The following is a 57,671-nucleotide window of genomic DNA, read 5'->3' as shown; positions in this document are numbered from 1 at the left end:
GAAAATAATATCTACAGCCTCGGCGGCGATGCCGGTGATGGCAGGGATATGGACAGCACAACAAACGGTTAAGCCCCGGATCAACAAAAAAGCTGCAAACATTGGTGATGTTTGCAGCTTTTTTGTTTTATAACTTTCCGGAAGCCCCTGTCATTGCAAAATAAACCATCAATAATGATTTACAGCTTAGCACAGATTGCTCCGCTACGCTCGCAATGACGAATTATCACATTTTAAAGTTCAGCGGCACATTTACTTTTATACTAAAATTCCTGCCCATCTCATACACGCCCTGTCTGCCGGTTACATTGTTTATATCCAAATATTTTAAACGGTTCAAATGATTTTGATATGCCAGGTTGCCAAGGTTATTACCAGCCAATGCAATAGTAAAGAGCGTTTTGCCGTTGCGCGCTATATCGGCACCAATACCTGCATTAAACAGCAAATAGTCGCCTGTTGACGTTTCGGTGTTATAGCCGGTAAAAGGATGACTTTGCTTAAAAGTATAATCGGCATCTACCATTACATACACATTTTTTAAGCTCTTACCTTTAGATAAAAAATTGCCGCGCAACTCCGACAGATACCTGGCAGCGGGTATAAATGGCACGTTGATACTGCCGTCAATAGCCTGTGTAAACTGTGCACGCACATATGTAAATGTATTTTCAAAATGCAGCCAGTCCAGCGGGTGCGGGTGTATGTCCACGTGCAGCTCGCCACCATACAAATAAGCAGTTTGCTGTGCAAAACGAAACACCTGCAAATATTCATTTGTTTCATTATCATATAACAGTGAGTCGCTGCCTGTCGCATTTTGTACACGGCGGTAGAATATAAAATGATGGATGTAATTGTAAAATAAGCTGGCAGAAAAAGACACGTGCTCTGTATTTATTTCCATACCGCCATCAACTTCGTAACTATTTTCGCTTTTGAGCGAAGGCGAGCCTACCTCGTAGCGCAACGTGCCTTCGTGTGCGCCGTTGCTCGCCAGCTCAGCCATATTGGGCGCACGGAAACCTTTAGCAATATTTGCTTTTAGTGTTATTTTATCCGATGCCTGATAGCTGATGCCTGCACTGGCAGACAGGTTGGAAAAATTTTTACTAAAAGCCGTAAATTTCTGAACATTATCCACCGTCATTGCTTTCGATTGCAGATGGCGGTTATCAAAACGCGCACCGGCATTAAAGCTAAGTTTGCCCTGGGTATATTGAGTGTAAATAAAACCGCCTATATCCAGCAAATCATAATTAGGAATTAACACCTCTTCTGCCTTATTCTGATTGTTTTGATACATGCCCGAAATACCAGCACTCGTTTTGAAATTGCCCTTGTAAGGAAAATGAAAATCCAGACTGTAATTGACCGTTTTTAAATCGAAATATGCATCGGGTATTGCTGTATTTTCGGCGTTGCCAAATTCACGGCGCTGATTGCGTTGAAAGCCGAAAACAGCATCCAACCGGCTGCTGCCGAGGTTAAACGTGTTATCTGAAATCACCTTAAAATGCTGTACATGCTGATAAGGCACTTCGGGCGCTATTTTTTTAAAATCTTCTTCCGTTGCAGTAGAAGAACTGCCGCTGGCATCCGCTTTTATAAAAGCACCCGTAGCACTGTCGCGCTCGCCTTCTACCATGCCCACATGCTGGTTAAAATTGGAAACCAATAAATAACTGTGTCCCCAGCTTTTGGTAATTCCAACCATACCACCAAAGTTGGCATTGTAAAACTTAGAATTGAATACGCGCCCATCATACGGATTGCGGTAATCCTGTGCGCCTTTAAACGAGCCATACCCATTCCAGTGAAAGCCGTTTTTAGTTCCTCCAATATTGCCACCTAAGCCACGCAAGTTATTATTGGTTTGGTATTCACTAATGATATTACCTCTGATTGTTCCTTCGGGTGCAGGCAACTGCGTTTGTATATTGATTACACCTGCAATCGCATCAGAACCATACATCAGGGAGGCCGCACCTTTTAGCACCTCTACACGTTGCGCGCTGTAATCGTCTATCTCTATACCATGTTCATCGCCCCATTGCTGCCCCTCCTGACGGATACCATCATTTACAACTACTACCCTATTGTAACTTAAACCACGAATAACCGGCTTGGAAATAGCCGGACCGGTAGTAATAGAAGACACACCAGGCACTGTTTTGCTCAATGCATCTATAAGGTTGGAAGAGGTGGTTTTTACCAGATCGTCGTGCCGTACAATAGTTATAGGCTGCGAAGCGCGTTTGGTGCTGGTAGCCGAAGAAACACCCGTAACCGTAACTGCCTGCTGCTCTACATAGGTAGGCGATAGCTTAAACTCCTTCATAGTATTATCTGCAGCAACCTTTACCTGTTCTACATCTGCTGCATACCCCTGATAAGAAATCTCTACTGTGTAAGTGCCGGCATTCACCTGCGGTGTTTTAAAATAACCACTATCATTGGTAATGGCTCCTGTGTTTAATTCATGGATATAAACAGTAGCTCCCGGCAGCACCTGCCCACTGATTTTGTCGGTTACTTTACCACTGAGAAACCCCTTAGGTTTATTGGATTGCGCAAAAAAGATTAGTGGAAGCGAGCAGAAAATAAGGACGAAGAGCCATTTCATAAGGTGCATTTTTGAAACAATGTTGCAAATTTAGCCGGTTTAAGTGTTACAAAAATGTAAGAAGTAAAAAATAATGGATAAGCTGAGCAAATAGATAAGATGTTGTTCCATATACGATGTGAGATGTACGGTGTACGACGTAGAAAAAGCTGTAGGCTTAAGCTCAATCATCTCGGCATTATAAAAGTAAATGACAGGACTTGTATGTGAATAGTATTCACCGCTGCTTATTATATTTAAACAACGTTAAACTCCAAACATATGCTTACACGCAAGCCGGGATAAGTATAAAAACAAAACTACGGCAATCTGCCACTGCTTAAAATTGTATTAGCACGTCTGGTACAATGGGAAGGATGGGCTTTAAATTGGCTTTAGATAAATATATAATCATTAAATCTCGACTAAATTTTTCATAGGGTTGAACGCCGCATCAAATTAGTCGTAGTTTTATCGCATCAAATCCAATATCATGAAACCTACTACTGAAGAAATCTTACCCGCGATTGTAGTTATTGAGGATGACCCTTATATGCAAGGTGTTTTGAAGCATTGCCTCAGAGATCATTTTCAACCTATACTATTCAACAATGGTCTCGATGCGCTTGCACACTTCCAGGCTGGCAATATCCCCGATATTATTATTTCTGATCTTAACACCCCACGGCTAAATGGTGTAAAGTTTTTGGAACAAATAAAAAGCAGCGGTTTTTTCAATGATATTCCGGTAGTTATTTTATCGGGCGAAGACAATACCGACACCAGAATAAAATGCCTGGAAATTGGTGCAGATGACTTTGTGTTAAAACCTTTTAACCCCAGAGAACTAAATGCACGGCTTAAAGGCATTTTGAAGCGGTCCAATAAGATGATAGCAGGCTAAATAATACCCGTTTTATGCAAGACAATAGCACAACTACTTCAACAAGGCAAGTGATAGCCTTGATAAATCTTTCCGCCGATTTTTCATTGCTGCAATCTTGCGTGCATAATAAGGCTGTAGAACTGGTATATTTTAATAGCCGTAATGAGTTTATCAGCAAATGGCTTAAACAAAAATTTCCGGTAGCAGCTATTATTTGCCAAACCTCTATCACCGGCAATGCAGGCATTCCTTTTTATCAAAAACTGCAGGCAAGAAAACTGGCCACCATTCCTTTTTTTCTTATCTCCGATGATACAGATGCAAAGCTGATGCATTTAGCGCTGGATGCAGGTATTGCAGATGTGTTTAGCAGCCGTTTTGATAAGCAAAGTATATGCAATCGCATTGGTTTTGTAATAAATAACTGGGCTGCCCTCTGTAAAGGCGCTGCGGCGCGCACTCAGGAACTCTATAAAACACCCTTTACAAAAAGGATTTTTGATATTGTTTTTTCATCCATTGTCTTACTGCTCTTATCGCCTTTCTTTTTGATAATTATCATTGCATTAAAATTAGAATCAAAAGGTCCTATATTTTACTATTCGCTGCGTGTGGGCACGGGCTATCGTATATTCAGGTTTTACAAATTCAGGAGCATGTATGTGAATGCCGACCAAAAGCTGAAAGACCTGCAGCATCTGAACCAGTACAATGCAGATAGTGCTGCAGCTAAGCAACAACCGATAGAGATGCTGTGCCAGGAATGTAAAAACGCATGCACCAAATGCCAGATGTCGCTGTATGCCGATAAACATTCGTGGTGCGAAAAGCAGTACGCACAATCTAAAAAGCAGAATACCGGCGCTACTTTCTTTAAAATAAAGGACGATCCGCGCATTACCAAAGTAGGCAAAATATTGCGCAATACCAGTATGGACGAACTGCCACAGTTGTTTAATGTGCTGATTGGCGATATGAGTATTGTAGGCAATCGGCCGCTGCCGCTGTACGAGGCCGAAAAACTAACTACCGATAAATATGTGCAACGTTTTGTTGCACCGGCAGGCATTACCGGCTTGTGGCAGGTAGAAAAAAGAGGCAAAGGTGAGATGAGCGAAGAAGAGCGCCTGATGCTGGATAATATGTATGCAAGAAATCACAGCTTTTTGAATGACATACGGCTTATTTTTAAAACGATACCCGCCTTGTTTCAAAAAGAAAGTGTATAAATAAGTAGTTGGTTAATAGTGTAGAATGGATATGGTTTGTGATTAAAGCCCGTGATAATATCGCGGGCTTTTTGTTTTAAAACGAAATACAATCGCCTTTATCAAGATAATTGTATCTGTCGCTGTTAATTGAAGCAAATTGTATCCGTTTTTAACTGATAAATGATCATATCCCCATTTATTTTATCTATCCTTTCAACGTTGTACCTTTCGCCATTCATCCGTAGTTGCATCGTATTGCTTAATTACGCTGGCGGGGTTGCCGGCAGCTACCGAATAAGGTGGAATATCTTTGGTAACAACGGCTCCGGCAGCAATTACACAATGCTTACCAACAGTTACACCGGCGGTGATCACTGCATTTGCGCCAATCCAGCATTCATCTTCTATAATAATTGGTGCAACCGATACCGGCTGTACATGTATCGGCAGATGTACATTTTTATATTCATGGTTTAGCCCGCTCATTACAATATTTTGTGCCAGTATCACATCGTTGCCTACCTGTATAGGTCCTATCAGCACATTGCCCATACCAATCAATGTGTTATTACCAATTAATACATCGCCAACACCATTATTGACAGTGCAAAAGTTTTCTATAGTAGAATAGCTGCCTAGGTTGAACTTATTAAACGGATGTACATCCATGCGCGTGTACCGGCGCACTTTACTGCCTTTGCCATAGGTATGAAACCAACGGTTTACAAACAGCTTTACCCACAGGCGCGGCTTAGCTTCGCCTTTTGCAATAATAAGGCGGTGAACAGCCTGCTTCAATTTGGGATTGCTTTTAATTTTTTGTGCGAAGGACATGATAAACAAATATTGGATAACAACTATATGAGGCGACAAATTATACACAAATGAAACAAGTTTATCATATCTGGAAAAAATTAAGCAATAGTTCAGGTAAATTAAATCCGTTTATAAGTCCTGAGTTTGCAGCTTCATTTAATTTTACTTTCAATTAATTACCCAATAATCAGATGTTTTTCATCACCAACAAATCATCCAATGTCACACAAATCCAACATCTTTTTGTTCATTCTGTTCCTGAGCTTTTATCATATTTCATCGGCACAGCAAACCGTATCATCGCAGGAAACAATGCTGTACAACGTATCAGACGTTTATCTGCAAAAGCTGATTGATACAGCAAAAAAGAATTACCCGCGCCTGCAGGTATATGACAAGCGTATAGAAAATGCACAAATTGAAGTAAAACGTGCAAAAGCCGGCTGGTTTGATGCGCTTAGCTTTTCTTACTTATACAGCCCCAACAATGCCACTACTATAGTAGATCCTAACCTGCTGAATGGCTATCAGGTAGGTATGTTTGTAAATGTAGGCTCTATGCTGCAGCGCCCTGCTACTATTAAAAAAGCAAAGACCGATGTAGAAATAAGCAAAGCTGAAAAAGCTGAATACGAGCTGAATATTACGGCACTTGTAAAACAACGCTATTATTTGTACATACAGGCCTTAAGCGTATTAAAGATGAAAGCACAATCCCTTATAGATGTGGAAAGCACCATGCAACAGGTAAAATACAAGTATGAAAAAGGTGAAGAAACGCTGGATGCTTACAACAAAGATCTCGTTTCGTACGAAGACAGGATAGAAGGTAAAATGCAGGCTGAAGGTGCCGTGCTGATAGCAAAATCCAACCTCGAAGAATTACTTGGAACCAAACTGGAAAACATCAAATAACATTGAATGACAGACCTTAAAGATTACGTAAGATTATTAGTCAAAAGAAAATATATTCTTATTGGCATTCCGCTGGTGGCTGTTGTTATCACCTATTTTCTCGTGCGCCATTTGCCCGATGTATATGATTCTAAAGCCCGCATTGCAACCGGCATTGTAGATGACTCTCAGGCATTACTAAACAACAATAAAAAGCAGGAATCGGAGATCAATCAACAATTCAACAACCTGGTACAAATGATACAGTTGAAGCGTATGATAGATCAGGTTTCATACCAACTCATCCTGCACGATCTTACCGATAAACAGCCTTTTCGCAAGCAAAGTGCACTTATAAAACAGCTTAATGCCTCTTCAAAAAAACATGCAATAGATGTTTTTACCCAAAAACACAACTCGCTTTCCGAGTTATCGCTACACGATCAGGATCAGCATGGAATGAACGAGGTATTGAAATCTATGGGTTATGAAGAAATGCAGCTTCGCTCCAAGCTGAGTGTTTACCGCGTAAACAACAGCGATTACATAGATGTGCAGTTTGAATCGGAAAACCCTGAATTGAGCGCCTTTTTAGCCAATACGCTTACCAAGGAATTTCTTTCTTATTACGACTCGCTGAAGAAAGCAAGCCAAAGTAAAGCAGTTAATTTTCTGGAGCAACTGATGAAGGAGAAATATGCGGCTATGAATGCTAAAATGCTGGAACTGAAAGAATATAAAATTCACAACCGTGTATTGAACCTTAATGAGGAAGCGAAGAGCGTATTTGGACAGATAGCAGACTTTGAAACACGCAGGCAAACCGCACAAAAAGAAATTACTTCCTATACAGCAGCTATTAAAGAAATTGATAATAAATTCAAGCCGCAAGACAGAAAGTACCTCGAAGCAAGCATGACCAACATTAACACTGCTATTCTTGCGGATAAAGAAAGATTGAAGCAGTTGAATGACCTGTATGTTACCAGCAATTTTGATGAAAAATATAAGCGCAGCATAGACTCTTTGCGCGGCGAACTCAATGCAAAAATTACCCAGAGTACAGACAAGTATATCTTCAATCCCATGAGTGCTAAGCAAGACCTTATTTCGCAAAAACTGGGCATGGAAGTAGCACTGGATCTGGCAAAAAACAGCGTAGCATCTTTAGAGCAGGAAATCGTTCGTCTCAACCAGCATTTTGACCGCCTCGTACCGCACGAAGCTGTAATACAGGCATATGAAAACGATATAGATGTTGCCAGCCGCGAGTACCTTGAGTTATTGGAAAAATACAACGATGCCAACCTGGCATCCAGCTTTACGGTACAACCTAAACAAATAGAAGTGGCAATGCCCGGTACAGCGCTTCCTTCCAAAAAAATCATCATGGTGATACTGGCAGGCATTGTATGTTTTGTGTTTTGCCTTATTGTGTTTTTTGTACTGTTTTATATAGATGATTCGCTGCACAATGCCAGGGCGTTGGCGCACAAAACAGATTTGCCGGTACTGGGCTGGTTGCCTAAAATGGACGGCAAAATGCTGGATTTAGAACAAATGTGGCAGCAAAATGTGAGTGATAAATCGGTGCTCACTTTCAAAAATCTCCTGCGTTCTTCGCGTTTTGAAATTGAAAAAGAAATGGATGGTGCTACCATGCTTGCCGTTACCAGCATGAAGCAGGGAGAAGGCAAAACATTTTTTGCCATGAGTCTTGCGTATGCCTGCGCTATGGCAAACAGTCGCGTGCTCCTGATAGATGGCAATTTTAGCAACAACACGATTACTGCTACTGCAAAGCCCGACTTGTTGCTGGATGATTATTTAACAGCAGCAAACGATGAGTATTATACATTAATGCAAAGCCCTCAAATGGTTACCGTGATAGGTAATGCAGGCAATGATAACTCGCTGTTGGAGATTAGCAACCGCGACCAGGTAAACAACAAGTTGCAGCGCCTCCGCAGCCAGTTTGATATTATTATTGTGGAAACACCGGCGCTTGAAAACCGCAATAAAGCAAAAGAATGGATGCTCTTTACCGATAAAACCATTGCTGTGTTTGAGGCCGGACAAACGATTAATGATGCCAAAAAGCAATATACCAATTACTTTACCAGCCTCAACGGGCATTTTATCGGCTGGGTAATAAATAAGACCGGAGCGGTATTAAAGAGCGGAAAGCCTGCAAAAATTAAAAAGCAGCAAACCAAAGAGCTGGCTTAAAACAATTAGCATAAATCCAATATCATGTATCAAAATATGCTGAACACATTGTGGATACTGTTGCAAATAATAGTAGGCTACAACTTAGCATTGCCATTCGTTTTGGTTTGCTTGTATAAAGTAAAAAGTATTGGCAATAAGAAAACAACAGCTCATACCGTCATCAAAGAAGAAGCGGATTACGGCATTATAGTAACGGCTTACGAGCAAACGAATACATTGCCTGCAGTGATAGCTTCGTTGCTGAAGATGAACTACACCAATTACCTCATTTATATTGTGGCAGATAAATGTGATATAAGCAATTTAAAATTTAAAGATAAGCGCGTAATTATATTACACCCAGACCAAACATTGGGCAGCAACACCCGTTCTCATTTTTACGCAATCAAGCGTTTCAGAAGAGCGCATGAGCGGCTTACAATCATAGACAGCGACAACCTGGTTGCAACAGATTATCTGCAACAACTGAATGTATATTTTGATAAGGGATATGCTGCGGTACAAGGTGTACGCAAAGCCAAAAACTTAGATACTACGTATTCCTGTCTCGATGCAGCGAGAGATATTTATTATCATTTTTACGATGGCGAAGTGCTGTTTGGCTTAGGTTCTTCTGCAACACTGGCAGGCTCAGGAATGGCATTCACAACGGCCTTATATAAAGAGTGTTTGGAGAAATTAGATGTAAGCGGAGCAGGCTTTGATAAAGTGCTACAGTATGAAATCGTAAAGCGAAAAAAGCGCATAGCTTTTGCAAAAAACGCTATTGTTTTTGATGAAAAAACATCCCAATCAGAGCAATTGGTAAAGCAACGCGCCCGCTGGATAAATACCTGGTTTCGCTACTTTTCTTTTGGTTTTAAACTTACCGGCAAAGGCATTCAGCACTTCAATTGGAACCAACTGTTGTTTGGCTGCATCCTGTTGCGTCCGCCTTTGTTTATGTTTATTATCTTATCAGGTTTGTTTACGTTGGTAAATTTGTTTATCAATCCAATTATTGCATTCATTTGGATAGCAAGCTTTGTTTTATTCCTAATTGGATTTATCATTCCGGTTGTTCACGAAGAAACAGACAAGCGGATATATAAATCGCTGGTAAAAATTCCAATGTTTATGTTTTACCAGGTATTGTCGTTGCTGAAAGTAAAAAAAGCTAACAGTTTTTCGGTAGCTACCCAACACTATCACAGTAATACCATAGAAGAGATAACACCATAATTTTATTTACCCACACAAATAAAAATCATGCGCTACGAGCCAGAAATCATACCGCCGGAAAAGATAGCCGCACAGCAAAAGAAGGTTCAGGAAATTACCCGTAAGCTGGCCATTTGCATAGCTTTTGTAAGTGTTTTTATTTTCTTTATCAAGCTTCTTTTTTTATAACTAATGAAGGGTTACACGCAAATACCAATATCCGCAACCAACGAAAAGCAAAGCTTTTGGAAGAAGTTGTACAACGGCATTATACTGCAAAAATTTAATAGTGTATATGGCGTGTTGTCTTTAGTGTTGGTAGCTGCTTTTATTGCATTGCTCACCAGGCAGTATGGGCTTACACCAGGCTTTATGATCATAGCTCTGAGTGTTGGCATTCCGGTATTATACGCAGTATTAACTTTTCCTCAATTTGGTACGGTGCTCTTGTTGCTCATGGCATATCTGCTGTTTTTAATTATGTCGCTGGGCATACCATTTCCATTGGGCACTTTGATGGATGCACTACAAGGCTTATTAATATTAAGTGTATTAATCAGGCTAAAGAAGAACCCCGATTGGAAAATTTTTAAAAGTCCTATCAGCGGCATTATACTCGTATGGATTTGCTACAATTTGATGGAAGTTGCTAACCCGTCGGCCGAGTCAAGGTTAGCCTGGGTATATACGGTAAGGTCGGTAGCAGTGGTGATGCTGATGTACTTTGTATTTATGTACAACATCCGCACAGTTACTTTTATAAGGTTTATACTAAAAATGTGGCTGCTGTTGTCTGTTGTTGGTGCGTTGTGGGCATACAAGCAGGAGTTTATTGGCTTTTCGGCAAATGAAGAAGCGTACCTCCATTCCGACCCTAACATTGCAGCTTTGCTGTTTCTGGCAGGGCACTGGCGTAAGTTTTCCATTTTTTCCGATCCGGTGGCATTTTCTTACAACATGGTAGTAAGCAGCCTGCTTTGCTTTGCGTTGATTACCGGCAAGAGAAAACTGTGGAAGAAAATTGTATTGGGTTTCTTAATGGCTCTATTTCTCAGTGCCATGATTTTCTCAGGCACGCGCGGTGCTTTTGTTTTGCCCCCGGCAGCACTGGCTTTATATGCAGTACTTAACTTTAATAAAAAGGTTTTAATTTTTTCCATCTTTGCTGCCCTGGCATTTGGCTTTTTAATTGTTGTGCCCACTTCCAATCAAAATATTTTACGTTTTCAAACAGCTTTCAAGCCATCAGATGATGTATCGTTTACAGCACGTAAAGTAAATCAAAAACGTATTCAACCATATATTTTAAGTCATCCGATGGGCGGCGGACTGGGCGCAACAGGCGCATGGGGGCAGCGTTTTGCACCTAACTCTTACTTAGCGCACTTCCCACCCGATAGCGGTTACGTACGCGTTGCGGTAGAACTAGGCTGGATCGGGTTGCTCATTTTCTGCATCTTTATGTTCATGATTTTAAAAACGGGCATCAACTACTACTACCGCATCCGGGATCCCGAACTGAAGACGTATTGTTTAGCAATGGTGCTGATTGTGTTTGCATTTAATGTTGGCAACTACCCGCAGGAAGCGTTGGTGCAGTTTCCTTCCAATGTATATTTCTATCTGGTAGTTGCATTAATTAATATTCTTTATAGACTGGACATAGAAAAAAACGGACCTATTACCGTATGAACCAACCCAATATCATAAAAAATCGCGACATCATTATTGTAGGGCAACAGCCCTGGGATGTAGAGATTGGCAGCAATTGTAAAAACATTGCGCTGGAGTTTAGTAAGCACAACCGTGTGCTGTACGTTAATTCGCCGCTGGACCGTATTACGTTATTACGCAGCCGCAAAGACCCGAAAGTGCAAAAGCGCATTCATGTTATTGAGGGTAAAAGTGACAGCCTGATTAAAATTGCAGACAATCTTTGGAATTATTATCCCGATAAGATGATCGAATCCATCAACTGGATAAAGAACCAAGCACTTTTTGATAAATTAAATAAATACAACAACCGCATATTTGCCAACAGCATTAAGAAAGCAGCCGATCAATTAGGCTTCAGCAATGTGATTTTGTTCAACGATAATGACATTTTTCGCAGCTTTTATTTAAAAGATTTCCTGCATCCTGCAAAAAGCGTTTATTACTCCCGTGATTATTTATTAGCAGTAGATTACTGGAAAACGCATGGCGAAGTATTGGAGCCAAAGATTATTGCCAAGAGCGATGTATGCGTAGCCAATTCGCCTTACTTATCCGATTACTGCAAGCGCAACAATCCACATTCTTATTATGTTGGGCAGGGTTGTGAACTGGACCTGTTTACGAGCTACAACAGCCGCGTAAAGCCGTTGGATATACGTTTTCTCAACACACCTATGATTGGCTATGTTGGTGCATTGCAAAGCATACGGCTGGATATTGAACTGCTTCAATATATTGCGGTGCAAAAACCGGATTGGACACTGGTGCTGGTTGGCCCTGAAGATGAACAGTTTAAGGAATCTGCCCTGCACCAGATGGATAACGTTTTCTTTGCGGGACCAAAGCCGCCGGAGCAGTTGCCGGCTTATATTCATGCATTTGATGTATGCCTCAACCCACAATTGGTAAATGAAGTAACCATAGGCAATTATCCTCGTAAAATAGATGAATATTTAGCCATGGGCAAGCCGGTAGTAGCCACACGTACCGAAGGTATGCGCATTTTTGAAGCGCATACTTACCTTGGCAATACCAAAGAAGATTATATACAACTTATACAACAAGCCTTAAAAGAAGACAGCAACTGTATGCAACAACAACGCAAGGCCTTTGCGCAGCAACATACATGGGAGAATAGCGTACAGGAAATTTATAAGGCAATCATTAACTCGTAACAGCGAAGGCAGGAACATGCACTATTATAGCTGAAATTAATTTTAAAACGACAGTATTAATGCTAATTTAATAACTGCTTTATTATCCATTCTTACTTTTGATAAACTATTATATCCAATATCGCATTTCGATTATTTCTACATTTTTCAACATAAATCCAAGTCTAATTTCTAAAACCAATATCATGAAAAAGTATTCTGTCGTCATCCTTTGCGGAATAGCCATTTCACTTGCAATTTCCTGCAAAAAAGAACAGGGGAATATAGACGGCAACCAACCGGGGCCGCAACCAATTGCACCTGCTGCTTTTAATTTCTCTACTACCAAAAACATAACAATTGACGTTAAGCTATTAACCAACGATAATAAGCCAATATCAGGCGTATTGGTTAATGTTTACTCATCACTTAATAATCAGCAAAACAAAGCTTTATTGTCTGTATTGAGCGGCAGCGATGGCAGTATTAAGACAACCATCAGCATTCCGGCTTATGTAGACACGCTGTATATTGACCCTGCCTATATAGGTCTTTTGCGCAATGCTAAGGCTGTTATCACCGGTAATAGTATTACCGGCGTTATTGGCGGCAACACTGGCTTTAGCGGTGATATAACAGAGAACACTAATCAGAAAACTGCGTCTGCCGATGATGGTACAACCGGCAAAAACGTAACAGGCAGGGGTACTGCTACTACCAAATACGTTTCGGTTCCATTCGACCGCAATGGCCGGCCTACTAATTTAGTAAGTCCGTCGGATGTTGTTTCTTCCACGCTGCTTTCCTTTATCAATACTTCCCTGCCCGAAGGTAAGCCGGTGCCGAATTATCATCCTGACTTTTTGAGCAACAGTGCAGTAAATGACATCAATATTGTAAAGAAAGCGGATGTGTGGGTTACGTTTGTAAGCGAAGGTGCAGGTTACTACAATACACTTGGCTACTACACCTATCCTACCAATAATCCTCCTGCTACCCAGGCAGATATTGATTCTATTCATATCATTCTGCCGAATGCCTCACTTAACGGTGCAGGTGGTGGTATGCTTACAGGCGATAAGGTATATTTAGGTCGTTTTAACCCCGGTGTATCCGTTGGCTTTGTATTGTTGCAGGATGCCTGGAATGCTACAAACAGGAAAATAAACACCAATGCCGACAGGTTTTTTACACATGATTATTTGAATACTACCGAAACTAACTCAACCAAGGCAAGACACGCCGTATTGTTGTATGATGATGTAAACCATTTGTTTCTTACCGGCTTTGAAGATTTGACCCGCACGGGTGGGGGCAGTGATGAGGACTTTAATGATTTGGTGTTCTATACTACTTCCACTTTTGTAGAGGCCATTTCAAAAGAGAATGTAAACCCTATTGATAAGCCAGCCGATACAGATGGGGATGGTGTAACGGATGTGTACGATAAATTCCCTGCTGATCCTGCCCGTGCTTACATTCAGTACTACCCTGCGGAAAGCGTTTGGGGCACTCTTTCCTTTGAAGACCGGTGGCCTTCTACCGGCGATTACGACCTGAATGATTTGGTGGTGGGTTATCGCTATAGATACATCAATAATGCGCAGAATAAAACAGTAGAAATGTATGGTGATTATACCATCCGCGCCATTGGAGCAACCTTTATCAATGGTTTTGGTGTGCAGCTTCCGGTTGCAGCTAATAAAGTAAGTGCGGTAAGTGGTCAGCAACTGATTGCCAATTACATTTCCACCAATGCGAATGGTACCGAAGCAGGACAAACCAATGCAGTAATCATTCCTTTTGATGATACCCGTGCACTGTATCCTTCCGGTGGCTTTATGAATGTAACAAATGAGTCGGTTTACCTCACGGCAGATACTGCACACGTGTATGTAAAGTTCACAGCAGCACTATCTTCTGTTGAACTACCGGCGGATGTGTATAATCCATTCCTTATAAGTAATAGAAACCGGGGCAACGAAATACACTTACCGGGCAGCAAACCTACCGATAAAGCCAATAAGAATCTTTTTGGTACCGAACAGGATAACACCGATGCAACGACCAACAGTTACTATAAAAGTGCCAGCAATTGGCCTTGGGCAATGAACTTTATTGAAGACTTCGATTATCCTGAAGAGACCGCTAATGTTGCCAATGCTTATTTAAACTTTCTTTCATGGGCGCAATCCGGTGGTGTACAATATACTGACTGGTATAGGGATATTGGCGGCTATCGTAATAATCTCTTAATTTTTAAAAAGAAATAATATCTACTTTATAATAAAACAACTGCTTGCAATAAAGCAGTTGTTTTATTATGAACAGTGGTAAACAAGTCATTAAATTCAAGTTATCATAATCCAAGCCTTTATTTTCTGCCGATGGATGCCTTAATCATAACTGGTTATTAGCATTCATTAGCGGCGCTCTTCCACATTCGGGACAAATTGTGTAGCGTTGTTCATCGGATCAATCAGGCTTAAATGTGGCGATGCACTTACCTTGATACTTTCATGTATAATGCCTGATGTAAATAGATTTAAATTTATATCCCTTTTAAAGTAAAGCAAGTATAGCAAAATAATGAGTTGACGATAAAGTGTCTGATATTCAGGAGAAAATACAGCCAAACTACTGCCATTATATCTTAAAGCTAACGTTAATATTCAACCTTCAATTAATTACATTTTAACCGCCTTATCTGGTACAACAAGTAACTTTGAGATTCAATAATTCCAATATCATATATCCAATATTAATCAATATAAACTGAGACTTATTTGGTGCTGGTATATCAAATCTCAATTACATTCTAATATTCCGCTTTCTTTAAAATCAATATTATGAAGAAGTATTATGTAGCACTCCTGTGTGGAGCGGCCATTTCACTTGCAATTTCCTGCAAAAAGGAATCAGGAAATATAAATGGCAATCAGCCAGAGGCGCAACCAATTGCACCCAGCGGCTTTAACTTTTCTACTACTAAAAGTATAACAATTAACGTAAAATTGCTTACCAACGACAACCAGCCGCTGAGTGGCGTGTTGGTAAATATATATTCGTCCTCTGCAAACAAAGACGGCAAATCACTATAGTCGGTATTAAGTGGTAGTGACGGCTCGGTTAAAGCTACGGTAAGCATACCGGCTTATGTAGATACCCTGTTTATAGATCCTGCCTATGTGGGTCTCATACGCAATGCTAAAGCTGTAATTAACGGCAGCAGCGTTATAGGTACTATTGGTGGTGATGCGGGCTTTAGCGGTGATATTGTAGCCAACAACGAACAGGAAGAAGCACCAGCTATAGATGCTACTACGGGCAGAAGCATAACTGGCAGAGGCACTACAACAAAATATGACTACATGGGATTATACGATCTTAGTGGACGTCCGCTGTATCTTACACTCATCTCAGATGTAATTTCATCCAGCTTGCTTTCCTTTATCAATACTTCGCTGCCGGAAGCAAAGCCAGTACCTACCTACCATCCTGATTATCTAAATGCAGGTGCAGTAAATGACATCAATATTGTAAAGAAAGCAGATGTGTGGGTTACGTTTGTAAGTGAAGGTGCAGGTTACTACAATACGCTTGGCTACTACACCTATCCTACCAACGATCCTCCTGCCACACAAGCAGACATTGACTCCATTCATATTATGCTGCCGAATGCATCTCTTTCCGGCTCAGGTGGTGCTATGCGTTCAGGTGATAAGGTATATTTAGGTCGTTTTAACCCCGGTGTATCTGTTGGCTTTGTATTGCTTCAAAATGCCTGGAGTCCAATTTCCAGAGCGGTAAATACAAGTGCCCCCAAATTCTTCACACATGATGAGCTGAATACCACCGAAACCAGCACATCAATGAAAAGGCATGCCGTATTGTTGTATGATAATGTAAACAAATTATTTCTTACCGGCTTTGAAGATCAGACACGCTCTACAGGCAGCAGTGATAATGATTTCAATGACTTAATTTTTTATACTAGTTCCAATCCTGTAGAGGCAATTTCAAGAGAAAGTGTAAATCCTATTGATAAACCAACAGATACAGATGCAGATGGTGTAACGGATGTGTACGATAAATTCCCTGCTGATCCTGCCCGCGCTTATATTCAGTACTACCCTGCAGAAAGCATTTGGGGCACTCTTTCCTTCGAAGACCTGTGGCCTTCCACTGGTGACTACGACCTGAATGATATGGTAGTAGGCTATCGCTATAAATACATTAAAAATGCGCTAAACAATACGGTTGAAATGTATGGCGATTATACCATCCGTGCAATTGGAGCTACCTTTATCAATGGCTTTGGCGTGCAGCTACCTGTTGCATCCAGCAAAGTAAAGACAGTAACCGGGCAAAAACTGATAGCTAATTACATCTCCACCAATGCGAATGGTACCGAAGCAGGACAAACCAATGCAGTAATCATTCCTTTTGATGATACCCGTGCACTGTATCCTTCTGGTGGCTTCACCAATGTTGTAGATGGTACAACGTATATGTATGGCGATACTGCCCATGTATATATTGGGTTCACAACACCACTCACCAGTACGGAATTAGCTGCGGGTACGTATAACCCTTTTCTTATCAGTAATCAACGCCGTGGCTACGAAGTGCATTTAGCAGGACTTAAACCTACGGATAAAGCTGATAAAACATTGCTTGGTACCATGCAGGACAACTCCAGCACTGCCAGCAATAAATATTATTTAAGTGCGCAAAACTGGCCCTGGGCTTTAAGTTTTGTTGAAGGCTTTGATTACCCCGCAGAAACAAACAATGTTTCAGAAGGCTATTTAAACTTCCTTACCTGGGCACAAAGCGGTGGTACGCAAAAGGCAGACTGGTACAAGGATATTGCTGGTTATCGCAACAACAATTATATCTTTCATAAATAAAGCTAATCATTAGCTTTATTTATGTCTGTTAAGCAGCTTCCAAACAGGAAGCTGCTTTTTTATTTACAGAGGTGATGGGATAATTTCACTTTGATAAGACTACAGTAAATAACCGTGCTACTATATTTTGCGGGTAAATGGAGATGCTACGAGCCTGCGCCGTGATGAAGTTTGATTATTGCTATGCGCTCTAATTACCATAGATGCGAGCATACCTTGAGTGTAATAAACAAAGTACAAATTCGCTCCATGATACGCAGGTGTAAAGGGAGCCTGTCCTGTAAAGTCCAGAATTCTTTCTTTATCAGGAGGCAGGTATGTAAATCTACATCTTACCCCTTAGGACTGATGGATATGATACTAATAACATACTATAACCATTTTATTGCCTTTGCCGATTAGAAAACCTGCCCGGATTATAGCGGTAAATCAATAATAAAATTAGCTAAACTCCGGTGAGGTGATAGAATTAGCTGAATGATACTGGATTCAGGTTTTGAATAGAATAAAAACCAGTGACAGGCTTTTAACGCAAGCATTTACCTTGACTAAAACCTGTAATTATTTACTTCAGTTTTCATGCCCGAAGGTCTGGATTACTGTCAGTCAATGCTGTACAACTTACTATGTATGCTGCCAGCTAAATATATCTTGCATAAGCAAATCCCTATTATGGCAGGTAGAGTGTCCGTAACAGCTCGCTGTAAAACAGCACCTCTACTTCTGATAGATGAGAATTATTTAGCTGATAATCTACCTAAAGCAATAACCATCCATATAAAATAAAACAGCCGGCACATAATGTACCGGCTGTTTTTATTTTCATTAAAAAACTTATCTCAATCTCATTACATAATTACCCGATACCGGCACTACAAACACCGGTGTTTCAGTAGCAGTAATGGTAAGTTGCCCATTCACCGTATTCACTGTTTGCGTTGCCATCATATCACCAGTGGGTGTAGGCGTATAAATGGTGGCTGCAATGGCATCGCCAAGATCAATGGTACAAGTTCCGGTTCTGCCTTTTTCATCACCAATCATTACCGCATACATGCTGTAACCATTCCATTCATAACGATCAACAATCGGGTCGTTGTTTAGCGTTTCTTTATAGGTATATTCTCCAAAAGTTTTGAGTGTTTGGTAAACAAAATTACCACTTGGCTTGCGGGTCCTGTCCTGGTACAATAAACCACAGGTAGCAAACTGACCGGTACCGCCGGGATTATTATCCGTCAATTCATAAAAAAATACTTTTTGAATACCTCTTCGTGCATACATCAGCGAGGTGCGTAAAGTCCAGTCGGCTTTGGTAAGGGCAGCCGTTTTATCACCAATCGGTATAGCTTTATAGGGGCTGGCGGTATCGTCGTAGCCAGTTTCGGTAATCCACACCGGCATATCTGCCGCAAACTGGTGTGCTGCAAGCAAAAAGCTGTAAGCAGTGCTATCGCCATTGCCCACTTCGGGCGCTACACCACGTGTAGGGTAGCCGTTTTGAGAGGTTCGCGTATCGTTGCTGATAAAATGATAATTAATAACATCCCAACAGAAATTTACGCTGCCATCCGGCTTGTAACCACGAAACTCTTTACACCAATCTATCATTCCCTTTAAGAAATCGGGTGTAGCCAATGCCACGCCACTCATTACCACCTGCATGGAAGAGTCGGCATTTTTTACGCCAACAGCAGGCCCCATGGTGTTTTTATTACCGTCGTAAAAAGTCGATAAATTAGCGGCATATTCACGGCCAGTCTGATAAGCTTTACGCCCCTTCCACCATTTATCACGCTCATTATCGCACTCTATATATTTTACATAATTCAGTCCTACCCTTTTCTTATTGATCTGGTCGCCGGTCCAGCGTTGCGACGCATCAACACTTACCAGCGAAGTATCTACATTGGGGTTGTTGCCATAGCGCGCCGCATACTGAAAAGCTACCTTTGCTTGCTCTATATAAGAGTTGGGGTCAGAGAAATCTTTGCCATAACGCACCGGCACGTTCTCCGCATCGCGCTGATTATCTGGATATGTATTCAACATCCAGTTAGGCAGCGTTTTCAGGTCGGCAAGTACTTCTATACCATTTGCTTTACAGGTAGCATAAATCGTATCGTAGTTCCAGCCGCCACTATGCACGGGGTTAAAAGTATATTTGCCTTCTACAGACTCCAGCTTTTCCCAATCCATATAATGTCGCAGCCCTGCAAAGCCTTTCATGGCATTTACCTTTGTATTATCCAGTTGCCCCGTTACACCATTAATAAAATCCCATTCAAAAGCGTTCACGCCAAAAAAGTTTTTCAACGGCACCTGCTTGGTAATAACGGGTGTTACAGGTGGCGGTGTGTAACTGCCATACAGTTCCATTTCGGCAGGATATTGATACCATGCATTCAGCACGATATAGCGAACGTTTGGTATCACAGAATCTACAGCAAACAAATTTTGTTCGTTGTGCGGACCAACCCACACGTTGTATTGTGCACCGGTAAATTTGGCAATTTCAATCCTTTTCCAGTCGGAGGTAATTACAGAAATGGTTACCGGGTAGTCGCTCATGGTGCTTTGCCAGTCGAAAAAGCGGATGCTGTCAATTACCATTTGTTCGCCATCAAGCAAAGGATAGTATGCATCAAAATTATTGAACATTTTGCCAAAGCCGGTGTTGGCATTAGCATATAAGTTACCATCAAATAAATCATCTAATCCGCGGGAACAGTTATTGAGCTGATACCAGCGGTGTGGGTCAATTGGTATTTTGTTGGGTAATGGCTGAGCAAAAGAAACAGCCGACGCACATAATAGAAGCAAACTGATAAAAAGTTTTTGCATGATATTGGAAGATTACAAATTTTCGTATTATACAACAAATATAAGACAGCCTTTAAGTGCTACCTTGGTATGTCATATCATTTAATGTAATTTAAATGCACACTCAGCATTTGCCAAGTATGTATCATTGCATTAACAGGCATCGCCTGTTAAAAATTAATACAGAACTATGAAAAGAATAAGGTTAAGTGTATTAGACCAGTCGCCGGTACGCCGCGGAAGCAATGCATACGAGGCATTGCAGGAGAGCGTGCAGTTGGTGCGCCTTGCCGATGAGTTGGGCTATACGCGTTATTGGTTAAGCGAACATCACAATACCACCATGCTGGCAGGCTCAGCACCCGAAGTATTGATAGCCAGACTGGCTAATGAATCAAAACATATCCGGCTGGGCTCCGGCGGCATTATGCTGCCCAATCACAGCACTTTAAAAGTTGCAGAAAATTTTAGATTACTCGAAGCCCTTTATCCGCAACGCATAGATTTAGGTGTTGGTCGTGCGCCCGGTGGCGATCGTATTACTTCGCAGCTACTCAATCCTTCCAATACGTTCGACCCGCAGGAATACATAAGACAGGTAGCCGACCTGCAGGCGTTCCTTACAGATACGCCCACCGAAGGTACCATGAACGGCAAAGTGCGGGCCATCCCCATAACCAGTACTGCACCCGATTTGTGGATGCTTACCTCCAGTGGCGAGAGCGCTTACCTGGCTGCTTACTTTGGCATGGCGCTTTGCTTTGCACAGTTTATTAATCCTGTTGGTGCGGCAGAAGCAATTCAACAATACAAACAACGTTTTAAACCGTCCGGCATATTAGCAGCACCGCAAACCTGCGTAGCTATTTTTGCTTTTTGTGCCGAAAGTGAGCAAAAAGTAAAAGAAGTGCAGGCCATGATGGACTTTCGTTTTCTAAGTTTTGAAAAAGGACAGTACGATCTGCAGTTTTCGTATAACGATATAAAAGATTATGAATATTCGCCTGCAGAATGGCAGCGCGTATTGCACAACCGCGGTCGTGTAATAACAGGTACGCCGGATATGGTAAAAGAAAAGCTGACAGCATTGGCAACAGCATGTGATACAGATGAAATAATGATAGCCACATTTACAGAGCATTTTGAGGACCGGCTGCAATCGTACCGGCTGCTGGCCGATTTGTTTGAACTAAAGAAGGAGAACGAAGAAACCTCGGTTGCGGTATAATGTTTAATAGGAAAAATTTATTAAACCACCAAGGCGTAAAGGGTTACAACCAGATGTATTCGAAACATAACTGCTTTATTTGAAAGTAAAGCAGTTATCGTCATTGCGAGCGGTAGCGAAGCAATCTGTGCTTGGCCTCAAATCATTATCGATAGCTTATTTTGATTGTACGATAATCTACAGATTGCTTCGCTACCGCTCGCAATGACGAAAAGCCTGTTACTGTTTATTTAAAATCTCTAATTCATTTTAAGGTATTCTTCATTCAGTACACAAGGTTCATCGCCCACTATGTAAATACGTAAGTAATTCCTTTTTTATATGAGTAAAATATACAAGCTCCATCGCGTACAGCTTTTACATACCTCCATGGATATAGCATGGCGCTTCTTCAGCAATCCGGGAAACCTGCAACAAATCACGCCGCCATTTATGAAGTTTAAAGTTACAGATACGTACGGCGATACAATGTATGCAGGTCAACTGATTGAGTATCGCGTGCGACCTCTGTTGGGTATTTCGTTGTACTGGATGACAGAGATAACGCATGTAAAAGACAAAGCTTATTTTGTAGATGAGCAGCGTTTTGGCCCATACAGTTTCTGGCATCACCAACACCATTTTAGAGAAGTAGAAAATGGTGTTGAAATGACGGATTTATTACACTACAAAATACCTTATTACTTTTTAGGCGATGTTGCCAATCGCTTTTTGGTGCAGAAAAAAGTAGCACAAATATTCGACTACCGCGCACAGAAAATAAAGGAAATGTACGGCTGATATTTTCACCGCGGCGGACGGGAGAAGATAGAGGTTTCGAAGTGTAAACAACGCTCTGCGTAAACTCTATTAACTCCAGCTCTCCCCGGTGAAAAATAAAAATAATTACCCTATATCACCAAAACACATGTATTTGATGGTCATGTATTCTTCTATACCGTAGCGGCTGCCTTCCCTTCCATAGCCGCTTTGTTTTACACCGCCAAAAGGTGCTTCGGTATAAGAGATTATTCCTTCATTAATGCCTACTATTCCATACTGTAGCTGCTCGGCTATGCGCCATGCGCGGCTTACATTTTCTGTAAAAAAATAAGCTGCCAATCCATACTCAGTTGCGTTTGATAGCGCAATAGCTTCCTCGTCGGTTTTAAATACATATATAGCGGAAACAGGTCCAAAAATTTCTGCATTACTCAACCGCATATTGGCATTGCAATGTGTAATAATGGTGGGCTCATAAAACAAATCACCTGCATTACTTTTTTTACCGCCAAGCACTACTTCCGCACCTTTACTTATGGCATCATCCATCAAGGTTTCTACCTTTTGTACTGCCGCTTCGTTTATTAGTGGACCTATCTCCACATCAGCATGTACGCCATTGCCCACCTGCAGATTTTTTACCGCTTTTTTATATGCATTCATAAAGTTTTCATAGATGTTTTCCTGCACCAGAATTCTGTTGGCACATACACACGTTTGCCCTGCATTGCGGTACTTGCTGGCAATCGTTCCTTTTACAGCCACATCCACTTTCGCATCGTCAAAAACAATAACCGGTGCATTACCACCCAGTTCCAGCGATAATTTTTTAACTGTTGATGCCGATTGCTTCATCAATATCCTTCCCACTTCTGTAGAGCCGGTGAATGATACTTTCGCAATTGCCGGATGCGTGGTTAACACCTGTCCTATTTCGGCAGCCTGCATAGTAGGTAGTACATTGAACACACCAGCAGGGAAGCCTGCATCCATTGCCAGCTTTGCCAGTGCCAAGGCACATAATGGTGTATCTTCTGCCGGTTTTAAAACCACGGCACAACCGGCCGCAAACGCCGGTGCTACTTTGCGCGTTATCATAGCAACAGGAAAGTTCCAGGGTGTAATAGCCGCCACTACGCCGATTGGTTGTTTGATAGTGATGAGCCGCTTATCCTGCACCGGCGATGGAATGGTTTCGCCATACGTGCGGCGACCTTCTTCGGCAAACCATTCTACAAACGAAGCGCCGTACATTACCTCGCCTTTTGCTTCGGATAAAGGTTTGCCCTGCTCGGTAGTAAGCAGTAAAGCAAGGTCGTTTGCATTATCAAGGATTAATTCGTACCATTTTTTTAAAATGGCGCCGCGTGTTTTTGCAGGTGTGCTGCTCCATGTTTTAAATACTTCCACAGCAGCGGCAATGGCCTGTTCTGTTTCCTTTACGGTAGCGTTGGCAACGTCAGCGACTTTGCTGCCATCGGCAGGGTTATACACAGCAAATGTGCCGTTATCTTCCGCAGGCAGCCATTGATTATTGATGAAAATATCTTTTTGTAGTAAAGTGGTGTTGGTTAGCTGCATTTTTATTCAATTTTATTTGTTGCAAAGCTACAGCCCTGCAAACCGGAATAATATTACTTCCGTAGTATGAAGTTACGGCTGTTTCATGCAGAAGGATACAATAGCTTGTATTTCACTGCCTTTATAATTATTAGTAATAGCAATACAGCCATTATTAAAGGGCAAACAATTTAAAGAAATATGGATGTTTTTAGTGTAAAAAAGAAAATATATAGCAAACAAAAAAGAAGAAAATTAATTCACAAAGGCAAAATCATTCATTACATAACCAGCAGGTTTCTTAAATATTTACCCCAAACACAACCTCCTTTATTATTACATTTGCTCGCTTTTATTTAAAAAAAACAAGCAATCAACCGTTATGCATTTATCTTCTATCCTGCAGCGCTTCAACGAGCCGGAAACGCTCAAAATGGCCAAACTTGGCCGCGAGCTGCGCGCACAGGGCATTGATGTGATTGACCTGAGCCTTGGCGAACCTGACTTTGATACTCCACAACATATTAAAGATGCGGCTATCAAAGCGATTGAGGACAACTGGAGCCATTACACGCCGGTAGCCGGCTATCTCGACCTCCGTGAGGCCGTATGCTTTAAATTTAAACGCGACAACAATCTTGATTATAAACCGGAAAACATTGTAGTTTCTACCGGTGCCAAACAAAGTCTTGCTAATGCTATTCTTGCACTGACGGATGATGGGGATGAAGTAATCATTCCAACACCTTACTGGGTTACGTATAGTGAACTGGTAAAGATTGCACGCGGCAAAGTAGTGGAACTGCATACTACTACCGAAAGTGGTTTTAAAATTACGCCACAGCAACTGGAAGATACGATTACCGATAAAACAAGAGTATTCCTGTTTTCGTCACCTTGCAACCCAAGTGGTGCAGTGTACAGCAAGGAAGAGCTGGAAGGTTTGGCAGAGGTGTTCCGCAAACATCCGGATGTTACTATTCTGAGTGATGAGATTTATGAGTATATCAACTTTGTAGGCAAGCACGAAAGCATTGCGCAGTTTGAAGATTTGAAAGACCGTGTAGTAGTGATAAATGGCTTAAGTAAAGGTTTTGCTATGACCGGCTGGCGTATTGGTTATATTGCAGCTAATGCGCAAATTGCAAAAGCCTGCGAAAAGATTCAGGGACAAATGACCAGCGGTACCAACTCCATTGCACAAAAAGCTGCTGTGGTAGCACTCACCACTGATCTTCGCCCTTCGATGGAAATGGTGGAAGAATTTACGCGCCGCCGCCAGCGCGTGCTGGAATTAGTAAAGGAAATACCCGGCATTAAATGCTTTGAGCCCGAAGGTGCATTTTATATTTTCCCCGATGTGTCTTCTTATTACGGCAAAAGTTATGGCACTACTACCATTAATAATTCAGCAGATTTTAGCATGTTTTTACTCAATACCGCGCACGTATCTTCGGTGATGGGCGATGCCTTTGGCGAGCCGGACTGTGTACGTTTTTCATTTGCCAACAGCATGCAAAACATTGAGAGAGCATGGGCAAGAATAAAAGAGGCGTTGAGTAAATTAAAGTAAGATAAGATAGGTTGGGAAGACAAAAACAAGATAAAAAATACAAGCTGCAAGCAATCAGCAGTGACATTTTAATTCATAATCTGAAGTCCGCTTTTGAATAAAATCTACAAAAAGCTTCGGTTTACTAAAAGTAAACCGAAGCTTTTAATTTTTAGTACAGTTTCATCTAATACGCTCATAGCCTTGCAGCTTGAATCTTGCTACTTGTCGCTTATCTTCGCTTTCGCTCATGCAAGGCACCAAATTAGAAATGTTCGAAAACCGTTTGCTCAAAGTGTATAAGCACCGCAGCAAACAGGCGCAACGGCAGCACGTTACCTGCTATCGCGTGTACGACCACGACTTGCCCGAGTTTCCCTTTAGTATTGAGTTGTATGGCGATAAAGTATATGTAGCAGAATACCTGCGCCGGCATGGCATGGACGAAGAGGAGCATGAGTTTTGGTTAAATGATTGTTTGGACGTAATCAGTAAAGTGCTTTCGGTTAGTGTTGAACACATCTACGTTCGTCAGCGCCGCCGTATGAACCACCGCAGTCAGCAGCAATATGAGAAAACAGGCGTACAAAAGGAATTTTTTGCGGTAGAAGAAAGTGATTTGAAATTCCTGGTTAATCTAACTGATTATGTAGATACCGGCTTGTTTCCCGACCATCGCATTACACGGCAATTGGTGCGTGAGCATGCTGCCTGCAAACGCGTGCTTAATTTATTTTGTTATACCGGTTCTTTCTCGGTGTATGCTGCGGCAGGCGGCGCAGCAAGTGTTACTTCGGTTGATCTTTCCAAAACGTATTTAGGTTGGGCAGAAGATAATTTTGCACTGAATCATTTTACTCAAAAAGATAAATATCATTTTGTACATGCCGATGTAAAGCAGTATCTGAAGACATTAAGGGAGAACAGTTTTGATTTGGTGATCATGGATCCGCCCACCTTCAGCAACAGCAAGCGCATGAATGATTTTTTAGATATTCAAAGGGACCATGTTGAACTACTGAATGATGTATTGGCGGCTACTACAGCAGCAGGCATTGTTTACTTCAGCACCAACTTTACAAAGTTTGTGTTAGATGCGGAAAAGATAAAAGCATCCAGCATCAAAGATATTACCAAAGCCACTACTCCATTCGACTTTGAAGGTAAGCTGAAACGCTGGTGTTTTAGGATAACGAAATGATTTTGTGAATAGTGAATTGTCAATGGTGAATGTATGAGTTTGTGAGAAATAAAAAGTAAGTATAAGTTGTACTTTTAAAACTTTTCGTGAACCCTTAAACATTCACCCCTTCACCCGCTCACTATTTTTTGCAATAAAATCTCCCCAGCCTTTGAAGTCTTTGGTAGCTGCTGCCAATGGTGAAGATGTTTGATAATAATGGCATAGTGCGACTGCAAGCGCATCGGTAGCATCAAAATAAGTGGGCTGTACCTCTATTTTCAACAAATGCTGCAGCATCTTCCAAACCTGTTCTTTACCCGCATTACCATTGCCGGTAACAGATTGTTTTACTTTGCGTGGCGAATATTCTGTAACAGAAATACCTGCCTGCATGGCAGCAGCAATGGCAACGCCCTGCGCACGACCGAGTTTGAGCATACTTTGTACATTCTTACCAAAAAAGGGCGCTTCAATGGCAAAAGTGGTTGGTTTATGCGCAGCAATCAGCTCCGAAACTTTGTTGTGAATTAATTGCAGGCGCAGGTACACATCTTTATGGGCACTCAGTTTTAGCGCGTCCATTGTTACCAGCATTGGCTTGCCATTGTATATAGCAACCACTGCAAAACCCATGAGCAACGTGCCAGGGTCAATAGCCAATATCACTTCTGTAGGTTTCATTTGCGCCGATGAAAGTAATAAAATGAAAACACAACAATACAGTAAATTATTTTTGGTGTACGTTTGAAAAATTTTTTGTTGCTGAACAAACGATACAAAATATTAATCAATTATATCGCCGGGCCACTTTTATTCCTGCTTCTTGCGTGGTCTATTTACACAAAACTCAAAGATCAATATACTTTTTCCCAAATAAAAGAAATTGTTGGCAATGCCTTCAGCAACAATCATCAACATCTAATCATTTATGTGCTCTTACTCATGTGCGCCAACTGGAGTATTGAAGCTTTTAAATGGAAAATACTGATGCAGCGCGTTCAGCCGGTTTCCTTTTTCAGGGCTTGCAAGGCAGTGCTCTCCGGCTTGTCTTTTTCTTTATTTATTCCAAACGGTGTGGGCGATTACATTGGCCGCACGTTGTATATGCGCGAAGGCAACAGGCTGCGCTCAGTACCTTTAAATGTTATTGGCAGCATCAGCCAATTGATTGTAACACTCACTACAGGCGTTATTGGCTTGTTTTACCTGAAAGCAAATATTTTGCATATCGAGGGTTTAAATATTTATTGGCTAAATGGTTTGCTGTATGCTGTTATCGCTGCGCTGATTGTATTCCTCTTGCTGTTCTTTAAAATTTCGTGGTTTACGGTCTGGTTCGAGAAAATACCATTTATACAGCGGCATCGCATCTTTGTGCAAAGCCTCGAACAGTTTGACATACAACAATTAACACACATTTTAATGCTTTCTGTTTTACGTTATGCAGTATTTATCATCCAATACTTTATCGTTTTTCGTTTATTTAACGTAAATATTCCAATAATACAGGCAGCGTTTGCCGTTAGTGTACTATTCTTATTGTTGGCAGTTGTGCCGGCAGTACCCAGTATTGCCGAGCTGGGTGTACGTAGCGAAGTGAGCCGGCAATTATTTGGTTTATTCAGTGCCAATGCAGCTGGTATAGTTTTTTCAGCAGCTTTTATCTGGATTATAAATTTAATAATTCCGGCATTGGCAGGCACTATTTTTATAACAGGCATTAAATTATTCAAGAAACAATAACGCGTGAAGAAATTTGTATTCATTTTACTACTTACTACGTTTACTTTCGGCAAGCTTTCGGCAGGCGACGACTTTTGCGGTGTGCGCAATACCGCTTTTAAGGCAGGTGAAAACATTACGTTTACGGTGTTTTACTCCGTAGCAGGCATTTATGTAAATGCCGGTACTGCCAATTTCATCACCTCAATAGAAAGATTGAACAACAAACCGGTGTATCATGTAGTAGGAACGGGCACCAGCAACAGCAGCTACGATTGGATATTTAAAGTACGCGACCGATATGAAACCTACTTTGATACCTCTACGTTGCAACCTGTTAAGTTTATCCGCAAAGTGGACGAGGGGGGCTATACTAAATATGAGAATGTTACCTTCAATCAAAAGACCAACACGGCAATTTCTGCCAAGGGTGTCTTTAATGTGCCTAACTGTGTACAGGATGTTTTAAGCTCTATTTACTATGCCCGCAACATCAATTTTGAAGGAATGAAAGTGGGCGATAAAATTCCGTTTAATCTTTTCCTCGACAATCAGGTATATAATATTTACATCCGTTATCTGGGCAAAGAAACGGTGCGGACTAAATATGGTAAATTTCGCACTATAAAATTTAAACCGCTGCTGGTGCAGGGTACTATTTTTACCGGTGGTGAAAAAATGACCGTTTGGGTGAGTGATGATGCCAACCATATTCCATTGCGCATTGAAAGCCCTATTAATGTTGGCAGCGTAAAAGTAGATGCGATGCAATGGCGCAATCTGCGCTATCCGCTTACTTCACTGATTAGCTGGAGGTGATTTTTGTTATAGAATTTATTGCAAAGCCCGTTATATTTAACATGTAACGGGCTTTAATATTTTTGTACCTGATAATTTTACACCTGCAATACGCCCGTTTTAAACTCCTCTATTTTAGGATTATTATTCGCTGCCGCAACGCCTTCCGAAATCACCAATCTGGTTTGTGCCGGATCAATAATATCATCTACCCACAATCTTGCAGCCGCATAGTATGGCGTGGTTTGTTTTTCATAGCGGCTTTTTATTTCATTCAATAAATGCTGCTCTTCTTCGGGGCTTACTTCTTTGCCCTTGCTCTTCATAGAAGCTACCTGAATTTGCAACAGCGTTTTGGCTGCCTGTTCACCGCCCATTACTGCTATTTTTGCCGAAGGCCAGGCGTAAATAAAACGTGGATCGTACGCTTTACCACACATGGCATAATTACCTGCACCGAACGAATTGCCGGTGACAATAGTAATTTTTGGAACTACCGAATTGGCAACTGCATTTACCAGCTTAGCACCATCTTTTATAATGCCCGCCTGCTCGCTGCGGCTGCCTACCATAAAACCGGTTACATCCTGCAAAAAAATAAGTGGTATTTTTTTTTGATTACAATTCATAATAAAGCGGGCTGCTTTATCCGAACTGTCATTGTAAATAACGCCCCCCATTTGCATCTCCCCTTTTTGTGCTTTTACAATGAGACGTTGATTGGCAACAATGCCCACAGCCCAGCCATCAACGCGCGCATAGCCGCATACGATGGTTTTGCCATAATCTTCTTTAAACTGTTCAAAGCTGTCTGCATCCACAATATGTTCTATTAATTCCACCACATCGTAGGGCTTTGCATTGTTTTGTTGCATAATGCTGTAGATGCCCTGTGTGTCTTTCGCAGGCGCTTTCGGTGCAATACGGTTAAATCCGGCAGTATTGGGCAACGCAATTTTACTCACGAGACTTTTGATGTAATCCAGACATTCGTGTTCCGTATCAAACTTATAATCGGCTGTACCGCTGATGGCAGTTTGTGTAGTAGCGCCACCCAAGGTTTCATTATCTACCTCCTCCCCAATAGCAGCTTTTACCAGATATGGACCAGCCAGAAAAATGCTGGCACCTTCTACCATCAATACTTCATCACTCATAATGGGGAGGTAAGCGCCGCCTGCCACACAAGAGCCCATTACTGCCGCTATTTGCGTGATACCCATTGCACTCATTCTGGCATTGTTGCGAAAGATGCGTCCAAAATGTTCTTTATCGGGAAAGATTTCGTCTTGCATGGGCAAAAAAACACCGGCACTATCTACGAGATAAATAATGGGCAAATTATTTTCCATGGCAATTTCCTGCATACGCAGGTTTTTCTTGCCTGTAATGGGAAACCAGGCACCAGCTTTTACGGTTTGATCATTGGCAACAATCACACATTGTCTGCCGCTGATATAACCAAGTCCGGCAACTGTGCCACCCGCGGGACAACCACCATATTCTTCGTACATATCATAGCCGGCAAAAATTCCTATTTCTATAAATGGTTTGTCTGTATCGCACAGATAAGCAATGCGCTCACGAGGAGTAAGCTTGTTTTTCTCTTTTTGTTTTTCGTTTGCTTTTTTGCCGCCACCCTGTTTTATTTTTTCGGTGCGTTGTTTTATTTCACTCATCAAAAGCTGCATCCAGTCTCCGTTGCGGTTGCATTTTATATCCATACTTACAATTGCTAGTTTAGCAAAGATAAGAGGGAGTGGTGAGTTGTGAATGGTTTTTTGAACTGCGCAGGCGCAAAGTATCCTAACTGGGATTTGGGAAGATTATTGTGATAAATAAGATGGAAGTAAATATAAGTGCCTTGCTTAAGACCATTCAAAGTAAAAAGTTCCGAACGCCTTTGCACTCCGGGCTTAACCTTTTCTCAAAAGTAAAAGCGCCATACTACCTTGCAGTATAATACTTTTACTTTTAGTCTGATACATTTATACCAACACCGCTTTACGCCTGGATGTTGATAAAGCGGGTTGTGCAACTTGTTTTTTCTTTTTGCGGCCACGCCAGATAAGAAAGCCGGTAACAGGAAGACTCGCAACAATAAAGCTGGCAAAAAAAGCCAGTATTTTAGTAGGCAACCCACCAATAGCACCTACGTGAATATCGTAATTCATGCGGGCAATTTTATCGGCAGCAGAAGCAGCTTTGTACCTGCCTGCATAAGGCCCGGTGGCAGGCAATTCCTTTAATGTATATTGATCGAAATGGAAAGCATCCAGCTTGTAATAAGTGCCGGGACGGTAATTGATAAAAAATTCAATCGGGGCTGTTTTGGTAGTTGCAAAATAAATAGAGGCACCAGCCCCATCCGGCACTTGTGCATACATCTGCTGCCATATTTTATCAGCAGCATTGTAAGCAATGGTACCCGCTTTTGTGGTATCAGAAACCGGATCGGCATGTACTGGCAACGTTTTGCCGCCGGAGGTAGCCCAATATACCGACTTGGCCACCCATTGGAAACCCATAACCAAACCACTGATGGCAATAAAAATGATTATCCATGTAATATAAAATCCTAATACATTGTGTAAATCGTAATTAACACGGCGCCAACGGGCATTTAATTTCACTTTAAAACGTTGCTTGCGGGCGGCTTTGTTTTTCGGCCACCACAAAATAATCCCCGATATCAACATTACTACAAAGATGAGTGTTGCCGAAGCCACAATTGGCTGGCCGATGGCTGGAGGTAGCCACAGGTAATAATGCCCCATTGTAATAACACGGAAAAAGTCATGGTTCATGTTTTTTACCTTCAGCACTTGCCCGGTGTAAGGATTGAGTAATACGATGAAATATTCTGTTGCATCCCAATAATAAGCAATTGCACTTTTGTCTTTACCGGGATATTCAATCGTTAATACCTTTTTGCCATCCAGGTGCTTTTCCGCTTCAGCTTTTAATACAGATGGCAATAAAAACTGCTTTTGCTGTGGTGCAACCGTAAGCGGCTCGGTGAGTTTGGTGATCTCTTTTTCAAACACCAGCATACAACCTGTAATACCTAAGAAAACAACCAAAAGCCCGGATGAGAGTCCGAGCCAGAGGTGTATTTTGCCAATCAGTTTTTTAAACCTCATTCTTTAAAATTTATACTCTACGCTAATACGGAAATTACGTGGAGCCTCGGTTTGCCAGTAATAGGCACCTGCATACGGCGAGCCAGAATAGAGGTACGCATTAAGCAGATTGTTTACATTCAGTGCCACACTCAGCTTATCATTCTGCCACGAAAGCGCGCCATCCATTCTAAAGTAATCAGGCAAAGAAGCCGAACTATTGTCAAATATAAACCAGGAAGAACGTTTTACCTGATACTGGTAGCCAGCACCAATACCAACTCCTTTTAATACACCTTGTGGTATACGATAAGATAGCCAGCCATTTGTTATATGCTTAGTAGAGCCAGCTACCGGATTACCCACTACACTTTTATCGTTATCTTTACTAATCTTAGCATCGGTGAAGGCATAGTTGAGTGTAATGTCTAAGGCCTTTGCTATTTGCCCGCGCAAGTCAAACTCTACGCCCTGTGTTTTTGTTTGTCCCAACTGCGTTTGTGCATTTGGCCTGCCACTAACAGCAGTAGCTACATTGTTCTTGATTATCTGGTAAGCAGCGAGTGTAGTATTCCATCTGCCATCAAGCCAGTCTCTTTTAAAACCAACCTCTATATTATTGCCGGTAACAGGAATAAAAGAACGCATTTTTAAACTATCATATCCTGCCTGCGGCACAAAAGCCTGGTCGTATAAACCATAAACAGACGTGGCTTTGTCAATGGAATAGCTGACACCTATTCTGGGTGTTAGCTTTTTCCCTTTATACTTTGTGCCATAATCGTTTTGAGTTACGGTTGTATAACGCCCTGCAAGTGTGATGCGTAATTTATCATTCAGTAGTTGCAACTGGTCCTGCACATAATAGCCAGTGTACGACTGGTTTACAATGCCATAGCTTGCTTCTGCCCTATCCTTAATACTTTTTGAACGATCGAAAACGGGAATCATATTATCCGGAATACCATACACCGGATGATAAATATTAAATACTTCCGGACCTTGCAGTGGTGCAGATTGACTCCAGTCTGCCCAGTAATTCTTTTTACCGGCATCTACACCTGCCAATATTTTGTGAGTAATATTTCCGGTAGTTACTTGCCCGTTTACATATACCTGCGCAATCTGATTTCTACCTATAGCATCCCAGATACTGGTATTCCGGTAAAGGTCGCCATTAGCTTTTACACTATCGTACCACAGGCTGCTGCCCACCTGTTTGAAGCGGAGATAAGCCAGTTGGGTGGTAAACTGCCAATTGCTGCCTAGTTGGCGGTTGAAAGTAAGCGTAGCACTGTGGTCATTAATGTTAGTTGGAGGCAAATTAGGCTCTGCAGTAGTTGCATTTTTTGGCAATTCGCCATACTTATTGGCAGAAAAAGCATAGGCAGAACCGATAGCAGACATACGCGAAAACTGGTAAACATATTCGGCAGTCAGCGATGTTTTTTTATCTATATTGTAGGTAACAACCGGCGCTATCGTATAGCGGTTATTATACTCAAACAAGCGGTGCGAACCTTTATGCTCGGTCATTATATTTAAGCGGTACAGTAGTTTGTCATTCTTTGTAAACTTGCCATCCAGGTCGGCAGTAGCGCGATAGGTATTGTAGCTGCCGTAAGTAAAGTTGATTTCCCGTTTATTAATACCTGTCGGCTTTTTAGTAACTACATTATAAAAACCGCCAGGCTCTCCATTAGCCATCATAAAACCGGCAGGACCTTTTACAAATTCAATTCTGTCCACAAAACTCATATCTTCTGTAAGTGGTCCCCACGGCATACTGATGTTCATGCCGTTGCGAAATGAGGGAATAGCAGAGCCGCGCATATTAATACGGGCATAATTGTCCCAATGCTCTACGCGCGTTACGCCACTTACATTGCGGGTTACGCCTTCCAGCATGTCAAAAACCTGCTGATCCCTCAGCACCTGGCTGGTAACTACCTGTATATTTTGCGGCGTTTGCAGCAGCGACTCGTTGAGGCGTAAAGAGGGAGAAAGCTGACTCACTTTGTAGCCAGTGCGCCCGGTACGTACAACTACTTCTTCCAATTGCTGTTCCGATAGAGACAGCTCAATATTGACTGTTGCCGTAGCAGCTTCGCTTACTGTAACCGGCTGCGAAACAGACTGATAGCCGCTCAGCGATACTTCTACCTGGTAAGTAGCCGGCACCACATTGCGGATAATGAAGCTGCCACTTTCTGTTGTAGTGGCTCCGCGTTGTGTGCCCTGCAATTGTACATGCACATAAGCAGCCGGCTCACCACCTGATAGTTTGATAACACCTTTTATGACTCCATTCTTATTCTGTGCCATTCCTGCAACAGCTATCCCCGTTGCCAACAACACACATATCATTCTATTGAATATGATCCTTGTTGCAGTAGCTTCTTTACTTGTGTTTATCATAGCACACAAAAGTAGTTTGGTGCAACAGCGTCAGCTTTATAAATCGGGAAATTATGGTTTCGAAATAAGGAAAGTAATGGAAAAAGATGCAAAATTTAAAGGATAAAAAGCAGCGCGTACGACTAAAAAAGAAATAAACGTACAAGCAAAAAGAAGAAAAGGTACAAAATTGAGGCACCAGGAATACAAGGAACAAATAAGAAACATACGGGAAGTAGAGTGAACAAGAAAAGTGAAAATAAGGGAGAGTTGTACTCCTGCCACGCACATAAAATTGAAAAACCCCGCCGCAGGCAGGGTTCTCAATTATTCGCACACAAAACTATTATTCAGCTTCGGCAACTACTTCTTTTACCTCAGGTATCATGCGCTTCATCATGCCTTCTATACCGGCTTTCAGTGTTATCATACTGCTGGGGCAACCGCTGCAGCTACCTTGCAGCATCAGGTTTACCACCCCATCATTATAGCTTTTAAATTGTATAGCGCCACCATCCATTTCCACAGCAGGCTTTACGTAATTATCCAGCAGTTCTTTAATGCGTTTTACCACATCATCGTCATCTGCAGCAACGGTATTGCTTGCTTCCTGCTTTATTTTGGATACTTCCTCTTCATTTATTATCACACCGCCATTCTCCAAATAGTCCTTCAAAAACTGTTTGATAGATGGAATTACATCCTGCCAGTCTTCGGTGTCGGATGTTTTGGTAAGCGTAACAAAATTAGAAGCAATAAACACGCTTTTTATAAACGGAAAGCTAAATAATTCTTTAGCCAGCGGCGAAGGTGCTGCACTCATCTCATCCTGAAAATCTATGCTCTTGCCAGGATATAAAAGCTTGTTGGCAACAAACTTCATCGTCTCCGGGTTAGGTGTCATTTCAGTATAGATACTGATAACGGGATTGCCTGTTTTTATCATACAACTAAGTTTAAATTTATGCTTTTGGTATTCCAATATTACTACATTCCTGCCGTATTACAAGAATACATTGCAGCTACAAAATTACTAAAAAACATTTGTTTAATAATTGCGCCTGAAATTGTTACGCTGCAATGACAAAGAAAGCAGTGGGCTTTAAGTAAGATGTTGTAAGCTTTTAGCCGCAAGCTGTAAGTAATGAGGCGCAAGGTACAAAAAGCAAGGAGAAAGGAACAAGATACAGGCATAAGAAGAAAGCGCCAGAGCAATAAGAGGCTGTTATCCGGCAACCTCCATCTGTCATCTCCCTACACTCGCCATTCACAATTCACCACCCAACAAAGCACTATTTATAATATTTTTGCCGCCTTATGATAGCATTCAACCGATTTGTTTTAGATAATGGATTAAGAGTTTTGGTGCATGAAGATCATTCTACTCCCATGGCAGTGGTAAATGTAATGTACGATGTAGGCGCAAGAGATGAAGACCCCAACAAAACAGGTTTTGCACACCTTTTTGAGCACCTGATGTTTGGCGGCAGCATCCATATAAAAGATTATGACGAACCGTTGCAAAAAGCCGGCGGCGAAAACAATGCTTATACTACCAACGATCTTACGAATTATTACTGCCAGTTGCCTGCAGAAAACATAGAAACGGCCTTTTGGCTGGAAAGCGACCGGATGTTGAGTCTTGCTTTTTCGAAAAGGAGTTTGGATGTGCAGCGCAAAGTGGTGTGCGAAGAATTTAAAGAGCATTATATTAATAAACCTTACGGGGATGCGTGGCACAAAATGCGCGAGCTGGCATATAGAGTTCATCCTTATCAATGGATGACGATCGGCAAAAACCTGGAGCACATAGAAAAAGCAAAGCTGGAAGACGTAAAAAGTTTTTTCTTTAAACATTATACACCTGCCAATGCAGTGCTGGTAGTAGCCGGAAAAGTAACAACAGATGAAGTAAAACGCCTGGCTGAAAAATGGTTTGGACCTATTGATGCGGGCACCAAATATACCCGCTATTTACCCGAAGAACCAAAGCAAACCGCTCCACGTTATTTAGAGGTGTATGCCGATGTACCACTGGATGCCTTGTATAAAACGTGGCACATGGACAGTCGATTGGAGAAAGGTTATTATGTAACCGAAATGATAACCGAGATTTTAGGCGGTGGTGGTTCTTCGCGCTTGTATCAATCATTGGTAAAAGAGCAGCAATTGTTTAGCAATATTGATTGCTATCATTTTGGCAGCACCGATAAAGGCTTGCTGGCAATAGAAGGCAAGCTGGTAAAAGGCAGAACGATGGAAGAAGCAGAACAGGCGATTGACGAAGAACTGGAAAAAATAAAAGATACACTCGTAACCGAAACAGAACTGCAAAAAGTAAAGAATAAAACCGAAAGCATGATTGCCTTTGAAGACATGACGATTATGAGTCGTGCCAATAGTTTGGCGTATTATGAACTGCTCGGCAATGCGGATCTGATGAATGAAGAATTAAGTAAATACCAGGCAATTACGGCAGCAGAAATTCAACAATACAGCCGGCAAATATTTGATGTGAACAATAGCAATACATTGCGGTACTATAGTAAGCGGTAGTTGTATTATTATTTATACACAGATTGCAAAATTATCGCCTCATTCTGTAAATGTTGCCGCTTAGACCAAAGTAATGCAAGTATGCATTAGGTGCAATTACAGAATGAGGGGTATATCACTTTAAAAATTACTTTGTTGAATGTAATTACTCCTCCCGCTTCCACAATAAACTTCCATCCCCATAACTCAAAAAACGAAAATCATTTGCTAAAGCATATGCATAAATTCTTTTCCAATCATCGCCTACAATAGCTGCAATCAACAACAACAACGTGCTTTGCGGTTGATGAAAATTGGTAATTAATGCTTTTGCAATGCGCAGTTGATAGCCGGGCGCAATTAAAATTTTAGTTTTAGTGATTAGCTTTTCTATTTGCATTTTTTTCATCCAGTTCAATAAAGATTGCAAGGCATCTGCGGGAGTAATATCTTGTGGCAGATGATAAGCCTCCCATTGCATTACACTAATATTTTCCGCTAAAATATTTTCATTACCAATCACCTTCACGCCCATCCAATACAAACTTTCTATAGTACGCAACGAAGTAGTACCCACTGCAACAATTGTTTTTGGGAGATATTGAATAAGGTGCTCAATAAAAGCGGTACTTACTTCAATAAACTCGGCATGCATATCGTGCTCCGCAATGCTTTCTGTTTTTACAGGTTTGAAAGTACCCGCGCCCACGTGTAGCGTAACAAAATCTTTTTGAATACCCCTTGCCTGTAATTTTTCAAATAAGTTTTCGGTGAAATGTAAGCCTGCTGTTGGTGCTGCTACCGAACCATTATACTTTGCATAAATGGTTTGATACCGTTCTTCATCTTCCTGCTCTGCTACCCTGTTTAAATAAGGGGGCAAAGGAATCGTTCCCAATAGTTGCAATACATCGGCAAAGCTGAGTGTAGTATCATTCCACTCAAATTCAATGATAAAATAATCCTTTTCCTGTTTTACTTTTTTTGCAGTTAATATCATATTTTCTTTACTGCAACTCAGTCTTTCTTCTTTCCACTTTTTAGCGCCACCCACCAAACATTTCCATAGCACTTTTCCTTTTTGCAACATCGCTGTTGTTATATCAGGATAATCATCTGCTGGTTCCAAACAAAATAGTTCTATGGTGCTGCCGGTGTGTTTGGTAAAGTGTAATCTTACCGCCATCACCTTTGTATTATTAAATACCAGCAAGCTATCTGCAGGCAGGCAATCGGCAAGTTGTGCATAAGTGTGTTCATCTATTTTACCACTTTTATACACCAACAGCTTGCTCCTATCCCTTTCCGGCAATGGATGAATGGCAATTCTTTCTTCTGGCAGATGATAAGTGTATTCTTTAATCAATATTTCCTGGGGCAACATCATTGATCGTGCACAATTTATCCACAATAAAAGCACACCTATTCACATCACTTTTGGGGCATTTTTTCGCCAATGCCAATGCCCGTAAGCCTTTCAGCCGTTTTTGATAAGGTGGATAAAATCAACCGCCTGATTTTGGAACTAAAAGTGGGAAAAAGTGTTATTTTGTGTCAGTAAATAATAATTCAAAACCGGATGACAGGCTTTCTTGGCGAATATGAATCCACGCTTGACCCCAAAGGTCGTTTTCTGCTGCCGGGCGGTTTTAAAAAACAATTACCCGAAGGAGAAAGCACATTTGTGGTATGCCGCGGCACCGAAAAATGCCTTTGGTTATACCCGTCATCAAGCTGGAAACCCATATACGATAAGTTGAGTCAGTTAAACGATTTCGACCCCAAAGTAAGGGAATTTCGCCGGTTCTTTTTGGGTAGCGCCAGCGAAGTAGAATTGGATAGTGCTGGTCGCTTGCTGATACCCCCGACTTTAAAAGAATATGCAGGCTTGCAAAAAGATATTACGCTGGCATCGGCAGTAAACAAATTAGAAGTGTGGGATACCACAAGATATAAACAGCTCATCGAATCGTATAGCGAAAGTTTCAGCTTTACCGCAAAGAATGTAATGGTTGATTATAATGTAACAATCTGATGAAGGAAGCAACTCATAATCAACCAGCCGGTAATGACTATCACATTCCGGTTTTGTATCACGAGGCATTGGAAGGATTGAGTATAGTACCGGATGGAATTTATGTTGATGCAACGTTTGGTGGGGGCGGTCATAGCAGGGGCATCCTGGGAAAATTAAGCAGTAAGGGAAAGCTGATTGCCTTTGACCAGGATGCAGATGCTCAGCGCAATGTGCCGCAGGATGAACGCGTGATTTTTGTACCGCAGAATTTTCGTCACCTGCAGCGTTTTTTGCGCTTGTACAAAATAGAAAAGATAAACGGTTTACTGGCAGATTTGGGAGTAAGCAGTCATCAGTTCAACGAAGCTACGCGCGGTTTTTCTACGAGGTTTGAAGGACCATTGGACATGCGGATGGATGCGCGGCAGGAAGGAACAGCAATGAATATACTGCAAACATACAGTGAGCAGCAATTACATAAACTGTTTGAGCAATGGGGCGAAGTAACAAACGCCAAAACATTAGCCAGACACATTGTTCAAAACAGAACAATCAGTTCTTTTAAAACAACCAACGCTTTGATGGCCATGCTGTCGCCGGTGGTAAAAGGTGCTCCCAACAAATACTTCGCGCAAGTGTTTCAGGCTCTGCGCATAGAAGTAAATGATGAAATGGGTGCTTTGAAAGATTTGCTGCAACAGTCTGCACAGGTGTTACAATCCGGCGGGCGCATAGCAGTCATCACCTTTCATTCCATTGAAGACCGGCTGGTAAAAAACTTTTTTCGCCGGGGCAGTTTTGAAGAAATAATAGATGAAAATCCGTTTGAAACAGTGGAAAAGAAGAGCGGCTTTAAAATCATCACCCGCAAGCCTATTGTGCCAACTGCAGAAGAGATGAAACGGAACAGCCGCAGCCGCAGTGCGAAGTTGAGGATAGCAGAGAAAGATTAATAGCATTTATGAAATCATAAAAGAAGAATAATAACAAAACTTAGAAGATAAAGCAACAAGTAAAGACAGTAATAAGCGCGTCAGTAATATCAGAAGACAATCAGTTTAATCATTATCCAAAAACCACATGGCATTAAAACATTCACTCCGCCGCTTAATGAATTACAAATGGGTAACAGCCAATGTACCCTTCTTTTTGTTCTTATCGGTATTAGCTGTTTTGTACATCGCCAACGGACATATAGCCGATAAAACCGTAAGAGACATTAATACCACTGCCAACCAACTAAAGGAATTGCAGTACGAATACAAAACTGTGAAGAGCGACCTGATGTATAAAAGCCGTGAAACAGAAATGATAAAAGCCACTGCACCATTGGGCTTGAAAGTATCGGCAGAGCCGCCCGTGCATATTGTAGTTGAACAAAAAACAGATACTAAAAATAATTGAGGACATTGAAAAACACATCCACCATTGAAGTAAAGCGTGATATACTCTGGAGGGTATATCTGTGTTTTATTGCCATTATACTGGTGTGTGTGGTAGTGATGTCTAAAGCCTTTTACATACAACAAGTACAGGGCGAACATTGGCGCGGCATGAGCGATAGCATGCATCAAAAAATTGTAGAGCTGGATGCCGAGCGCGGAACTATTTATAGCGAAGACGGACAAATGCTCAGCACCAGCATTCCGCAGTTTGATATTTATGTTGACTTTGGTGCAGAAGGATTGCGGGATAAAAGTGGTAAACTTTTCCGGCAAAATTTGGATTCATTAAGCTATTGTTTAAGCAATTTGTTTAAAGACAAATCAGGATCAGCTTACAAAAAAATACTAAGCAATGGCTACGCAAAAAAGACAAGATATTTTTTATTAAAGCGAAAAATAAGCTTTAAAGAGTATCAGCAATTGCGTCAGTTCCCATTGGTAAGGTTGGGCAGGAACAAGAGCGGCTTTATTGCTGAGGTAAGAAGTATTCGCCTCAATCCTTACCAGTTATTAGCCTACAGGACCATTGGATTAAACAGGGAAAATGCACAAAAAATAGGGCTGGAACAAACATACGACAGTGTGCTGAAAGGCACAACGGGCAAGCGTTTGGTACGCTACATCGGCGGTGGCGTGAGTGTGCCGGTGGATGGTGCTTTAGATATAGAACCGGAGAATGGCAAAGACGTAATTACCACATTGAATGTGCACATACAGGAGATTGCCGAGAATGCTTTGATGAACATGATGCAGCAAAGCGAATCGCAAACAGGTACCTGCATTGTAATGGAAACAAAGACCGGCAAGATAAGAGCGATGGCAAATTTGGGTCGCCGCCCCGATGGCAGTTATTGGGAAGATTACAACTATGCCATGCGTGCCACAGAGCCGGGTTCTACTATTAAGCTGGCTACTTTATTAGCGGTATTGAGCGAAGGCAAAACAAGCATCAACGATGTAGTGAAAGTAGGCAACACCGGCACCGCCTTTGTTGGCGTACGCGAAGTAACTGATGCAGAACGTTCGCCCAAGCCGGTAATGACGGTAGCAGAATGTTTTGCCCATAGCTCCAACATTGGCATGAGCGAAATTGCGTACAACACTTTTGCACAGCAGCCCGATAAGTTTATGAAATACCTGCATCAGTTCCGGCTGGATACCATAACAGGTATAGATTTACTGGGCGAATCAAAGCCACGCCTGCCGCGTATGAACCGCCGCAACGAGGGCCTGCACGCTATGGTTACCATGAGTTTTGGATATGCCATACAGATAAGTCCGCTGCAAACATTAACGCTGTATAATGCTATTGCCAATGGTGGTAAAATGATGAAGCCTTATCTTGTAAACAGCATACAAAACGATGGTACTATCATTAAACAATACGGGCCAACTGTGTTAAGAGAAAGTATTTGCAAGCCTGGCATAGTAAAAGCCGCACAGCAATGTATGCTTGCAGTTACTGCTTTTGGTACCGGCAAACCCATATTTAAAGACTGTCCTTATAAAGTGGCCGGCAAAACCGGTACTGCACATGTAGCTGATGGAAAATACGGCTATAACGATGGAGTGTACCAAGCATCGTTTGTGGGCTATTTCCCCGCCGATAATCCACAGTTTACCTGCATAGTTGCTATCAAAACAAAGCCGTATGCGCCATTGCATTTTGGCGGTCAGTTGGCTGCGCCGGTTTTCAAGGAAATATCCGACCGCCTGTACAGCATGTATGTACAACACAGCGATTCTATACGATACGCAACCGATATAGTAAATGACAGCATTGGTTACAATTATATAGGAATGAAAACCGATGTATCTGAAGTGATGAACGCATTGGACATTCCATTTAAAGCATCATCTACGAACAGCGATTGGATAAGTGTATATAAAAATGGAAAAGCACCCGCCGTAGCCGGCAAAACAATGCCTGCTTCCGTCATGCCTTCGTTGCAAGGCATGGGCTTGAAAGATGCCGTTTATCTGTGCGAAAATATGGGACTGAAAGTTCGGGTGAAAGGTGCCGGAAAAGTAACTACACAATCCATTAGCAGTGGTAATAAAATCAGCAAAGGTCAGGTAGTAAGTATTGAATTGAATTAGCTGTTGAACCACAGCGTCACAACGACACAACGGTTCACAACGAAAATGTGAATATAAATATATAATAATTCTCTGTGCCACTCCGTGCCTTTGTGTCGCTGTGGTTCAACAAACAAACATGGCAAATCTGCAAAACATATTATACAAGGTGCATCTGCAAGAGGTAAATGGTGCAACTAATATTGAGGTGAAAGATGTACAGATTGACTCGCGTAAAGTGAGTGCAGGCTCGCTGTTTGTGGCAGTAAGAGGTACAGTTGCAGATGGACATAACTTTATCACCACAGCTATAGAAAAAGGAGCCATTGCCATTGTTTGTGAAGAACTGCCGTTGATGCTGCTGGAAAATATCACCTACATCAAAGTAAGTAACACTAGTGAAGCAGTGGCTTACATAGCGCATAATTTTTATGATGAGCCTTCTGCCAAACTGAAACTGGTGGGCGTTACCGGTACCAACGGAAAGACTACTATTGCCACGCTCCTTTTTAAGCTGTTTGCGCAATTGGGTTATACCTGTGGATTATTAAGCACGGTTCAAAACCAGATAAGCAATCAGGTATTGCCATCCACACACACCACGCCGGATGCTGTTAGTTTAAATTCATTATTAAAACAAATGGTAGAAGCAGGCTGCACGTATGTATTTATGGAGAGCAGCAGCCATGCTATTCATCAGCATCGCATTACCGGATTGAAATTTACGGGCGCTATTTTTAGTAACATCACACACGATCATTTAGATTATCATAAAACGTTTGATGAATACATCCGCGTAAAGAAGAGCTTCTTTGATGATTTACCTTCTTCTGCATTTGCCATTTCCAATCTGGATGACAAGCGCGGAACCGTGATGTTGCAAAACACACAGGCACATAAGTATTATTACAGTTTAAAAAATGTAGCAGATTTTAAAGGCAAGATTTTAGAAAATGCACTAACCGGCCTGATCATGCTGGTGAATGATAAAGAGGTACACTTTAGATTGATTGGAGAATTCAACGCATACAACCTGTTAGCCGTATATGGCGCTGCTGTTTGCCTCGGCGAAAACAGCGATGAGGTATTGCGTATATTAAGTGCCTTGCAGGGCGCTGAAGGCCGGTTTGATTATGTCATCAGCAACAAGCAAATCATTGGTATAGTTGATTACGCACATACACCCGATGCATTGGAAAATGTATTGTCAACTATCAAAAAACTACGCAAAGGTTACGAGCAGGTAATTACCGTTGTGGGTTGTGGTGGTGATAGGGACAAAGCTAAAAGACCAGTGATGGCGCAGGTTGCAGCCGAATTGAGCGATAAAGTAATTCTCACCAGTGATAATCCCCGCAGCGAAGACCCGCAGGAAATTATTGATGATATGCTACAAGGTTTGAATAGTGCCGCCAAAAGGAAAAGTAAAACCATTCTTGACCGTAAAGAAGCGATAACAACGGCAGTAGAAATGGCTAATAAAGAGGACATCATTTTGGTGGCAGGCAAAGGCCATGAGAAATACCAGGACATCAAAGGCGTTAAGCACCTTTTTGATGACAAAGCTGTGTTGCAGAAGACATTTGAACAATTGAATAAATAAAGAGATGATAGTTGCTGATTGACAGATGACAGTAGAAAATACCTTCATCATCAACTAAAAGAAAAAATGACTGGTAAAAAATAATATGTTATTCACCAACGATCAACTTAAAAGAACTAAAAAGAATTATTAACTAATAAAGATGCTGTATTATTTGTTTGGCTGGCTGGGAAAAGAGTTTCACATGAGCGGTGCCGGATTGTTTCAGTTCATCACCTTTCGTGCGGTAATGGCAATCATATTGTCGTTAGCCATCGCCACGATATACGGCAAGCGGTTGATTAATGTATTAAAGCGCAACCAGATTGGCGAAACAGTTCGCGACCTCGGGTTGCAGGGCGAGCAGCAAAAGAAAGGCACACCAACAATGGGCGGCATCATCATTTTACTTTCGATACTGATACCTACGTTGCTGTTTGCCGATTTGGACAAGGTATATATCCGCCTGATGATATTATGCACCGTGTGGCTGGGTATTATTGGCTTTTTGGATGATTATTTTAAACTAAAAGCCCGTAAGGAAGCACAGTTAAAGGGTATCCAATATAAAAAAACAGATAGTGACGGGCTGGCTGGTTTATCAAAAATTATCGGTCAGGTTGGCTTGGGAATCATTATAGGTGTTACGCTGTATTTCAACAGCAATGTGGTGATGGAAAGAGAAATCATTACGCAAAATGGTGTAGAATCCGGCGTGCGCCCCGGCGAACACACCCTGAATGAAGTAGTGCATATAAGAGATGGCAAGCCGGTGCGTTTTGCAAGAGTAAAAACACCTATTACTACCATCCCCTTTGTAAAAACACATGAGTTTAATTATAGCAGACTCATTAGCTGGATGGGTGAAGGTGCAGAAAAATATACGTGGATAGTGTATATCGTTATTGTAACGCTCATTATTACGGCTGTATCCAACGGTGCCAATCTAACGGATGGATTGGATGGATTAGCTGCCGGCGTAAGTGCAATTATCGGTGCCGGCATTGGCATTTTTGTATATGTAAGCGGCAATTTTTTGTGGGCAGATTATCTCAACATTATGTACATACCCAACCTTGGTGAACTATCCATTTTTATAGGTGCGTTTGTGGGTGCATGTGTTGGTTTTTTGTGGTATAATGCCTATCCGGCACAAGTATTTATGGGCGATACCGGCAGCCTTGCACTGGGTGGTATTATTGCATCACTCGCAATCATCGTGCGCAAAGAATTGCTGATTCCTATTTTTTGCGGTGTGTTCCTGGTAGAAAATCTAAGTGTGATTATGCAGGTGAGTTATTTTAAATACACCAGGAAAAAATATGGCGAAGGACGAAGAATCTTTCTGATGAGCCCGCTGCATCATCATTATCAGAAGAAAGGATTTCATGAGAGTAAAATAGCAATACGCTTTTGGATAGTAACGATATTATGCGTGCTGCTTTCCATAGCAACATTGAAGATTAGATAATATTAGAAAAAGGAATAATGAAGGCAAAGCCGAAAGCCTTGCTGAAGGGAAGGGAGCAAAGGTGTTGAAGTCCTGTCCGACTGACGCCAGTCAGGCGGGGAGTGACACACCAACAGCTTAATAGTAGCATCAGAGCTCGTCATCAAAAAGAAAAAACATAAGCTATAAACAATGGCTGAGACCTATACACATACACACCTACAAGATGCACCAGCTACAACGCAATGGAGCTGGAATATAGTAGTGCTTGGCTCTGGCGAAAGTGGCGTGGGCGCGGCTTTGCTGGGCAAGCAAAGGGGCTACCATGTATTTGTAAGCGATGGGGGCAAAATAAAGGACCATTACAAACAGGAGTTAATTGATAACGGGATTGAATTTGAAGAAGGCCGGCATACCGAAGAAAGGATTTTGATGGCTGATGAGATAGTGAAGAGTCCGGGCATACCAGAGAAAAATGAGATGGTGAAAAAGATACGTGCCAAAGAAATTCCAATCATCAGTGAAATAGAGCTGGCGTATCGCTTTAAAGGGGAGAGCAAGATTGTAGCAGTTACCGGCAGCAACGGCAAAAGCACTACTACTTCGCTCATTTATTACATCTGCCAAAAAGCAGGTTTGGATTGTGCGCTTGTTGGCAATATTGGATACTCTTTTGCCAAGCAGGTAGCCGAAAATCCAAAGCCGTTGTATGTAGCAGAAATCAGTTCTTTTCAATTGGATGATATTAAAGATTTCAAAGCGGATGTAGCCGTGTTACTCAATATTACCGAAGACCATCTGGACAGATACGATTACAGCTTTCAAAAATATATAGACAGCAAATTTAAAATAGTACAAAACCAGCACGAACAGGACAACTTCATCTACAACCTGGACGATGAAGTAATAACAAACAAGTTGAAAACCATATTATTAACCAGTAATTTATTGCCATTTACCATGAAACAAGAACCCAAGAAAGGCGCCTACATCAAAGGCGACCAGATGATGCTTAAAGTAAATGAAGAACGCGTAAGCATGAACATTTACGATTTTGCCCAAACCGGCAAACACAATCAGTACAACACGATGGCAGCAGGCGTAGCCGCTATGACGATGGATATACGCAAAGAAAAAATCCGCGAAGCGGTAGAGACATTTGAAAGCCTTGAGCACCGTATGGAGCCGGTAGCGGTAGTGCGTGGCGTGGAATTTATCAACGACAGCAAAGCAACGAATATCAACAGTACGTGGTTTGCATTGGAAAGTATGACCAAGCCCGTAATACTAATATTAGGCGGCACTGATAAGGGCAATGATTACAGCATACTGGAAAGCTTGGTAAAAGAGAAAGTAAAAACCATCGTTTGCATGGGTGTAGACAATACAAAGATTCATGCAGCGTTTGATAAAATTGTGCCGATTGTTGACACAGCCAGCGCACACGATGCCGTACAGGCCTCTTTCGATGCCGCCGAGAAAGGCGATGTGGTATTGCTAAGCCCGGCATGTGCATCTTTTGATTTATTTAAAAATTACGAAGACCGTGGCAAGCAATTTAAAGAAGCGGTAAAAGCATTATAACAATGGCAGAACTGGCTTATATACAGGAGCCTTTCAAACATTTGCAACGAAAGGCGAAAGGGGATAAATACATCTGGAGCAGTGTGCTCTTGCTGGCACTCGCATCGGTGCTGGTGGTATATAGTGCCACCGGGTCGCTGGCGTATAAAATGTACAAGGGCAATACCGAAGTGTACCTCTTTAAGCAAGTTTCGTTTATTATTGTTGGGTTACTGGCCGTTTATTTTTTACATCTGGTTAATTATAAATTTTACTCGCGCGTAGCGCTTATTCTATATCTTATTTCGGTGCCGCTCCTGATTTATACTTTGTTCTTTGGCGCCGAAATAAACGAAGGCAGCCGCTGGATAAAGCTGCCGGTTATCAATATGACTTTTCAAACGAGCGACTTTGCCAAAGTAGCTTTGTTTATGTATATCTCGCGGGAACTGAGCCGCAAGCAGCATGTGATTAAAGACTTTAAAAAAGGCTTCCTGCCGGTGATTATTCCAATAATGATTACCTGTGCTTTAATCATGCCGGCAAATCTTTCCAACGCACTGCTTACCGGTGCTACTTCGTTGTTATTATTATTCATTGGTCGTGTACATGGCAAGCACCTGATGATGGTAATTGGCGTGGCATTAATACCAATCCTGTTAATTGTTGGTATTGCTGCGCTCACCTATACCGGCAAAACTACGGATGGCGTAAAAGAAACTTCTAAAAATAAAGTAGCAGAAAGCCTTACTTCTATGGGCAGATTTGGCACCTGGGTCAGCCGTGTGCAGGATTTTATGTATGCCAGTAATGACGACATTCCTTACCAGGTAGAGCAGGCAAATATTGCTATTGCCAATGGCAGCATTTTATATGGATTAGGACCGGGCAAAAGCCGTCAGCGCAACTTTTTGCCTCAAGCTTACAACGATGAAATTTTTCCAATCATTATCGAGGAATATGGTTTGATTGGCGGGGCATTTATCATTTTTATTTACATGGTTTTCTTGTTTCGCTGCATCAATATTTTCAGGCGGTGCCCGTATGCGTTTGGGGCTTTTCTGGCATTGGGGCTTAGTTTTTCTATGATTATACAGGCGCTGGCAAATATGGCAGTAGGCGTTAATCTCACGCCGGTTACAGGTGTTACATTGCCGCTGGTGAGTATGGGCGGAAGCTCATTTTTATTTACCTGCGCAGCCATTGGAATTATACTCAGTGTAGCAAGAAATGTGGAGCAGTTGGAAGGCAAGAACGTGGAGCCACCGGCAGCGCAAATGAAAGAAGAAAAGAAGGCATTGCAACCTGCTTAAGTGCAAGTTTTTTGAACCACAAAGGCATAAAGGGACACAGGAAACGCAAAGGGCATAAACGTAATATTTTAATAAACTGATTAATTATAAAAAGCGCATAAAGTACTGGTTTTCTACCGTTGGGTGTCTTGCCCACCGGAAAGTTTAAAATAGCAAAATCATTTCGGTAGGTGAGGCGCCTGCTGATAGAATATTAATGACGGATTTAAATAAAAATATAAGTTCTCGAAAGTCCCCTTCAGGGGCTTCTTCGCTACGAATCATCGTAGCAGGTGGCGGTACAGGTGGACATATTTTTCCGGCTATCGCCATTGCCAATGCCATCAAACAAACAAGACCGGATACCCAGTTTTTGTTTGTAGGTGCCAAAGGTAAAATGGAGATAGATAAAGTACCGCAGGCAGGGTATAAGATCGAAGGTTTGGATATTGCGGGCTTTGAAAGAGGTTCGCTCATTAAAAATATTTCGCTGCCATATAAACTGGTAAAAAGCTTCATCCAGGTCAGCAATATCTTCAAACGTTTCAAGCCCGATGCAGTGATTGGTGTTGGCGGTTATTCTTCTTTCCCGGTGTTGCGCTATGCACAACGAAAAGGTATTCCCACTTTTATACACGAAAGCAATTCATTTGCAGGCAAAAGCAATATATTATTAGGCAAAAATGCTACTAAAATATTTGTTGCCGGCGAACGCATGGAAAAGTTTTTTCCGGCAGATAAAATCGTTATCACCGGCAACCCGGTGCGGAAATCTATCATGGAATCAACGGCATCTAAGGCGGCTGCATTGAGTTTTTTTGGTTTAGACCCTAATAAAAAAACCATCCTCGCTGTTGGTGGCAGCCTCGGTGCAAGAAGTATTAACAAGGTGCTTGCAAGGCACATCAGTGAGTTGGGACCGCTCAACCTGCAACTAATATGGCAAACCGGCAAAACTACAGCCGACCTGTACATACAAGCCAGCAAAAATAACCCTTGCGTGTGGGTAGGCGATTTTATACAGGAAATGGATAAAGCGTATGCCGCTGCCGATGTAGTGATTTCGCGCTCGGGTGCCATGGCGGTTGCTGAATTGTGCATTGCAAAAAAGGCAGTAGTTTTTGTACCTTTTCCGTTTGCAGCCGAAGACCATCAGACTGCCAATGCCAAACATCTGGTTAATAGAAATGCAGCTTTGATGGTGAAAGACGAAGAAGCGCAAGCTAAGCTGTTTCCTACTGTTACTAATTTGATTTTTAATGATAAAAAAATAAGAGCATTAGAACACAATATTGCAAAGTTGGCAGTAACTGATGCGGCGGATATGATTGCAATAAAAATATTAAATGCCCTAAATCCCTGAAGGGACTTTGAAAGATCGGTTTAACTAAAGAATTTGATTTTTAATGGAACAACAGGAAAACATACATATAAAAGGCAATATTGCTAAAGGCTCCCCTTTGGGGGCGGGAGGGCTTTACTTTATTGGTATTGGTGGCATTGGTATGAGTGCATTGGCGCGCTATTTTAAAAGTAAAGGTGCGGCTGTGAGTGGCTATGACCGCACTCCTACCCCACTTACACAAGCATTAGAAACATTGGGCATTGCCATACATTACAACGAAGATGTAAATGCAATACCGAAGAACGTAGATGCAGTGGTTTATACACCTGCCATTCCTGCCAATCATCAGGAACTTGTTTATTATAAAGAACACAATTATACTGTATTAAAGCGCAGTGATGTATTACAATGGATAACTGCTAATTCATTCAACATTTGTGTTGCCGGTACACACGGCAAAACAACAATTACCACAATGATTGCACATTTACTGCGCGATAGTGAATATGGTTGTAATGCCTTTCTCGGTGGCATCTCTGCAAACTATCAAACAAACTTTTGGAGCAGTGAAAATAATGTAGTGGTAGTAGAAGCCGATGAGTATGACCGCTCGTTTTTAAAACTGCGGCCCGATGTAGCAGTCATCTCCGCCATGGACCCCGACCACCTGGATATTTATGGCACTGCCAAAGCCATGGAAGATGCCTTTGTGCAATTCTCGCAAAAAGTAAAAGAAGGCGGTTGCATTGTTGCGAAATATGGTATGAAGCGCAGCAACGAATTACAAGCAGCAACAGTTTATACCTATAGCTTTAATAAAGAAGAAGCAAATGTATTTGCCCGTAATATTCGGGTAGAAAATGGTTCTTATAAATATGATATCATTCATAAAAACTGGCAATTGAAAGATGTTGTTTTGCACATGGGCGGCCTGCATAATATTGAGAATAGTATTGCCGCCATTACCGTTGCAAAACACCTAAATATTGATGATGAAAAGATAACAAAAGCGGTTGCCAACTTTAAGGGGGTTAAGCGCAGGTTTGAATACATTATTAAGAATGAGAAACACATTTTAATAGATGATTACGCACATCATCCTGAAGAGTTACGGGCTTTAATAACAGGCGTGCGCAGCTTGTATGGCAGTCAAAAATGTACGGTTATTTTTCAGCCTCACTTATTCAGCAGAACAAAAGATTTTGCGAAGGAGTTTGCTGAAAGTCTGAGCCTTGCTGATGAGGTAATTTTACTGCCTGTTTATCCGGCAAGAGAATTGCCCATACCGGGTGTAACAAGTGAATTGATTTTTCATCAAATGACTATTAGCAATAAGAGGATTTTATCTAAAGAAATGATGCTGCAGGTAGTAGCTACAGAAAGGCCAAAACTATTGGTGATGTGTGGCGCCGGTGATATTGATGCATTGGTGCAACCTGTAAAAAATATTTTAATGAATGCATAAAACATGTGGAAACAACGTATTATATCGTCTCTTTGGTGGCTATTGGGCTTGTGCCTCTGCGGCTTGCTCACGGCTGGTATGCAATACAAAAAGCATTTGCCTTGCAGCGATATAAAAGTGAATATTGAAAGCGTGAAAGGACATGTTTTTATAGATGAAAAAGACATTACACAGATCCTGAAGAAGAATGGTGCAGCAATAGGTAAACCAGTGTCAGACATTCATTTGCAACAACTGGAAAATATATTAAAACAACAATCATGGATTTACAATGCAGAACTGTTTTTTGATAACAACCAGGCGTTGAATGTACGTATAGAGGAACACGAGCCGCTGGCAAGAATTTTTACTTTGCAAGGCACCTCTTTTTACATAGATACCAGTGGTATGCAATTGCCTTTAAGCAATGATTATTCTGCCCGCGTACCGATGTTTACCGGATTTACGTCCACCAGGAAAAAGCTGTCCAAACCAGATAGCTTATTGATGAATGATGTAAAAACGATTGCGTTGCATATTCAGCAGGATTCTTTCTGGAGCGCACAGGTAGCGCAGGTAAACATTACACGCGATAAAACGTTTGAAATTATTCCGGTGCTGGGCAATCAGACAATAAAACTCGGCAATGCCAACAATCTGCAATCCAAGTTTGACCGGCTTACTGCTTTTTATAAACAAGTATGGTCAAGACAAAGCTTTGAGAAATATGAAACCATTTCGGTTGAATTTAATGGGCAGATTGTAGCAGTAAGGAGAGGCTTAGCAAAATCAGTCGTTGATTCCGGGCAGGCGCTGCAGCTCATCAGTGCCATGCGTAGCAGAACAGACATCGCAAAGGATACAGTTGCCGTAGCATCTGTCATTGCCATTTCGCCACCATTGCTTACTAATAAAACAGATTCTTTGGCACAGCTAAAAAAGAATGCAGTAGTTGTAAATAAAAGTATTAAACAGAATAATACAACCAAACACAACAAACCACTGGTTACAACAAAAAGAACGGCAAAAGAGGCAAAGGAAGCAGTAGTGAGAAACAATAAGAAGGCATCGGGATAAAATAGTGTGAAGAAAAAATTTATTCAGTATAAAATGTGCACGCGGTAAAATATTTCATTATATTATTTGTGTCTTTGCATACGAATAGTTTGCGAAGTGGGAGTAAGAAAAACCTTGAGCCCAACATAAATAATATCCTTGTTGCCGTAAAAGAAAATTGAAGTACAAATGCCTGATCAAGCCACATAAGATCAGTAAGCCAAAATGCATGATTGTGTGAATTTGTAAACCTTCGTTTTTAAAAAACAGATAAAAGATACGTGAGGATTGGCATAGGTGAATTACGATACAACTAAAAACATATATATGAGTACGCAAGAAGCTCCTATCATTGTAGGATTGGATATTGGCACTACAAAAATTGCTGCTATTGCCGGGCGAAAAAACGAATACGGCAAACTGGAAATCTTAGGCTTTGGACGTGCTAACAGCAATGGTGTACAGCACGGACAGGTACTGAACATTGACCAGACTATCAAAGCTATTCAGCAGGCGCTGACTGCCTGCTACGACAGCAATCCCGATCTCGAAATAAAAGAGGTATATGTGGGTGTTGCCGGTCATCATATCAAAAGCCTCCAAACACGCGGAGACATGGTAAGGCAAACCAGTGATACCGAAATTAATCATGCTGAAATTGAAATGCTGATAGAAAATCAGCGCAAGACTTTTATACCTGCCGGCGACCAGATTATTGAAGTTATCCCGCAGGATTTTCACGTAGATAATTTTCAAAACATCAAAGACCCCGTAGGTTTTAACGGCGTGAAAGTAGGCGCCAATTTTCATATCATCACCGGCGACAGGAATGCCATTCGCAACATCAACCGTGCGGTGGAGCGTAGCCATTTGAAAGTAAAAGATTTGGTGTTGCAACCGCTTGCTTCCGCTGCTGCGGTAATGAGCGACGTGGACATGGAAGCCGGCGTAGCTATATTGGATATCGGCGGCGGCACCAGTGACCTTGCAGTATTTTATGATGGTATTTTAAAACACACTGCCGTTATACCATTTGGTGGCGAAAATATCACCAATGATATACGCATGGGTTTAGGTGTTTTAAAAGGACAAGCTGAAGCAATGAAGGTACAATTTGGCAGTGCGTTGGCCGAAGAAACAAAAGCCAATGCCTTTATTACCATTCCGGGTTTAAAAGGCATGCCTGCCAAAGAAATCAGTGTAAAAAATCTGGCAAATATTATCCAGGCAAGAATGAGCGAAATACTCGATTTTGTAACCTATCATCTTAAACAAATCGGGTTGGATAAAATGTTGAATGGCGGTATCATCTTAACGGGTGGCGGCTCCCAATTAAAACATTTAATTCAACTTACAGAATATACTACCGGATTGAATGCAAGAATTGGCTTGCCTAACGAACACCTGGCAGCTAACCACGTGGATGAATTGAAGAAACCAATGTATGCTACGTGTATTGGTTTGATATTAAAAGGCTACAACGATTACGAGCACAACAAGAAAGATTTTGACGATAGCTTTGCCCGTACAACGGAAGTGCCGAGAGGATTGAAGAAAGAAGAAGACTTTGCTCCGCAAAAAGAGCAATTGGCAGCAGAACCAGTAGCGGTAGATGTTGCCCAGCGCAAAAAAGGATTGAATTCTTTTTGGGATAAGTTTAAAGACAGCATCATTGATCTATTTAAAGAAGAAGGCGACCGGGAAATGAAATAAAAGGACTTTATAAATAAGGAATGTTTTTATTATGAAATGAGTTGCATTATTTTAATAAAAACATTCCTTATCCTATTTTAATTGATTACAGAATATGCAGGTATTTTTCACCAGAAAAGAAAATAAAAAATTTGCATATAGTTGAAAAAAAACGCGCTTCAAACCATTCTTTTCACATTTAAAACTTTTACTTCGCAGGGCACAACTAAAGCTCTATTATTACCGTTCAGGAAGGTTCAACATACAACTAAAGGGCACACATCATTACAACAACTAAACAAAACATACTATGATTCATTTTGATTTGCCAAAACAAAAGTCTTCTATCATCAAGGTGCTGGGTGTAGGCGGTGGTGGAAGCAATGCCGTTAATTACATGTATGGCGAAAGCATAGAAGGCGTTGACTTTATTATTTGCAATACGGATGCTAAAGCATTGGAGCAAAGTAGAATACCTAATAAAATTCAGCTTGGGCCACATCTCACAGCGGGATTAGGTGCCGGCGCCAACCCCGAAGTTGGTAAGCAAGCCACTGAAGAGTCGCTCGAAGAAATTAAACGTATATTGGAAGTAAATACCCGCATGGCATTCATCTGTGCAGGCATGGGCGGCGGTACCGGTACCGGCGGCGCTCCTATCATTGCCAAGATATGCCGCGAACTGGGCATTCTTACGGTGGGTATCGTTACTACACCATTTCCGTTTGAAGGTCCGCGCCGCATTGCGCAAGCCGAAAATGGTATTCGCCAGTTGGAGCCGTTTGTAGATACCTTACTGGTTATCAGCAACGATAAATTGCGCATGCAATATGGCAATCTCAAAATGCGTGAAGCATTTGGCAAAGCTGATAATATATTAGCAACTGCTGCCAAATGCATTACTGATATTATCAACAGCCGCGGTCATATTATAGTTGACTTTGCCGATGTATGCACCGTAATGAAAAATGGTGGCGTAGCTATCCTTGGCTCATCGGCAGTGGGTGGTGAAAACCGTGCACAACGTGCGATAGAAGAAGCATTGAACTCGCCGCTGTTGAATGATAATGATATTCGTGGTGCCAAGTGGATTCTTATCAACATCAACAGTGCCGAAGGGGAGAATGAATGTACGATGGACGAATTGGAAATCATCAACAATCACCTTCGCACGCAAGCCGGTGAATTTTCGGATGTGATAGTAGGTATGGGTTACGATAATAACCTGGATGATAAAATTGGTATTACGCTGATTGCTACCGGTTTTGAGCAACGCGATCCGTTTGCTAAAATAGAACCTCCCCAAAAGAAGCCGGAGCCGAAAGAAGAAAAAATCATTATGACCCTGGGCGTGGAAGGCGAAGAAAAAAAGCAGTATGCTAATGGTGTACAGCAGCCTGCCAAGCCAGCCAACCCGCTAATGCCAACACTCTCCGAAAATAGCCCGGAACCGTTTGTAAAAGCCGCGCCTGAAGTGAAGGGAGAGCAGGAAGAAAGTATGGTATTGCACTTTGATTTTATAGAGCCGCAGGCACCAACCTTGCCGCAGCCAAAAGAAGAAGAGCCACTGCCTTACCGTATGGAATATACCGAAAAGCCTGCTAATCAGCCGCAACCTGCTGTTAATACATATACCAACGGTTTCTTACACCGTCCTTCCAACGTATATGCAGAAGCCGCTAAGCCGCAACAGCCTAAGCAGCCGGAAGCACCTACTAAGCAGCAACCCTATGTACAGCAGCCGCAGGCGCCAAGACCAGCAGCTTTTACACCACCGCAACCCGAAGTGCAGCGACCTTCTTATACACCATCGCAGCCACAGCAAGAAATGCCTAAGCCTGTTGCGCCGCAGCCCAAGCAGCAGGAGCCGGCAGAAGAGGAAGCACCTATGATGGAGTTGGTGATAAAAGAAACCTCGCCCGCTACACCGCCTGCTCCGCAGCCACAGGTAGCGCACCCGCACTATGGCATGAGCAACGAAGAAGAGGAAAAAAGATTACGTGCACAGGAACGTCTTGCCAAGCTGCGCAATTTGTCTTACAACATGAGCAGTCCCGAAGTAAGCAATGAATTTGATAACGTGCCTGCTTACGTGCGCCGCAACATGGAGTTGTTTGGCAATTCACTCGCTTCGGCAGAAAACTATTACAGTAAAGTAACGGTGAATAAAGATGATAACAACGAAACGCAGTTATCTACACTCAATACCTTTTTAGACGGCAAGAAGCCCGATTAGTATGTTATGATCGTGTTTTTAGTTGTAGTCCCCGGTTGTTTTACCGGGGATTTTTTTGTTTAAAAAGGTACTACTTATAAATAAAAGAGATTACGTATAAATGCATTGGCGAACTTTATAAATAAAAAGAAGCGAATACAAATAGGTTGGTACTTAGCAGCGTAAAACGTTTTGGCGGAATTAGAAGTTCGTATAATATTTGTGTTAGCTGCCATGTGGAAAGTTATCTCGGTTGCATCTTATAATCATGAAGCTTATCCTTTTAAAATTATTCCTTATTCTATCCATCACTGGCTATTGCCAATACTATACTATAAAAGGAAGAGTTTTTGATGTGTCAGGAAATGTAGTTTCTTATGCAACCATTAAAAGTATGAAAACAGGTGTGAGTTTTTGTAGTGATAAGGAGGGATTTTTTACATTTCAGACACCCTACAAACATGACACTTTGATTTGTAATCACATTTCATTTCAAAAGCAAACTGAAATACTTTCGGGAAATGACACTATAAACTTTTTCTTGATTCCAAATATTCCTTCGTACTTCATTGAAACTAAAACTGACAATCTCAACACAATTGATAGTGAAGATTCAGATTTAATAAAGCGATGGTATAAAGACGACAGTGTTAAAGATTATTATTGTCCAAAAGACATACTCATAGAAATTCCTGCAAAGTATTCTTATCGTAACAAAAGGGAAGATTTAGATAAAGATTTTAAAAGGATTTATGATAGTCTTACTTATCCACATTTTGACGGAACTATTAAAGTAGGATTGTTAATAGATAAAAAAGGAATTCTTGAAAATATCAGATTAATAAAGGGCATAAGCAACACTATTGACACAGTAGTAATTAATACATTAAAAATGATGCATCCCTGGCACCCTGCTATTCAAGCCGGACGAAATGTTGAATTTTACGTTGAATTAGAAATTGAGTACAAAGAATTATGAACTTACTTTATGAGAACAACACAGCAGCCAACACAGGTATTGCCAATACTTAGGCTGACGAATGTCATTCGACATTTGTATGTCTCGTCCTGAAATAGGTTGACTAAAAAACAGCCTATTTATGGATTTAAAAACACAAATTATTACAGAGTATTTAACGCAGGGAGTGGGCTTCAGACAGCTTGCTCAAAAGTATGGCATCA

At 41.5% G+C, this 57,671-nt stretch carries 42 protein-coding genes (1 of these 42 running past the window's edge); 32 read left to right on the top strand and 10 right to left on the bottom strand.

Annotated features, from left to right (window positions below):
• Positions 1-72, top strand: partial view of a hypothetical protein gene (locus tag FC093_RS20710; protein ID WP_137263723.1) — the 3' end only. Its footprint begins 489 nt before the window's first position; the window shows 72 of its 561 coding nt (coding positions 490-561); its start codon lies beyond the left edge, outside the window; its stop codon occupies positions 70-72.
• Positions 73-226: 154 nt separating this feature from the next.
• Here the strand turns inward: FC093_RS20710 and FC093_RS20705 are convergent, their stop codons facing one another.
• Complete coding sequence (locus FC093_RS20705) at positions 227-2,626, bottom strand: TonB-dependent receptor (RefSeq protein WP_240743394.1); 2,400 nt, start codon at positions 2,624-2,626, stop codon at positions 227-229.
• A gap of 472 nt (positions 2,627-3,098) precedes the next feature.
• On the opposite strand from FC093_RS20705, the gene FC093_RS20700 reads away from it, so the two are divergent.
• Positions 3,099-3,509, top strand: coding sequence for a response regulator transcription factor (locus FC093_RS20700; RefSeq protein ID WP_137263721.1), 411 nt, complete (start codon positions 3,099-3,101; stop codon positions 3,507-3,509).
• Positions 3,510-3,523: 14 nt separating this feature from the next.
• Positions 3,524-4,720 (top strand): sugar transferase, encoded by a 1,197-nt coding sequence (locus tag FC093_RS20695; protein WP_206106644.1) that lies wholly within the window; start codon positions 3,524-3,526, stop codon positions 4,718-4,720.
• 195 nt (positions 4,721-4,915) lie between these two features.
• Here the strand turns inward: FC093_RS20695 and FC093_RS20690 are convergent, their stop codons facing one another.
• On the bottom strand, positions 4,916-5,536 hold the full coding sequence (locus FC093_RS20690) for an acyltransferase (protein WP_137263720.1): 621 nt from the start codon (positions 5,534-5,536) through the stop codon (positions 4,916-4,918).
• A 201-nt stretch (positions 5,537-5,737) separates the two neighbouring features.
• Between FC093_RS20690 and FC093_RS20685 the strand changes: the two genes are divergently transcribed.
• From FC093_RS20685 to FC093_RS20650, 8 genes are all read left to right on the top strand, one after another.
• Positions 5,738-6,433 carry a TolC family protein gene (locus FC093_RS20685; protein WP_137263719.1) on the top strand — a complete coding sequence of 232 codons (696 nt, stop codon included), beginning with the start codon at positions 5,738-5,740 and terminating at the stop codon, positions 6,431-6,433.
• Positions 6,434-6,439: 6 nt separating this feature from the next.
• Positions 6,440-8,641, top strand: a complete 2,202-nt coding sequence (locus tag FC093_RS20680; RefSeq protein ID WP_137263718.1) for a GumC family protein — start codon at positions 6,440-6,442, stop codon at positions 8,639-8,641.
• A 36-nt stretch (positions 8,642-8,677) separates the two neighbouring features.
• Positions 8,678-9,865: a glycosyltransferase gene (locus FC093_RS20675; RefSeq protein WP_137263717.1), complete on the top strand. Its 1,188-nt coding sequence runs from the start codon at positions 8,678-8,680 to the stop codon at positions 9,863-9,865.
• Between the two features lie 171 nt (positions 9,866-10,036).
• A complete protein-coding gene (locus tag FC093_RS20670) occupies positions 10,037-11,536 on the top strand; it encodes an O-antigen ligase family protein (protein WP_137263716.1) in 1,500 nt (499 codons plus the stop codon).
• Positions 11,533-12,735, top strand: a complete 1,203-nt coding sequence (locus tag FC093_RS20665) for a glycosyltransferase (RefSeq protein WP_137263715.1) — start codon at positions 11,533-11,535, stop codon at positions 12,733-12,735. Before FC093_RS20670 ends, FC093_RS20665 begins: the two co-directional genes overlap by 4 nt.
• Positions 12,736-12,920: 185 nt before the next feature.
• Positions 12,921-14,987 carry an LruC domain-containing protein gene (locus FC093_RS20660; protein WP_137263714.1) on the top strand — a complete coding sequence of 689 codons (2,067 nt, stop codon included), beginning with the start codon at positions 12,921-12,923 and terminating at the stop codon, positions 14,985-14,987.
• Between the two features lie 576 nt (positions 14,988-15,563).
• Positions 15,564-15,815, top strand: coding sequence for a hypothetical protein (locus FC093_RS20655; RefSeq protein WP_137263713.1), 252 nt, complete (start codon positions 15,564-15,566; stop codon positions 15,813-15,815).
• An 87-nt stretch (positions 15,816-15,902) separates the two neighbouring features.
• Positions 15,903-17,627: an LruC domain-containing protein gene (locus FC093_RS20650; RefSeq protein WP_137263712.1), complete on the top strand. Its 1,725-nt coding sequence runs from the start codon at positions 15,903-15,905 to the stop codon at positions 17,625-17,627.
• 834 nt (positions 17,628-18,461) lie between these two features.
• Here the strand turns inward: FC093_RS20650 and FC093_RS20645 are convergent.
• Complete coding sequence (locus tag FC093_RS20645; protein WP_137263711.1) at positions 18,462-20,471, bottom strand: hypothetical protein; 2,010 nt, start codon at positions 20,469-20,471, stop codon at positions 18,462-18,464.
• 169 nt (positions 20,472-20,640) lie between these two features.
• On the opposite strand from FC093_RS20645, the gene FC093_RS20640 reads away from it, so the two are divergent.
• On the top strand, positions 20,641-21,678 hold the full coding sequence (locus FC093_RS20640) for an LLM class flavin-dependent oxidoreductase (RefSeq protein ID WP_137263710.1): 1,038 nt from the start codon (positions 20,641-20,643) through the stop codon (positions 21,676-21,678).
• Between the two features lie 321 nt (positions 21,679-21,999).
• Positions 22,000-22,458, top strand: a complete 459-nt coding sequence (locus FC093_RS20635; protein WP_137263709.1) for an SRPBCC family protein — start codon at positions 22,000-22,002, stop codon at positions 22,456-22,458.
• A 105-nt stretch (positions 22,459-22,563) separates the two neighbouring features.
• Here FC093_RS20635 and FC093_RS20630 read toward each other — a convergent pair whose 3' ends face one another.
• Positions 22,564-24,021: an NAD-dependent succinate-semialdehyde dehydrogenase gene (locus tag FC093_RS20630; protein WP_137263708.1), complete on the bottom strand. Its 1,458-nt coding sequence runs from the start codon at positions 24,019-24,021 to the stop codon at positions 22,564-22,566.
• Positions 24,022-24,382: 361 nt separating this feature from the next.
• Between FC093_RS20630 and FC093_RS20625 the strand changes: the two genes are divergently transcribed.
• Both FC093_RS20625 and FC093_RS20620 read left to right on the top strand, forming a co-directional pair.
• Positions 24,383-25,573: a pyridoxal phosphate-dependent aminotransferase gene (locus FC093_RS20625; RefSeq protein ID WP_137263707.1), complete on the top strand. Its 1,191-nt coding sequence runs from the start codon at positions 24,383-24,385 to the stop codon at positions 25,571-25,573.
• Between the two features lie 190 nt (positions 25,574-25,763).
• Positions 25,764-26,753, top strand: a complete 990-nt coding sequence (locus FC093_RS20620) for a class I SAM-dependent methyltransferase (protein WP_240743393.1) — start codon at positions 25,764-25,766, stop codon at positions 26,751-26,753.
• A 102-nt stretch (positions 26,754-26,855) separates the two neighbouring features.
• Here FC093_RS20620 and ruvC read toward each other — a convergent pair whose 3' ends face one another.
• Positions 26,856-27,416 carry a crossover junction endodeoxyribonuclease RuvC gene (gene ruvC / locus FC093_RS20615; protein WP_137263706.1) on the bottom strand — a complete coding sequence of 187 codons (561 nt, stop codon included), beginning with the start codon at positions 27,414-27,416 and terminating at the stop codon, positions 26,856-26,858.
• A gap of 63 nt (positions 27,417-27,479) precedes the next feature.
• Between ruvC and FC093_RS20610 the strand changes: the two genes are divergently transcribed.
• Both FC093_RS20610 and FC093_RS20605 read left to right on the top strand, forming a co-directional pair.
• On the top strand, positions 27,480-28,478 hold the full coding sequence (locus FC093_RS20610) for a lysylphosphatidylglycerol synthase transmembrane domain-containing protein (protein WP_170971173.1): 999 nt from the start codon (positions 27,480-27,482) through the stop codon (positions 28,476-28,478).
• A gap of 3 nt (positions 28,479-28,481) precedes the next feature.
• Positions 28,482-29,276 carry a DUF3108 domain-containing protein gene (locus FC093_RS20605; protein ID WP_137263704.1) on the top strand — a complete coding sequence of 265 codons (795 nt, stop codon included), beginning with the start codon at positions 28,482-28,484 and terminating at the stop codon, positions 29,274-29,276.
• Positions 29,277-29,353: 77 nt separating this feature from the next.
• Here the strand turns inward: FC093_RS20605 and FC093_RS20600 are convergent, their stop codons facing one another.
• From FC093_RS20600 to FC093_RS20585, 4 genes are all read right to left on the bottom strand, one after another.
• Entirely contained in the window at positions 29,354-30,979 is a 1,626-nt protein-coding gene (locus FC093_RS20600) for an acyl-CoA carboxylase subunit beta (RefSeq protein WP_137263703.1), read from the bottom strand.
• 264 nt (positions 30,980-31,243) lie between these two features.
• On the bottom strand, positions 31,244-32,398 hold the full coding sequence (locus FC093_RS20595) for a PepSY-associated TM helix domain-containing protein (protein ID WP_137263702.1): 1,155 nt from the start codon (positions 32,396-32,398) through the stop codon (positions 31,244-31,246).
• A 3-nt stretch (positions 32,399-32,401) separates the two neighbouring features.
• A complete protein-coding gene (locus FC093_RS20590) occupies positions 32,402-34,795 on the bottom strand; it encodes a TonB-dependent receptor (protein ID WP_240743391.1) in 2,394 nt (797 codons plus the stop codon).
• A gap of 325 nt (positions 34,796-35,120) precedes the next feature.
• Positions 35,121-35,720 (bottom strand): NifU family protein, encoded by a 600-nt coding sequence (locus FC093_RS20585; RefSeq protein ID WP_137263701.1) that lies wholly within the window; start codon positions 35,718-35,720, stop codon positions 35,121-35,123.
• A 371-nt stretch (positions 35,721-36,091) separates the two neighbouring features.
• Here FC093_RS20585 and FC093_RS20580 point away from each other — a divergent pair, with 371 nt between their 5' ends.
• Positions 36,092-37,330 carry a M16 family metallopeptidase gene (locus FC093_RS20580; RefSeq protein ID WP_137263700.1) on the top strand — a complete coding sequence of 413 codons (1,239 nt, stop codon included), beginning with the start codon at positions 36,092-36,094 and terminating at the stop codon, positions 37,328-37,330.
• Between the two features lie 145 nt (positions 37,331-37,475).
• Here FC093_RS20580 and FC093_RS20575 read toward each other — a convergent pair whose 3' ends face one another.
• The gene (locus tag FC093_RS20575) at positions 37,476-38,696 is read right to left on the bottom strand and encodes an S-adenosylmethionine:tRNA ribosyltransferase-isomerase (RefSeq protein WP_240743390.1); all 1,221 of its coding nucleotides are present in this window, start codon (positions 38,694-38,696) and stop codon (positions 37,476-37,478) included.
• 192 nt (positions 38,697-38,888) lie between these two features.
• Between FC093_RS20575 and mraZ the strand changes: the two genes are divergently transcribed.
• The 14 genes from mraZ (at position 38,889) to FC093_RS20505 (ending at position 57,468) form a co-directional block, all read left to right on the top strand.
• Complete coding sequence (gene mraZ / locus FC093_RS20570) at positions 38,889-39,344, top strand: division/cell wall cluster transcriptional repressor MraZ (RefSeq protein ID WP_137263699.1); 456 nt, start codon at positions 38,889-38,891, stop codon at positions 39,342-39,344.
• Complete coding sequence (gene rsmH / locus FC093_RS20565) at positions 39,344-40,279, top strand: 16S rRNA (cytosine(1402)-N(4))-methyltransferase RsmH (protein WP_137263698.1); 936 nt, start codon at positions 39,344-39,346, stop codon at positions 40,277-40,279. Before mraZ ends, rsmH begins: the two co-directional genes overlap by 1 nt.
• 127 nt (positions 40,280-40,406) lie before the next feature.
• Complete coding sequence (locus tag FC093_RS20560; protein ID WP_206106643.1) at positions 40,407-40,730, top strand: FtsL-like putative cell division protein; 324 nt, start codon at positions 40,407-40,409, stop codon at positions 40,728-40,730.
• 5 nt (positions 40,731-40,735) lie between these two features.
• Entirely contained in the window at positions 40,736-42,871 is a 2,136-nt protein-coding gene (locus FC093_RS20555) for a penicillin-binding protein (protein WP_240743389.1), read from the top strand.
• Positions 42,872-42,989: 118 nt separating this feature from the next.
• Positions 42,990-44,453 carry a UDP-N-acetylmuramoyl-L-alanyl-D-glutamate--2,6-diaminopimelate ligase gene (locus FC093_RS20550; protein WP_137263697.1) on the top strand — a complete coding sequence of 488 codons (1,464 nt, stop codon included), beginning with the start codon at positions 42,990-42,992 and terminating at the stop codon, positions 44,451-44,453.
• 142 nt (positions 44,454-44,595) lie between these two features.
• Positions 44,596-45,903, top strand: a complete 1,308-nt coding sequence (gene mraY, locus FC093_RS20545; protein ID WP_137263696.1) for a phospho-N-acetylmuramoyl-pentapeptide-transferase — start codon at positions 44,596-44,598, stop codon at positions 45,901-45,903.
• Positions 45,904-46,074: 171 nt separating this feature from the next.
• Positions 46,075-47,466, top strand: a complete 1,392-nt coding sequence (gene murD / locus FC093_RS20540; RefSeq protein WP_137263695.1) for a UDP-N-acetylmuramoyl-L-alanine--D-glutamate ligase — start codon at positions 46,075-46,077, stop codon at positions 47,464-47,466.
• Positions 47,467-47,468: 2 nt separating this feature from the next.
• A complete protein-coding gene (locus FC093_RS20535) occupies positions 47,469-48,758 on the top strand; it encodes an FtsW/RodA/SpoVE family cell cycle protein (RefSeq protein ID WP_137263694.1) in 1,290 nt (429 codons plus the stop codon).
• Between the two features lie 196 nt (positions 48,759-48,954).
• Positions 48,955-50,100: an undecaprenyldiphospho-muramoylpentapeptide beta-N-acetylglucosaminyltransferase gene (gene murG, locus FC093_RS20530; RefSeq protein WP_137263693.1), complete on the top strand. Its 1,146-nt coding sequence runs from the start codon at positions 48,955-48,957 to the stop codon at positions 50,098-50,100.
• A 43-nt stretch (positions 50,101-50,143) separates the two neighbouring features.
• Positions 50,144-51,547 carry a UDP-N-acetylmuramate--L-alanine ligase gene (gene murC / locus FC093_RS20525; protein ID WP_137263692.1) on the top strand — a complete coding sequence of 468 codons (1,404 nt, stop codon included), beginning with the start codon at positions 50,144-50,146 and terminating at the stop codon, positions 51,545-51,547.
• Positions 51,548-51,550: 3 nt separating this feature from the next.
• Positions 51,551-52,603, top strand: a complete 1,053-nt coding sequence (locus tag FC093_RS20520) for a cell division protein FtsQ/DivIB (protein ID WP_137263691.1) — start codon at positions 51,551-51,553, stop codon at positions 52,601-52,603.
• Positions 52,604-52,909: 306 nt separating this feature from the next.
• Positions 52,910-54,295: a cell division protein FtsA gene (gene ftsA / locus FC093_RS20515; protein ID WP_137263690.1), complete on the top strand. Its 1,386-nt coding sequence runs from the start codon at positions 52,910-52,912 to the stop codon at positions 54,293-54,295.
• Positions 54,296-54,584: 289 nt separating this feature from the next.
• Positions 54,585-56,510, top strand: a complete 1,926-nt coding sequence (gene ftsZ / locus FC093_RS20510; RefSeq protein ID WP_137263689.1) for a cell division protein FtsZ — start codon at positions 54,585-54,587, stop codon at positions 56,508-56,510.
• A gap of 247 nt (positions 56,511-56,757) precedes the next feature.
• Entirely contained in the window at positions 56,758-57,468 is a 711-nt protein-coding gene (locus FC093_RS20505) for an energy transducer TonB (RefSeq protein ID WP_137263688.1), read from the top strand.
• Positions 57,469-57,671 lie beyond the last annotated feature (203 nt).

Source organism: Ilyomonas limi (assembly GCF_005233845.1).
In the GTDB taxonomy this organism is placed as follows: Bacteria; Bacteroidota; Bacteroidia; order Chitinophagales; family Chitinophagaceae; genus Ilyomonas; species Ilyomonas limi.
The sequence above is the reverse complement of the archived record's forward strand: the minus strand, read 5'-3'. Positions and strand labels throughout refer to the sequence as shown.

Coding starts and splice junctions, on each gene's coding strand:
- FC093_RS20560 (WP_206106643.1), top strand. CDS start 40,407: ATGGCATTAAAACATTCACTCCGCCGCTTAATGAATTACAAATGGGTA.
- FC093_RS20660 (WP_137263714.1), top strand. CDS start 12,921: ATGAAAAAGTATTCTGTCGTCATCCTTTGCGGAATAGCCATTTCACTT.
- FC093_RS20705 (WP_240743394.1), bottom strand. CDS start 2,626: ATGAAATGGCTCTTCGTCCTTATTTTCTGCTCGCTTCCACTAATCTTT.
- murC (WP_137263692.1), top strand. CDS start 50,144: ATGGAACAACAGGAAAACATACATATAAAAGGCAATATTGCTAAAGGC.
- FC093_RS20600 (WP_137263703.1), bottom strand. CDS start 30,979: ATGGATATAAAATGCAACCGCAACGGAGACTGGATGCAGCTTTTGATG.
- FC093_RS20630 (WP_137263708.1), bottom strand. CDS start 24,021: ATGCAGCTAACCAACACCACTTTACTACAAAAAGATATTTTCATCAAT.
- FC093_RS20700 (WP_137263721.1), top strand. CDS start 3,099: ATGAAACCTACTACTGAAGAAATCTTACCCGCGATTGTAGTTATTGAG.
- FC093_RS20635 (WP_137263709.1), top strand. CDS start 22,000: ATGAGTAAAATATACAAGCTCCATCGCGTACAGCTTTTACATACCTCC.
- FC093_RS20640 (WP_137263710.1), top strand. CDS start 20,641: ATGAAAAGAATAAGGTTAAGTGTATTAGACCAGTCGCCGGTACGCCGC.
- FC093_RS20535 (WP_137263694.1), top strand. CDS start 47,469: ATGGCAGAACTGGCTTATATACAGGAGCCTTTCAAACATTTGCAACGA.
- murG (WP_137263693.1), top strand. CDS start 48,955: ATGACGGATTTAAATAAAAATATAAGTTCTCGAAAGTCCCCTTCAGGG.
- FC093_RS20550 (WP_137263697.1), top strand. CDS start 42,990: ATGGCAAATCTGCAAAACATATTATACAAGGTGCATCTGCAAGAGGTA.
- ftsZ (WP_137263689.1), top strand. CDS start 54,585: ATGATTCATTTTGATTTGCCAAAACAAAAGTCTTCTATCATCAAGGTG.
- FC093_RS20590 (WP_240743391.1), bottom strand. CDS start 34,795: ATGATAAACACAAGTAAAGAAGCTACTGCAACAAGGATCATATTCAAT.
- rsmH (WP_137263698.1), top strand. CDS start 39,344: ATGAAGGAAGCAACTCATAATCAACCAGCCGGTAATGACTATCACATT.
- FC093_RS20675 (WP_137263717.1), top strand. CDS start 8,678: ATGCTGAACACATTGTGGATACTGTTGCAAATAATAGTAGGCTACAAC.
- FC093_RS20690 (WP_137263720.1), bottom strand. CDS start 5,536: ATGTCCTTCGCACAAAAAATTAAAAGCAATCCCAAATTGAAGCAGGCT.
- mraZ (WP_137263699.1), top strand. CDS start 38,889: ATGACAGGCTTTCTTGGCGAATATGAATCCACGCTTGACCCCAAAGGT.
- FC093_RS20505 (WP_137263688.1), top strand. CDS start 56,758: ATGAAGCTTATCCTTTTAAAATTATTCCTTATTCTATCCATCACTGGC.
- FC093_RS20695 (WP_206106644.1), top strand. CDS start 3,524: ATGCAAGACAATAGCACAACTACTTCAACAAGGCAAGTGATAGCCTTG.
- FC093_RS20575 (WP_240743390.1), bottom strand. CDS start 38,696: ATGATGTTGCCCCAGGAAATATTGATTAAAGAATACACTTATCATCTG.
- FC093_RS20665 (WP_137263715.1), top strand. CDS start 11,533: ATGAACCAACCCAATATCATAAAAAATCGCGACATCATTATTGTAGGG.
- FC093_RS20580 (WP_137263700.1), top strand. CDS start 36,092: ATGATAGCATTCAACCGATTTGTTTTAGATAATGGATTAAGAGTTTTG.
- ftsA (WP_137263690.1), top strand. CDS start 52,910: ATGAGTACGCAAGAAGCTCCTATCATTGTAGGATTGGATATTGGCACT.
- FC093_RS20685 (WP_137263719.1), top strand. CDS start 5,738: ATGTCACACAAATCCAACATCTTTTTGTTCATTCTGTTCCTGAGCTTT.
- murD (WP_137263695.1), top strand. CDS start 46,075: ATGGCTGAGACCTATACACATACACACCTACAAGATGCACCAGCTACA.
- FC093_RS20655 (WP_137263713.1), top strand. CDS start 15,564: ATGAAGAAGTATTATGTAGCACTCCTGTGTGGAGCGGCCATTTCACTT.
- ruvC (WP_137263706.1), bottom strand. CDS start 27,416: ATGAAACCTACAGAAGTGATATTGGCTATTGACCCTGGCACGTTGCTC.
- FC093_RS20645 (WP_137263711.1), bottom strand. CDS start 20,471: ATGCAAAAACTTTTTATCAGTTTGCTTCTATTATGTGCGTCGGCTGTT.
- FC093_RS20520 (WP_137263691.1), top strand. CDS start 51,551: ATGTGGAAACAACGTATTATATCGTCTCTTTGGTGGCTATTGGGCTTG.
- FC093_RS20680 (WP_137263718.1), top strand. CDS start 6,440: ATGACAGACCTTAAAGATTACGTAAGATTATTAGTCAAAAGAAAATAT.
- FC093_RS20585 (WP_137263701.1), bottom strand. CDS start 35,720: ATGATAAAAACAGGCAATCCCGTTATCAGTATCTATACTGAAATGACA.
- FC093_RS20595 (WP_137263702.1), bottom strand. CDS start 32,398: ATGAGGTTTAAAAAACTGATTGGCAAAATACACCTCTGGCTCGGACTC.
- FC093_RS20625 (WP_137263707.1), top strand. CDS start 24,383: ATGCATTTATCTTCTATCCTGCAGCGCTTCAACGAGCCGGAAACGCTC.
- mraY (WP_137263696.1), top strand. CDS start 44,596: ATGCTGTATTATTTGTTTGGCTGGCTGGGAAAAGAGTTTCACATGAGC.
- FC093_RS20670 (WP_137263716.1), top strand. CDS start 10,037: ATGAAGGGTTACACGCAAATACCAATATCCGCAACCAACGAAAAGCAA.